At 71.2% G+C, this 56,849-nt stretch carries 52 protein-coding genes (2 of these 52 only partly in view); 27 read left to right on the top strand and 25 right to left on the bottom strand.

Features of this window, described 5'->3' with window-relative positions; genetic code table 11:
* Positions 1-745: the 3' portion of an SOS response-associated peptidase gene (locus ACFWQG_RS07415; protein WP_378506950.1), read on the top strand. 44 nt of this gene lie to the left of the window's left edge; only the last 745 of its 789 coding nucleotides appear in the window; its start codon lies beyond the left edge, outside the window; its stop codon occupies positions 743-745.
* A gap of 57 nt (positions 746-802) precedes the next feature.
* Here ACFWQG_RS07415 and ACFWQG_RS07420 read toward each other — a convergent pair whose 3' ends face one another.
* Both ACFWQG_RS07420 and ybaK read right to left on the bottom strand, forming a co-directional pair.
* Positions 803-1,813 (bottom strand): LLM class flavin-dependent oxidoreductase, encoded by a 1,011-nt coding sequence (locus ACFWQG_RS07420; RefSeq protein ID WP_378506951.1) that lies wholly within the window; start codon positions 1,811-1,813, stop codon positions 803-805.
* 77 nt (positions 1,814-1,890) lie between these two features.
* Positions 1,891-2,385: a Cys-tRNA(Pro) deacylase gene (ybaK, locus tag ACFWQG_RS07425; RefSeq protein ID WP_378506952.1), complete on the bottom strand. Its 495-nt coding sequence runs from the start codon at positions 2,383-2,385 to the stop codon at positions 1,891-1,893.
* Positions 2,386-2,620: 235 nt separating this feature from the next.
* Here ybaK and ACFWQG_RS07430 point away from each other — a divergent pair, with 235 nt between their 5' ends.
* A complete protein-coding gene (locus ACFWQG_RS07430; protein ID WP_378507047.1) occupies positions 2,621-3,274 on the top strand; it encodes a sigma-70 family RNA polymerase sigma factor in 654 nt (217 codons plus the stop codon).
* A complete protein-coding gene (gene rsrA / locus ACFWQG_RS07435; RefSeq protein ID WP_378506953.1) occupies positions 3,271-3,552 on the top strand; it encodes a mycothiol system anti-sigma-R factor in 282 nt (93 codons plus the stop codon). The genes ACFWQG_RS07430 and rsrA overlap by 4 nt, the downstream gene beginning before the upstream one ends.
* A gap of 90 nt (positions 3,553-3,642) precedes the next feature.
* On the opposite strand, the gene ACFWQG_RS07440 is transcribed toward rsrA, so the two are convergent.
* A complete protein-coding gene (locus ACFWQG_RS07440) occupies positions 3,643-3,717 on the bottom strand; it encodes a 50S ribosomal protein bL37 (RefSeq protein WP_095887907.1) in 75 nt (24 codons plus the stop codon).
* Between the two features lie 98 nt (positions 3,718-3,815).
* Here ACFWQG_RS07440 and ACFWQG_RS07445 point away from each other — a divergent pair, with 98 nt between their 5' ends.
* Both ACFWQG_RS07445 and ACFWQG_RS07450 read left to right on the top strand, forming a co-directional pair.
* Positions 3,816-4,031: a biotin/lipoyl-binding carrier protein gene (locus ACFWQG_RS07445; RefSeq protein WP_378506954.1), complete on the top strand. Its 216-nt coding sequence runs from the start codon at positions 3,816-3,818 to the stop codon at positions 4,029-4,031.
* Positions 4,032-4,043: 12 nt separating this feature from the next.
* A complete protein-coding gene (locus tag ACFWQG_RS07450; RefSeq protein ID WP_378506955.1) occupies positions 4,044-5,555 on the top strand; it encodes a sensor histidine kinase in 1,512 nt (503 codons plus the stop codon).
* A gap of 72 nt (positions 5,556-5,627) precedes the next feature.
* Here ACFWQG_RS07450 and ACFWQG_RS07455 read toward each other — a convergent pair whose 3' ends face one another.
* The gene (locus ACFWQG_RS07455; RefSeq protein WP_007537924.1) at positions 5,628-5,882 is read right to left on the bottom strand and encodes a WhiB family transcriptional regulator; all 255 of its coding nucleotides are present in this window, start codon (positions 5,880-5,882) and stop codon (positions 5,628-5,630) included.
* 338 nt (positions 5,883-6,220) lie between these two features.
* On the bottom strand, positions 6,221-7,177 hold the full coding sequence (locus ACFWQG_RS07460) for a diacylglycerol/lipid kinase family protein (RefSeq protein WP_378506956.1): 957 nt from the start codon (positions 7,175-7,177) through the stop codon (positions 6,221-6,223).
* A gap of 97 nt (positions 7,178-7,274) precedes the next feature.
* On the opposite strand from ACFWQG_RS07460, the gene ACFWQG_RS07465 reads away from it, so the two are divergent.
* Entirely contained in the window at positions 7,275-7,697 is a 423-nt protein-coding gene (locus ACFWQG_RS07465) for a hypothetical protein (protein ID WP_378506957.1), read from the top strand.
* Positions 7,698-7,704: 7 nt separating this feature from the next.
* Here ACFWQG_RS07465 and ACFWQG_RS07470 read toward each other — a convergent pair whose 3' ends face one another.
* Complete coding sequence (locus ACFWQG_RS07470) at positions 7,705-8,178, bottom strand: GNAT family N-acetyltransferase (RefSeq protein WP_378506958.1); 474 nt, start codon at positions 8,176-8,178, stop codon at positions 7,705-7,707.
* Between the two features lie 34 nt (positions 8,179-8,212).
* Positions 8,213-8,857, bottom strand: a complete 645-nt coding sequence (locus ACFWQG_RS07475) for an acid phosphatase (protein ID WP_378506959.1) — start codon at positions 8,855-8,857, stop codon at positions 8,213-8,215.
* Positions 8,858-8,907: 50 nt separating this feature from the next.
* Between ACFWQG_RS07475 and ACFWQG_RS07480 the strand changes: the two genes are divergently transcribed.
* Positions 8,908-9,693: a ParA family protein gene (locus ACFWQG_RS07480; RefSeq protein WP_378506960.1), complete on the top strand. Its 786-nt coding sequence runs from the start codon at positions 8,908-8,910 to the stop codon at positions 9,691-9,693.
* Between the two features lie 23 nt (positions 9,694-9,716).
* On the opposite strand, the gene ACFWQG_RS07485 is transcribed toward ACFWQG_RS07480, so the two are convergent.
* On the bottom strand, positions 9,717-10,925 hold the full coding sequence (locus ACFWQG_RS07485) for a hypothetical protein (protein ID WP_378506961.1): 1,209 nt from the start codon (positions 10,923-10,925) through the stop codon (positions 9,717-9,719).
* An 8-nt stretch (positions 10,926-10,933) separates the two neighbouring features.
* Positions 10,934-12,535 (bottom strand): DEAD/DEAH box helicase, encoded by a 1,602-nt coding sequence (locus ACFWQG_RS07490; RefSeq protein ID WP_378506962.1) that lies wholly within the window; start codon positions 12,533-12,535, stop codon positions 10,934-10,936.
* Positions 12,536-12,864: 329 nt separating this feature from the next.
* On the opposite strand from ACFWQG_RS07490, the gene ACFWQG_RS07495 reads away from it, so the two are divergent.
* Positions 12,865-13,545, top strand: coding sequence for a ferritin-like fold-containing protein (locus tag ACFWQG_RS07495; protein WP_378506963.1), 681 nt, complete (start codon positions 12,865-12,867; stop codon positions 13,543-13,545).
* 119 nt (positions 13,546-13,664) lie between these two features.
* Positions 13,665-13,892: a DUF3107 domain-containing protein gene (locus tag ACFWQG_RS07500; RefSeq protein ID WP_378506964.1), complete on the top strand. Its 228-nt coding sequence runs from the start codon at positions 13,665-13,667 to the stop codon at positions 13,890-13,892.
* 71 nt (positions 13,893-13,963) lie between these two features.
* Here the strand turns inward: ACFWQG_RS07500 and ACFWQG_RS07505 are convergent, their stop codons facing one another.
* A complete protein-coding gene (locus tag ACFWQG_RS07505) occupies positions 13,964-14,611 on the bottom strand; it encodes a TetR/AcrR family transcriptional regulator (protein WP_378506965.1) in 648 nt (215 codons plus the stop codon).
* 292 nt (positions 14,612-14,903) lie between these two features.
* On the opposite strand from ACFWQG_RS07505, the gene ACFWQG_RS07510 reads away from it, so the two are divergent.
* From ACFWQG_RS07510 to ACFWQG_RS07520, 3 genes are all read left to right on the top strand, one after another.
* A complete protein-coding gene (locus tag ACFWQG_RS07510) occupies positions 14,904-16,061 on the top strand; it encodes a DUF3152 domain-containing protein (protein WP_378506966.1) in 1,158 nt (385 codons plus the stop codon).
* Positions 16,062-16,140: 79 nt separating this feature from the next.
* The gene (gene moeZ / locus ACFWQG_RS07515; RefSeq protein WP_378506967.1) at positions 16,141-17,364 is read left to right on the top strand and encodes an adenylyltransferase/sulfurtransferase MoeZ; all 1,224 of its coding nucleotides are present in this window, start codon (positions 16,141-16,143) and stop codon (positions 17,362-17,364) included.
* A 115-nt stretch (positions 17,365-17,479) separates the two neighbouring features.
* Entirely contained in the window at positions 17,480-18,328 is an 849-nt protein-coding gene (locus ACFWQG_RS07520; RefSeq protein ID WP_378506968.1) for a TIGR02569 family protein, read from the top strand.
* A 15-nt stretch (positions 18,329-18,343) separates the two neighbouring features.
* Here the strand turns inward: ACFWQG_RS07520 and ACFWQG_RS07525 are convergent, their stop codons facing one another.
* Complete coding sequence (locus tag ACFWQG_RS07525; RefSeq protein ID WP_378506969.1) at positions 18,344-19,369, bottom strand: pirin family protein; 1,026 nt, start codon at positions 19,367-19,369, stop codon at positions 18,344-18,346.
* Positions 19,370-19,414: 45 nt separating this feature from the next.
* Positions 19,415-20,107, bottom strand: a complete 693-nt coding sequence (locus ACFWQG_RS07530) for a FadR/GntR family transcriptional regulator (RefSeq protein WP_378506970.1) — start codon at positions 20,105-20,107, stop codon at positions 19,415-19,417.
* A gap of 143 nt (positions 20,108-20,250) precedes the next feature.
* Here ACFWQG_RS07530 and ACFWQG_RS07535 point away from each other — a divergent pair, with 143 nt between their 5' ends.
* The 6 genes from ACFWQG_RS07535 (at position 20,251) to ACFWQG_RS07560 (ending at position 28,124) form a co-directional block, all read left to right on the top strand.
* Positions 20,251-21,507 carry a CynX/NimT family MFS transporter gene (locus ACFWQG_RS07535; protein ID WP_378507048.1) on the top strand — a complete coding sequence of 419 codons (1,257 nt, stop codon included), beginning with the start codon at positions 20,251-20,253 and terminating at the stop codon, positions 21,505-21,507.
* A 242-nt stretch (positions 21,508-21,749) separates the two neighbouring features.
* Complete coding sequence (locus ACFWQG_RS07540) at positions 21,750-23,138, top strand: MFS transporter (RefSeq protein WP_378507049.1); 1,389 nt, start codon at positions 21,750-21,752, stop codon at positions 23,136-23,138.
* Positions 23,139-23,172: 34 nt separating this feature from the next.
* Entirely contained in the window at positions 23,173-25,704 is a 2,532-nt protein-coding gene (gene nirB / locus ACFWQG_RS07545) for a nitrite reductase large subunit NirB (RefSeq protein ID WP_378506971.1), read from the top strand.
* Positions 25,705-25,792: 88 nt separating this feature from the next.
* The gene (gene nirD / locus ACFWQG_RS07550) at positions 25,793-26,215 is read left to right on the top strand and encodes a nitrite reductase small subunit NirD (protein WP_378506972.1); all 423 of its coding nucleotides are present in this window, start codon (positions 25,793-25,795) and stop codon (positions 26,213-26,215) included.
* Positions 26,212-27,399, top strand: coding sequence for a uroporphyrinogen-III synthase (locus ACFWQG_RS07555; protein ID WP_378506973.1), 1,188 nt, complete (start codon positions 26,212-26,214; stop codon positions 27,397-27,399). Before nirD ends, ACFWQG_RS07555 begins: the two co-directional genes overlap by 4 nt.
* Positions 27,396-28,124 (top strand): sirohydrochlorin chelatase, encoded by a 729-nt coding sequence (locus ACFWQG_RS07560; protein ID WP_378506974.1) that lies wholly within the window; start codon positions 27,396-27,398, stop codon positions 28,122-28,124. The genes ACFWQG_RS07555 and ACFWQG_RS07560 overlap by 4 nt, the downstream gene beginning before the upstream one ends.
* Here the strand turns inward: ACFWQG_RS07560 and ACFWQG_RS07565 are convergent.
* The 4 genes from ACFWQG_RS07565 to ACFWQG_RS07580 form a co-directional block, all read right to left on the bottom strand.
* A complete protein-coding gene (locus ACFWQG_RS07565) occupies positions 28,066-29,844 on the bottom strand; it encodes an NTP transferase domain-containing protein (protein ID WP_378506975.1) in 1,779 nt (592 codons plus the stop codon). The genes ACFWQG_RS07560 and ACFWQG_RS07565 overlap by 59 nt on opposite strands.
* 111 nt (positions 29,845-29,955) lie before the next feature.
* On the bottom strand, positions 29,956-30,669 hold the full coding sequence (locus ACFWQG_RS07570) for a hypothetical protein (protein WP_378506976.1): 714 nt from the start codon (positions 30,667-30,669) through the stop codon (positions 29,956-29,958).
* Positions 30,670-30,771: 102 nt separating this feature from the next.
* Positions 30,772-31,062 carry an MGMT family protein gene (locus ACFWQG_RS07575; protein ID WP_378506977.1) on the bottom strand — a complete coding sequence of 97 codons (291 nt, stop codon included), beginning with the start codon at positions 31,060-31,062 and terminating at the stop codon, positions 30,772-30,774.
* 3 nt (positions 31,063-31,065) lie between these two features.
* Positions 31,066-31,851, bottom strand: coding sequence for an alpha/beta hydrolase (locus tag ACFWQG_RS07580; protein WP_378506978.1), 786 nt, complete (start codon positions 31,849-31,851; stop codon positions 31,066-31,068).
* A 78-nt stretch (positions 31,852-31,929) separates the two neighbouring features.
* Here ACFWQG_RS07580 and ACFWQG_RS07585 point away from each other — a divergent pair, with 78 nt between their 5' ends.
* Positions 31,930-35,208 carry an ATP-dependent helicase gene (locus tag ACFWQG_RS07585; protein ID WP_378506979.1) on the top strand — a complete coding sequence of 1,093 codons (3,279 nt, stop codon included), beginning with the start codon at positions 31,930-31,932 and terminating at the stop codon, positions 35,206-35,208.
* Positions 35,209-35,231: 23 nt separating this feature from the next.
* Positions 35,232-38,615, top strand: coding sequence for an ATP-dependent helicase (locus ACFWQG_RS07590; protein WP_378507050.1), 3,384 nt, complete (start codon positions 35,232-35,234; stop codon positions 38,613-38,615).
* Between the two features lie 50 nt (positions 38,616-38,665).
* Here the strand turns inward: ACFWQG_RS07590 and ACFWQG_RS07595 are convergent, their stop codons facing one another.
* Entirely contained in the window at positions 38,666-39,052 is a 387-nt protein-coding gene (locus ACFWQG_RS07595; protein WP_378506980.1) for a hypothetical protein, read from the bottom strand.
* 160 nt (positions 39,053-39,212) lie between these two features.
* On the opposite strand from ACFWQG_RS07595, the gene ACFWQG_RS07600 reads away from it, so the two are divergent.
* Positions 39,213-40,280 carry a potassium channel family protein gene (locus ACFWQG_RS07600; protein ID WP_378506981.1) on the top strand — a complete coding sequence of 356 codons (1,068 nt, stop codon included), beginning with the start codon at positions 39,213-39,215 and terminating at the stop codon, positions 40,278-40,280.
* A gap of 71 nt (positions 40,281-40,351) precedes the next feature.
* Complete coding sequence (gene nudC, locus ACFWQG_RS07605) at positions 40,352-41,233, top strand: NAD(+) diphosphatase (RefSeq protein ID WP_378507051.1); 882 nt, start codon at positions 40,352-40,354, stop codon at positions 41,231-41,233.
* Positions 41,234-41,419: 186 nt separating this feature from the next.
* On the opposite strand, the gene ACFWQG_RS07610 is transcribed toward nudC, so the two are convergent.
* On the bottom strand, positions 41,420-41,677 hold the full coding sequence (locus tag ACFWQG_RS07610; protein ID WP_378506982.1) for a mycoredoxin: 258 nt from the start codon (positions 41,675-41,677) through the stop codon (positions 41,420-41,422).
* 132 nt (positions 41,678-41,809) lie between these two features.
* Between ACFWQG_RS07610 and ACFWQG_RS07615 the strand changes: the two genes are divergently transcribed.
* Positions 41,810-43,984 carry an ATP-dependent DNA helicase UvrD2 gene (locus tag ACFWQG_RS07615; RefSeq protein ID WP_378506983.1) on the top strand — a complete coding sequence of 725 codons (2,175 nt, stop codon included), beginning with the start codon at positions 41,810-41,812 and terminating at the stop codon, positions 43,982-43,984.
* A 527-nt stretch (positions 43,985-44,511) separates the two neighbouring features.
* Entirely contained in the window at positions 44,512-44,799 is a 288-nt protein-coding gene (locus tag ACFWQG_RS07620; RefSeq protein ID WP_378507052.1) for a WhiB family transcriptional regulator, read from the top strand.
* A 58-nt stretch (positions 44,800-44,857) separates the two neighbouring features.
* Here the strand turns inward: ACFWQG_RS07620 and ACFWQG_RS07625 are convergent, their stop codons facing one another.
* The 3 genes from ACFWQG_RS07625 to ACFWQG_RS07635 are packed head-to-tail and all read right to left on the bottom strand — an operon-like array spanning position 44,858 to position 47,541.
* Positions 44,858-45,793, bottom strand: coding sequence for an exodeoxyribonuclease III (locus ACFWQG_RS07625; RefSeq protein ID WP_378506984.1), 936 nt, complete (start codon positions 45,791-45,793; stop codon positions 44,858-44,860).
* Positions 45,794-45,824: 31 nt separating this feature from the next.
* Positions 45,825-46,331, bottom strand: a complete 507-nt coding sequence (locus ACFWQG_RS07630; protein WP_378506985.1) for a nitroreductase family deazaflavin-dependent oxidoreductase — start codon at positions 46,329-46,331, stop codon at positions 45,825-45,827.
* 37 nt (positions 46,332-46,368) lie between these two features.
* Complete coding sequence (locus ACFWQG_RS07635) at positions 46,369-47,541, bottom strand: aromatic ring-hydroxylating dioxygenase subunit alpha (RefSeq protein WP_378506986.1); 1,173 nt, start codon at positions 47,539-47,541, stop codon at positions 46,369-46,371.
* Between the two features lie 177 nt (positions 47,542-47,718).
* Here ACFWQG_RS07635 and ACFWQG_RS07640 point away from each other — a divergent pair, with 177 nt between their 5' ends.
* On the top strand, positions 47,719-48,336 hold the full coding sequence (locus ACFWQG_RS07640; protein ID WP_378506987.1) for a TetR/AcrR family transcriptional regulator: 618 nt from the start codon (positions 47,719-47,721) through the stop codon (positions 48,334-48,336).
* A gap of 15 nt (positions 48,337-48,351) precedes the next feature.
* Here the strand turns inward: ACFWQG_RS07640 and ACFWQG_RS07645 are convergent, their stop codons facing one another.
* The 3 genes from ACFWQG_RS07645 to ACFWQG_RS07655 all read right to left on the bottom strand — a co-directional run bounded on the left by ACFWQG_RS07645 (position 48,352) and on the right by ACFWQG_RS07655 (position 52,066).
* Positions 48,352-49,680: an ABC1 kinase family protein gene (locus ACFWQG_RS07645; protein ID WP_378506988.1), complete on the bottom strand. Its 1,329-nt coding sequence runs from the start codon at positions 49,678-49,680 to the stop codon at positions 48,352-48,354.
* A gap of 14 nt (positions 49,681-49,694) precedes the next feature.
* Positions 49,695-50,552, bottom strand: coding sequence for a hypothetical protein (locus ACFWQG_RS07650; RefSeq protein ID WP_378506989.1), 858 nt, complete (start codon positions 50,550-50,552; stop codon positions 49,695-49,697).
* Positions 50,553-50,650: 98 nt separating this feature from the next.
* Positions 50,651-52,066 carry a zinc-dependent metalloprotease gene (locus ACFWQG_RS07655; RefSeq protein WP_378506990.1) on the bottom strand — a complete coding sequence of 472 codons (1,416 nt, stop codon included), beginning with the start codon at positions 52,064-52,066 and terminating at the stop codon, positions 50,651-50,653.
* Between the two features lie 109 nt (positions 52,067-52,175).
* Here ACFWQG_RS07655 and ACFWQG_RS07660 point away from each other — a divergent pair, with 109 nt between their 5' ends.
* Positions 52,176-53,198: a PDZ domain-containing protein gene (locus tag ACFWQG_RS07660; protein ID WP_378506991.1), complete on the top strand. Its 1,023-nt coding sequence runs from the start codon at positions 52,176-52,178 to the stop codon at positions 53,196-53,198.
* A 174-nt stretch (positions 53,199-53,372) separates the two neighbouring features.
* Here the strand turns inward: ACFWQG_RS07660 and ACFWQG_RS07665 are convergent, their stop codons facing one another.
* Complete coding sequence (locus ACFWQG_RS07665; RefSeq protein WP_378506992.1) at positions 53,373-53,993, bottom strand: PPA1309 family protein; 621 nt, start codon at positions 53,991-53,993, stop codon at positions 53,373-53,375.
* 135 nt (positions 53,994-54,128) lie between these two features.
* On the opposite strand from ACFWQG_RS07665, the gene ACFWQG_RS07670 reads away from it, so the two are divergent.
* Positions 54,129-56,849: the 5' portion of a UPF0182 family protein gene (locus tag ACFWQG_RS07670; protein WP_378506993.1), read on the top strand. The gene runs 252 nt beyond the window's last position; only the first 2,721 of its 2,973 coding nucleotides appear in the window; it begins with the start codon at positions 54,129-54,131; its stop codon lies beyond the right edge, outside the window.

The raw sequence follows: 56,849 nt of genomic DNA on the forward strand, positions 1-56,849 counted from the left end.
GGTCGAACTTGATGCGGTCGACGAGACCGGGTCGGCGCCGCCGCGGCCGACCGAGCGGTACAACGTCGCGCCGACCGACCCGGTGCTCGCCGTCGTCGCCCGGCACGACCGGGAACACCCCGACGCCGACCCGACGCGGCGGATCCGGCGGATGCGGTGGGGGCTGGTGCCGCCGTGGACGAAGGCGGGCGAGGACGGTGCGCCGGTCCGGTCGGCGCCGCTGTTCAACGCCCGCGCCGACACCGCACCGACGAAGCCGGCGTTCCGGGCCGCGGTGCGGGGTAAGCGGGCGCTGATCCCGATGGACGGCTGGTACGAGTGGACGACCGAGCCGACCGCGGCGGGCAAGGCGGTGAAGGTCCCGCACTACCTGACCCCGGCCGACGGGTCGCGGCTGTTCATGGCCGGGCTCTGGTCGGTGTGGCACGACCCCGCGGCCCGGGCTGGCGCGAGCGTCCCGCTGCTCAGCTGCACGATCCTGACCACCGACGCGGTCGGGGAACTGCGGTCCGTGCACGATCGGATGCCGCTGATCCTCACCCCGGACCACTGGGACCGCTGGCTCGACCCCGACGGTGAGGACCCCGGCGACCTGCTCGCCGGGGTCTCCGAGGCGGTCGCGGCGGGCATCGAGATCCGGCGCGTCTCGGACCGCGTCAACAGCGTCCGCAACGACGGCGCCGACCTGATCGCGCCCGCCGCGCCGCCCGGCACCGCCGTCGGCGAGCAGATCAGCCTGCTCTGATCCCCGCGTGCGTTCCCTAATGTCACATTGGCTTACCTGGCGACCCCCAATGTGACATTACGGAACCTTGGGTGAGGGTGCGGGGGAGGCGAGGTCGCTGACCTCGGCAACCAGTTCCAGCGACCGCAGCCACGCGGACCGGTCCGTTGCCGAGGAGACGACCATCAGCTCGTCGGCGCCGGTGCGTGCGGTGAACGTGTCGAGGTAGTCGCGCACCTGCTGCGCGGTGCCGACCGCGGTGTACCGCAGCATCTGCAGCACCTGCTGGCCCGCCGGCGAGGTGAGGACGAGGTCCGTCTCCTCCGGCGTGAAGGTGCGGCCGCGGCCGACGAACAGTTGGACCCGCTTGCGTTGGGTCGCGGTGAACAGGGCCTGCGCCTCGTCCTCGGTGTCGGCGGCGATGACGTTGACGGCCGCGATCACGTACGGCTCCGCGAGCTGCGCCGACGGGCGGAACTCGCGGCGGTAGATCGCGATCGCGTCGTCGAGGGCGTTGGGGGCGAAATGTGAGGCGAACGCGTACGGCAGGCCGAGCATCGCCGCGAGTTTCGCGCCGAACAGCGACGAGCCGAGGATGTACAGCGGCACGTTCGTGCCCTTGCCCGGGGTGGCCTCGATGCCCGCCACCCGGGTCGGGCCGGTGAGGTAGCCCTGCAGTTCGAGGACGTCCTGCGGGAAGGAGTCGGCGGACGACGGGTCCCGGCGCAGCGCCCGCATCGTCTGCTGGTCGCTGCCCGGGGCGCGGCCGAGTCCGAGGTCGATGCGGCCCGGATGCAGTTCGGCGAGGGTGCCGAACTGTTCGGCGATGGTCAGCGGCGCGTGGTTCGGCAGCATGACGCCACCGGATCCGAGCCGGATGGACTCGGTGTTCGCGGCGATGTGCGCGATCAGGACGCTCGTCGCCGACGAGGCAATCGACGGCATGTTGTGGTGTTCTGCGTACCAGATACGTTGGTAGCCTTGTCGTTCCGCGGCCCGGGCCATCTCGACGCTGGCGCGGAAGCTGTCCCGGGCGTGCTCGCCGTCGCCGATCTGCGCGAGGTCGAGGATGGAGAGCGGAACGGTCACGAGGGCACCGGCTTTCTGACACGGACACATGGTTGCCACGTGCAACGGTTTCGCCGGGCGGGTTTGTTCCCGACGGGTCAGCCCGCGGTGATCGGCGCCAGCACCGCCCCGGTCAACCGAACCAGGTCCCGCGGGTCCAGGTCGATCTCCAGGCCGCGGCGGCCCGCGCTGCACAGCACCCGATCCCAGTCGGTGGCGGACGCGTCGATCACCGTCGGCAGCGTCCGGCGCTGCCCCAGCGGGGAGATGCCGCCGAGCACGTAGCCCGTCGACCGCTCCGCGTCCGCCTGCTCCGCCATCACCGCCTTCCCCGCTCCGAGTGCCGCGGCGGCCGCCTTGAGCGACAGCTTCGACGGGACCGGGAGCACCGCGACCGCGAGTTTGCCGTCCGAGGTCTTGATCACCAGCGTCTTGAGGATCTGCGCGGCGTCAAGGCCGAGCTCTCCCGCCAGCGCATCGACGGCCTCGGTGCCGTAGGAGGCGTTGGTCGGGTCGTGGTCGTATCCGTGGACGCGATGCGGAACCTTGGCCTTGACCAGGGTCTGGGTCGCCGGGGTTGCGGAGCCTGCCATGCCTGAAGACTGTAGGGCCGCGGGCGGTGGTCGTTGCGGTGGGGAACAGTCTTCGCCGTCGGCGCGTTGCACCGGGCACGTTGGTCCATGTCGGAAGGAGCCGCCGGTGTCGGTGCAATGCCTCGAACGTCCCGCAGCGAGGAAGGTCGTGAGGGGCGCTGATCGACAGCCCGTCGGGCCGGTGGCGGTAGCCTTGATCTCTGACGAGAGCGAAGGGATCACCGTGCCCAACGACCTGAGCGAACCCCGAGACACCGGCCCGGATGTTGGCGCCGCAGGTGAGACGGAGGCCGAGCTGACGCAGCGATTCGAGCGGGACGCGTTGCCGTTGCTCGACCAGCTGTACGGCGCCGCGCTGCGGATGACCCGCAACCCCGCCGACGCGGAGGACCTGGTGCAGGAGACGTACGTCAAGGCGTACTCCGCGTTCCGTTCCTTCAAGGAGGGCACCAACCTCAAGGCGTGGCTGTACCGCATCCTGACCAACACGTACATCAACTCGTACCGGAAGAAGCAGAGGCAGCCCGCGCAGTACCCGACCGACGAGATCACCGACTGGCAGCTCGCCGCCACCGCCGAGCACACCTCGCAGGGTCTGCGGTCGGCGGAGGTGGAGGCGCTCGATGCGCTGCCCGACGACGAGATCAAGAACGCGCTGCAGCAGCTGCCGGAGGAGTTCCGGATGGCCGTCTACTACGCGGACGTCGAAGGGTTCCCGTATAAGGAGATCGCCGAGATCATGGGTACCCCGATCGGAACGGTCATGTCGCGGCTGCACCGCGGCAGGAAGCAACTGCGCGGGCTGCTCGCCGATGTCGCCCGCGAACGCGGATTCAACCGCGGCGCCACCACAACAACCACAGGCCAGGAGCAGGAGGCGTCCCGGTGAGCGAGCAGAACGAATTCGAGCGGCTCGACTGCTCCGCCGTGATCGCCGACGTCTGGCTGATGCTCGACAACGAATGCGACGAGCGCACCCGCGCCCGGCTGCAGCAGCACATGGAGGACTGCGGCTCCTGCTTCGAGGCCTACGGCATCGAGGCGAAGGTGAAGTCGCTGCTCTCGCGCAAGTGCGGCGGCGAGCACGCGCCGGAGGGCCTCCGGCAGCGGCTGCGGATTCAGCTGAGCCAGACCACGATCGTCACCCGCATCGATCCCGCGCAGTAGCAAGGACGTCGAACGGGCGGTTACCGGAACATCACCCGAGAGGGGGACGCGGTAACCGCCCGTTCGGCGTTACTGGCTTCGTCTACGCGCTCAGGCGTTGGGACGCTTGCCGTGGTTTGCGGCACTGCCCTTGCGGCTGCGCTTCTTGCGACCACGCTTACCCATGGTTGTCTCCCTTCTTGTCCGATCTCGCTCGGGGACATTCTTCCACGTGTGGTTGGCTGTACTTCCACTGGTAGGTCCCAACACAAGCGAGGTGCTCGATGGCCGAAGACGTGCGCGCCGAAATGGTCTCCACCGTCTTCCAGGTGGTTGTCGCCGCCGGTGACGCGGTGAAGGAGGGGGACACCCTCGTGATCCTGGAGTCGATGAAGATGGAGATCCCGGTGATCGCGGAGGTCGACGGCACCGTCACCTCGGTCGACGTCGCGGTCGGCGACGTCATTCAGCAGGGCGACCTGATCGCCGTCATCTCCTGACCCGCGCCGCCGATGTCGACCCTCAGTGACCTGCTCGCCGAGCACACCGAACTCCCCGGTGAGGGCGTTGACCACCTCCAGCGGGTGGTCGGGGAGTGGCAACTGCTTGCGGACCTGTCGTTCGCCGACGTGCTGCTCTGGGTCTCCACCGACGCCGGGCTCGCCGAGCCGGACGAGGATGCCCGGCTGGTGTGCGTCGCCCAGTGTCGTCCCACGACCGCGCCGACGGCGTTCGCGGAGGACGCGGTGGGCTGGGTGGTCTCGGACAGCGAGCATCCGCACGTGCGGCAGGCGCTCACCGAGTGGCGGATCGTGCGGGTGCAGGACTCCGGGGGAGGCAACCCGGTGCGCCGCGAGGCCATCCCGGTGCGCTGCAACGGGGACGTGATCGCGGTGCTGAGCCGCGACACCAACCCGACGCAGCAGCGGCAGTCGAGCCCGCTGGAGGTGGCCTACCTCGACTGCGCGGCCGAGCTGTGCCAGATGATCAGCGAGGGCACCTTCCCGACGCCGGAGGAGCAGAGCGAGATCCTGTCCAGCCCCCGGGCCGGGGACGGCTTCATCCGGCTCGACCCGGACGGCATCGTCGTCTACGCGAGCCCGAACTCACTGTCGGCGTATCACCGGATGGGGCTGACCACGACCACGCTCAAGGGTCGGGACCTGGCCGCGGTGACCCGCACCCTGATCACCGACCCGTTCGACGCGCAGGATGTCGCCACCGACATTCGCGCCGCCCTCGCCGGGAAGGCGGGCAAGCGGATGGAGGTCGAGGCGCGCGGGGCGATCGTGCTGCTGCGCACGCTGGTGTTGCGGCCCGGCGGAAACCCGGCGGGCGCCGTGGTCCTGATTCGGGATGTCACCGAGGTCAAACGCCGCGACCGGGCTCTGCTCAGCAAGGACGCCACCATCCGGGAGATCCACCACCGGGTGAAGAACAACCTGCAGACGGTGGCCGCGCTGCTGCGATTGCAGGCCCGCCGCACCCAGAACGACGAGGCGCGGCTGGCGCTCGCCGAGTCGGTGCGCCGGGTCACCTCGATTGCGCTCGTCCACGACATCCTGTCGATGTCCGTCGACGAGGAGGTCAACCTCGACGAGGTCGTCGACCGGCTGGTGCCGATCATGGCGGACGTGGCCGCGGTCAACAGCACGGTGCAGATCCGCCGGGAGGGCAGTTTCGGGGTGTTTCCCGCGGAGCGGGCCACACCGCTGGTGATGGTGCTGACCGAGCTGGTGCAGAACGCCATCGAGCACGGGTACGAGCCGGGACAGGACGGGACGGTGACGCTGCGGGCGACGCGGTCGGCGCGCTGGCTGGACGTGGTGATCCACGACGACGGGACGGGCCTGCCCGACGGTTTCAGCCTGGAGCGCTCGGAGAGCCTGGGCCTGCAGATCGTGCGGACCCTGGTGTCCGCGGAACTCGGTGGCTCGCTCGGGTTGCGCCCGGCTCGGCGCGGTGGTGGAACGGAGGCGGCGTTGCGGGTTCCGTTGGGGCGCCGTGCCGCCACCCGCGTGTGACCGTCGCTCGGTGTGAACAGCGCTGAGGCCCGGCACCTTTCGGTGCCGGGCCTCAGTGACGACAGCTGTGTGTCAGACCGCGCTGCGAGCCCGGGTGCGTGCGTTCCGCCGCTTGAGCGCGCGCCGCTCGTCCTCGCTCATGCCGCCCCACACGCCTGCGTCCTGACCCGACTCGAGGGCCCACGACAGGCAATCGGCGGTCACGGGGCAGCGGTTGCACACCAGCTTGGCGTCCGCGATCTGCGCGATGGCCGGTCCACTGTTGCCCACAGGGAAGAACAACTCCGGGTCCTCGTCCCGACAGATTGCCTTGTGGCGCCAGTCCATCCTTCTGCTCCTTTACCGGGTGCATCGCACCGTGTCGTCTGTGTGTTCGTTGGCAGCGGACTGGCTCCGGAAGTCGGGCCGTCACGCACCGTTGCGTATCGCGTCGTTCATGCGCGGTTGAGTCGAATGTTTCCGCGCTGTTGCTTGTGAATGCTTTCACGAACGCGCAGGAAGTCAATAGAAAATGGCCCGTCCGTGGGGTAACTCACTATTGCGAATCACCCGGTGTGGTCTGCATTACTTTGTACCCCGCTCGCGGGACTTTTGCACTATGGGAGTAGGGTTCTTGCCCGGCTCCGCGCCCGCCGCGCGGCATCGGCGGCGGGGTCGGCACGGTGTCAGCCGCGGCTCGGGGCCACCATCGTCAGCGCGTCGCGCACCGCGACGAAGTTCACCTCGGTGCGCTTTCCGATGTAGTCCCCGTCCATCTGGAGCCCGATCGGGGTGGTCGAGGTGATCCGCACCCGAGGGGTGTCATCCACCCGAAAAAGGTTGCGCGACTTCGGGTTCGACCCCGGCTTCAGGAGCTGGCGCACCATCGGCAGGCTCCGTGCGATGCTCATCGTGCGCATCGCGAACACGCCGAGACCGGTGTCGAAGGCGGTGTCCGGGTTGACCGCGACGGGGCGCTGGTTCAGGTACGTCCACGGGCTCGAGTTCGACACGAACGCGTAGTGCACCCCGTCGACCGGCTCGTGCCCCGGCACCTCCACCGTCAGCGTCGGCTCGATCCGCCGGGTCCGGAGGAAGGTGCGCACCGCGGTCCGCACGTACCGGGACGGGGTCGCTGCGTGGCCCTTCGCGCGGGCAAGGTCGATCGCCTCGCACACCTGCGCGTCCAGCCCGAGCCCGGCATTGAAGGTGAACCATCGGCCGTCGCAGTGCGCCAGCCCGATTCGTCGCCGCTCCCGCAGCTCGAGCAGTTCGATCAGCTGGTTCGTCGCAACCACGGGATCCGGGTCGATGCCGAGGGAGCGGGCGAAGACGTTCGCGGACCCACCCGGCACCACCGCGACGAGCGGGGTCGGTCCGATCGTCAGCGCGCTCATCGACCCGGGCTCCGGGGCGCCGAGCAGTCCGTTGACGACCTCGTTGACGGTGCCGTCGCCGCCGTGCACGATGATCAGCCCGATCCCCTCGATGACCGCCCGCCGGGCCAGCTCGGCGGCGTGACCACGGTGGGTGGTGTGCACCACCCGGACCTGCACCCGGCTCGACAGGGCATGCGCGAGCAGGTCCCGGGCAGCCGGGGTGGTCGAGGTCGCATTCGGGTTCACGATCAGCAGCGCGCGCACGGATCACGAGCTTAGGGCGTCGGCGCCGGCCCGCGCCCAACGCGGTCGCCGGGACGCTGGCGGCGACCCGGGTGCCGCGTTCTATAGGGTGGCTGCCGTGTCCGAGTCACCCGCATCTCCGTCCCTTCCCGCCACGGTTCGCTGGGCCGGCGGCCTGGTCACCTTCGAGGGCGTCGTCGCCGTCGTCGTCGCGCTCGTGCTGGTGATCCGGGGTCTGCTCGGGCACGACCGGGAGGCCGCGAACCCGTACGGGACGGCCGCCTGGTTCGTCATCCTCGGTGGTGCGGTGCTCGCGGCCGGGATCGCATTGCTGCGCGGGCACCGGTGGGGCCGGGCGATCGCGGTGGTGGCCCAGCTGCTGCTGCTGCCGGTGGTGTGGTCGTTGCTGACCGATTCGCACCAGCCCGCACTCGGCGTGGTGTTCGGCATCGTCGTCCTGCCCGCGCTGGCGTGCCTGTTCGCGGCGCCGACGTCGCGGTGGATGGCGCAGGAGTACGGGGACGACGCCGCCGAGGAATGACCGGCGGTCAGGCCGTACCCGCCAGTCCGGCCAGCGCGGCACCGCTGAGCCGGTAGCCCGTCCACTCGTCCTGCGGTTCCGCGCCGAGGGAGTCGTAGAACTCGATCGACGGGGTGTTCCACTTCAGCACCGACCACGCCAGCCGGGTGTAGCCGTTCGCGACGCACTCGCGGGCCAGGGTCGCGAGCAGTGCCCGCCCGTGACCTCGGCCGCGGAAGGCGGGCTGCACGTACAGGTCCTCCAGGTAGATGCCGTGCACCCCGTCCCAGGTGGAGAAGTTCCGGAACCACAGCGCGGTCCCCACCACCGCGCCGCCGTCCTCGACGACGTGACCGAACACCGTCGGCTGCGGACCGAACAGCGCGGCCGTCAGCTGGGCCTCGGTGACGGTGCACTCGTCCCTCGCCTTTTCGTACTCGGCCAGGTCGTACACCAGGCCGGTGACGGCGGGCACGTCCGCGGCGGTGATGCGGCGAATCATCGGGAACCTCTTTCGTTTCGGATGTGGTCGGTGGTCAGCTGGCGTTGTGGGCGACGATCTGCCGGACGCCGCGCTCGTACCCGAGCACCGTGACGGCACCGGGGGACAGCGCGAAGCGACGGCCCTCGAGCACCGGGAACCCCACCCAGCGGGTGATCAGCGCCCGGGAGAAGTGGCCGTGCCCGACGAGGACGACGTCGCGGCCGGGGAGGTGGGATTCGGCGACGGACAGCACCAGGTCCGCGCGCGACTCGACCGCGTCGGCGTCCTCGCCGCCGGGGCACGGATGCGTCCACACCGTCCAGTGCGGCACCAGCTCCCGGATCTGCGGGGTGGTCAGACCCTCGTAGTCGCCGTAGTCCCATTCGGCGAGCGCGTCCCACGTGCGGGCGTCCAGGCCGGCCAGTTCGGCTGTGCGCGCCGAGCGCCTGCGGGGGCTGCACAGGACCGCCGGGTCGTGCAGGCCCAGCCCGGTCAGGCGCCCGGCGGCGGCCCGCGCCTGTGCCTCCCCCTCGGCGGTCAACGCGACGTCGGTGCGGCCGGTGTGCCGTCCACGGGCCGCCCACTCCGTTGACCCGTGCCGCAGCAGCACGATCCGTCCGCCAGCGCGGTCCGGTGTCGCCGCGCCCGCGCGTTCGGTGTCGCCGAGTGGTCGTTGAGAGGGCACATCCGCGATCATCTCAGGTGAGGGTCTCGCCAGCGCGCCCCGAGTGCGCAAAGATCACTGCCGTGACAACTGTGCTCGCGGTGGCGAATCAAAAGGGTGGGGTCGCGAAGACCACGACGGTGGCATCACTGGCGGCGGCGTTGGCCGGGCTGGGGCGGAAGGTGATGGTGGTCGACCTCGACCCGCAGGGCTGCCTGACCTTCTCGCTGGGACACAACCCGGACCGGGTCGAGGCGTCGGTGCACGAGGTGCTGACGGGGCAGCTGCCGCTCCGGGAGGTGATCGTCGATACCGACGAGGGTTTCGCCCTGGTTCCGGCAACGATCGACCTGGCGGGGGCGGAGGCGGTGCTGCTGATGCGGCCGGGCCGCGAATTCGCGCTCAAGCGGGCCCTTGCCACGCTCGGCGACGACTTCGACGTGGTCCTCGTCGACTGCCCGCCGTCGCTGGGCGTGCTCACCCTCAACGGGCTAACGGCGGCGAACGCGGTGCTGGTGCCGCTGCAGTGCGAGACGCTCGCGCACCGCGGGGTCGGGCAGCTGCTGCGGACGGTCGCCGAGGTTCGGGAGATCACCAATCCGGAGCTGGCGCTGCTCGGTGCCCTGCCGACCCTCTACGACGCCCGCACGACGCACAGCAGGGACGTGCTCGCCGATGTCGCGGACCGCTACGACCTGCCGGTGCTCGCGCCGCCGATCCCGCGCACCGTCCGATTCGCGGAGGCGAGCGCGTCGGGGGCCACGGTGCTCGCCGGGCGCACCAACAAGGGGGCCAAGGCGTACCGCGAGCTGGCCCGCGGCCTCGTCGCGTACTGGGACGACGGGACCCCGCTGCCGCACTGCGAGTGACCGGGGATCCTAGGGCATGTCTCCTAGCGCAGCGCGACGAGCTCGTCCCCGCGCTGTTCGACGACGACGGAACCGAGGACGGTGGTCGTGACCGGTCGGGGCGGCGTGCTGTCGGGTCGGTCGACCGGGATGCGGCGGAGGTCGGCGCCGGTGACCGGGTCGAGCACCGCGATGCCGCCCTCGACGGGGACGAGGACCTGACCGGCCATCACGGCGCCGGGGCCGAGCGCATCGGGGAACGACCACAACGGCGTGAAATCCGTTGTCCGCAGGGCGATCACGGTGGAGCCGGTCCACCAGCTGATGAACGATGCGGTGCGGGCGACGGTGGCGGTGGGGGAGACGTCGGCGGGGGCGGGATGCCGGGCGGTTTCGTTGCCGCTGCCGTCGAACACCGCGACCGATGCCGCCGCCGTCGGGGTCCCGGGAACGTAGACGGCGGTGCGTTCCCCCGAGACGCCGAGGACGGCGGCGCGCGCGACGTCACCGAGCAGGGTCGACCCGAACTCCTCGGGCTCGGAATTGTCCTTCGGTGCCGGGTTCAGGATGTCGAGCCGGACGCCGTCCTCCCCCGGACAGGATTCGAGCACCGCGAGCCGGCTGCTGCTGGACCCGGACGACAGCAGGGCGCAGCCGGAGCGGGGCTGCACACCGGGGTTGACCGGGGCGTCGACCCGACCGAATTCGAGGGTGCGCACCAGGTCCGAGCGCCACACCTCCAGCCGGGAGTCGCCGCGGGAGGTGAGGTAGGTGCCGTCCTCGGACAACGTCACGGAGGGGTCCGCGTCGCTGGATCGCTGCGCCTGCCGAACCCCGGTGGACCCGTCGAGTTGGGTGACCTGACCGCAGCCCCGATCATCGGGGTAGACCGCGACCGCGGTGTTCCAGGCCCCGATCACCCCGCACAGTGCCCGGTCCCGCCGATACGACCACAGCGCGCTTCCGGTCTCCGGGTCGTGTCCGGTGACGGTGTCGCCCGCGCCGCTGACCACGGCGCCACCCGCGGCAACGGGGGCGGCGGTGGCGCCGCTGGCGGCACGCCAGGACTCGGTCAGGGTGTCGGGCACCGTCAGCGCGGTCTCCGCCGGGACGGCGGGGGTGCTCGCGGTTACCGATTCGGTGCCGCGGGCATCCCCGGTGAACCAGACCGCGCCCGCGGCGACAACGACGAGCAGCGCGATCGCGCAGGCGGCGAAAACGTCGGCGCGGGTGCGCCGCTCGGGTGCGAGCACGTGGGTGGCTACTCCGTCGCTGCGGGCGCCGCTGAGGTGGCCGCGCCGGTGGACGGGCGACGGCGCCGGCGCCGGCGCCGGGCCGGGGTCCCCTCGCCGCTCGGCGACGTGGGTTCCGGGGCGACGGCCTCCGATGAGGTGTCGGCAGGCGCGGTGGTGGCGGCCTCGGCGGACCGTGCACCTCGGGTCCGCTTCCTGGTGCGGGTCCGCTGCGGCCGCTCGGCCTTGTCGGCGCTCTCCGCCGGAGCCTCGTTCGTGCGCGCGGGCTTCGGCTTCCGGACCGAACCCTTCGCGTCGGTCGGGATGCCGAGATCCGTGTAGAGGTGCTCGGAGCTGGAGTAGGTCTCGACCGGATCGGCGACGCCCAGGTTCAGCGCCTTGTCGATCAGCTGCCAGCGCGGCACGTCGTCCCAGTCGACGAGGGTGACCGCGGTGCCGGTGCGGCCTGCGCGACCGGTGCGGCCGATCCGGTGGACGTAGGTCTTCTCGTCGTCGGGGCACTGGTAGTTGATGACGTGTGTCACGTCGTCGATGTCGATGCCGCGGGCCGCGACATCGGTCGCGACCAGCACGTCCACCTTGCCGGTGCGGAACCCCTTGAGGGCCTTCTCCCGTGCGATCTGGCCGAGGTCGCCGTGCACGGCCCCGACCGAGAATCCGCGCTCGTTCAGCTCGTCGGCGACCTTCTGTGCGGTGCGCTTGGTGCGGGTGAAGATCATCGTCGCGCCGCGGCCGTCGGCCTGCAGGATTCGGGCCACCATCTCGGCCTTGTCGAGCGCGTGGGCGCGGAAGATGTGCTGGGTGGTGCGGTCGTGCACCGCCGAGGACTCCGGCTCCTCGGCGCGGATGTGCGTCGGCCGGGTCAGGAACGTGCGCGCGAGGGTGATGATCGGGCCGGGCATCGTCGCGGAGAACAGCATCGTCTGGCGGCCGGGAGCGGAGCCGGAGGGTCCGTCCGGGACCATCTGCAGGATGCGCTCGATGTCGGGCAGGAAGCCGAGGTCGAGCATCTCGTCGGCCTCGTCGAGGACCAGAACCCCGACCTTCCCGAGGATCAGGTGCCCCTGCTTGGCGAGGTCGAGCAGTCGGCCGGGGGTGCCGACGACGACGTCGACGCCCTTCCGCAGGGCCTCGATCTGCGTTTCGTAGGGGCGGCCGCCGTAGATCGACAGCACCTCAAGCTTCCGGGTGCCGGCCTTCAGGTACTTGCCCGCGTTCACCAGATCCTCGGTGACCTGGATGCACAGTTCCCGGGTCGGGACGATGACCAGCGCCCGCGGGGTGCCGTCGAGCGCGGCGGTGCCGGAGCCGGTGCTGACGCGGTGCAGCAGCGGGACGCCGAAGCCGAACGTCTTGCCCATGCCGGTGCGGGCCTGACCGATCAGGTCGTCGCCAGCGAGCGCCAGCGGAAGCGTCAACTCCTGGATGGCGAAGGTGCGTTCGATGCCGATCTCCGCCAGCGCCCGGACGATCTCGTCGCGGACGCCGAGTTCGGCGAAGCTGGGGGCGGTGTGGGTCTCGTCGAGCTGGGCGGACAGTGTGGTCTCGCTCGCGTCGTCTTCATGGTCGATCGTGATCTTGCTCAGTGGTCTGGCCTTCCTCGTCGGCACGCGCGCACGAGCTGGGCCAGGCCGGGTGTCGACCGCCCGGGCGGATCCGTGTCCGACGGGTGGGTGGTGCCCACCGTCCGATACGGCAACCCCGGGTCCGACTGTCGTCGGTGCCTCGTCCGACGGCCTCGGTTCCTGCTGCCCGGCGCGCAAGAGGGGTCTCTCGGCGCGGCGCGGGAACGGACCTACGGATCAGGTGCGCGCACATCATCTTCGGGCCGCCATGGTCGCCGCGATGCGTCCGATTGCCCGGACGATCGGGCTGCGGCCCGCAACCATGGTAACCGCCGCGGCCGAGTTCGCAGGTAGGCGCGGTCTACGCTGTCCACATGGGAGCCAATTCTGCCGATTCGCTGTCGCCCGTCATCGCCGCCGACCACCCGGGTGTCAGTGAGCTGTTCGCCCTCCTCGCCTACGGCGAGATCTCCGCCTTCTACCGGCTCGCCGAGGACGCCCGGATGGCCCCGGCCCTGGCCGGGAAGGTGGCGCTGGCGCGGATGGCAGGCGCGGAGATGCGGCACTTCGAGACGCTCGAGTCCGCGCTCACCGAACGCGGACTCGAGGTGTACGCGGCGATGTCCCCGTTCGTGCGGCCGCTCGACGACTACCACGCGTCCACCCACCCATCGACCTGGCTCGAGTCGCTCGTCAAGGCCCACGTCGGTGACGGCATCGCCGCCGACTTCTACCTCGAGATCGCCGGCGCGCTCGACCCGTCGGTCGGTGCGGTGGTGCGGGAGGTGCTCGCGGAGACCGGGCATTCCGAGTTCGTCGTTCAGGAGGTCAGCGCCGCGGTGCTGGCGTCGACGAAGGAGAAGGACCGCCTGATGTTGTGGGGCAGGCGGCTGCTCGGCGAGGCGATCACGCAGGCGCAATACGTGATGGCGCAGCGGGAGGCGCTCACGGACCTCGTCCTGTCGGCCAGCGGGGACCTCAACGGTGTCGCGGCACTGTTCGACCGGATGCAGGAGCGGCATGCCGAACGGATGGCGGTGCTCGGTCTCGTCTGACGCTCCTGTTCGCTCTCAGCACAGGCATCGAGGCGGCCCGGTCCTGGTCGGCTGCACTAGCCTGACACCAGTTGGTTCCCCCACCAGACAGTGATGGCACGAGAGTTCGGAGGTTGGCCGTGGAGGTCAAGATCGGCATTTCTGACAGCCCGCGCGAGCTGATCCTCAGCAGCGCGCAGACCCCGGATGAGGTGACCGAGCTCGTCTCCGCGGCAATCGGCGGCGACGTATCGGGAGTTCTCGTCCTCACCGACGACAAGGAGCGCAAGTTCCTGATTCAGGCGTCGAAGGTTGCCTACGTCGAGATCGGGCAGCCCGACAGCCGCAAGGTCGGCTTCGCGAGCTGACCGGGAGACGGGGAACGGGGCGTGCGAATCCGCACGCCCCGTTCTCGCGTCATCGGGTCGATCGTCGGCGGTCAGGCGTGCATCGGCACGTGGGACAGCCCGCCCCAGGCCAGCTGAACGGTGGTGTCGACCGCCTCCTCCTTCGGGATCGGCCGATTCGCCTGCAACCAGTACCTGGCCGTGAACTGGCTGGTCCCGACGAGTCCGACGGCGAGGATCCGCGCACGGTAGGGGTCCAGGCCCGAGTCGTGGGCGACGAGGTCGAAGACGGCGTCGACGCAGGCCTCGGTGGCGCGGTCGACGCGGGAGAGCACCTGCGGATCGCCCATCAGGTCGGACTCGAACACCAGCCGGTAGCCCTGACTGTCGTTGTCGACGAAATCGAAGAACGCCTGGACCGCGGCGCGGACACGCTGACGGTTGTCGGTGGTCGAGCGCAGCGCCTGCCGGACCCCCGAGATCAGGCTGTCCACGTAGCTCTGCAGCACCGCCAGATACAGGTCCAGCTTCCCCGGGAAATGCTGGTACAGGACGGGCTTGCTGACGCCAGCGCACTCGGCGATCTCGTCCATGCCCGCCGAGTGGTACCCGCGGCTGACGAACACCTCGCTCGCGGCCTGCAGCAACTGGAGTCGACGAGCGTCCCGGGGCAGTCGCGTGCTGCGCTTGGCGCCTTGTCGCCCGGCCGGAGTTGCGGAACGATCCGCGAGTTCAGTCATCGTGCTCCCCATCTTTGCGTTGTCACCATCCGTGCCTCGTGCTGCGTGGGTGAGGTTGCTCACGGCACCGGGTGCACAAAGTGATCGAACGATACCGGACCGACGCCCGGACATTCGCGAAACCGCGAACGCTGCCACCACCGAGTATTCCAGGTCACCGTTGCGGGCACGTTCTCGCCGTACACACGCCGGTCCCGGTGCAGGTCGTGCCGGGTTCCGGTGTCCGCCCGCCCGGTGCAGGTGCCCGGCGTGCCCGGGCGGACGCCGCCGCCGGTTGTGAGACGCTGGACCGGTGACGGATGGAGGCGGACCGCGACTGCGGGGTGCACACCCCTGGAGTGCCGACGACTCGACAGCGGGCTCGGAGCGGGCCGGATCGGCGCGGGATCCCGAGGCGGCACCGCAGGACGAACCCGGGTGGAGACGCGCGGGGTCGGACGAGCCGGAACCCGGCGGACCGCGCGCAGGCCGCTGGACCGGCGGGCCGGTCGCGTCGCGGCAGCCGCTGCGCGCGCTGTGGGACCCGATCACCGAGAGCACCGGACGAGCCCGCAGCCCCCGACCCGAACGGCAGGCCCGCAAGCAGAGCAGGCTCGGCAAGTTCGTCGCCACCTACGGCTGGCGCGCCTACGCCATCCCGGTCCTCGCCGTCGTCACCGTCCTCGTCGTCATCGACGCGGTCCGCGGCACCGGGCCCGCCGAACCCGGCGCGTACGGCGATCCCGGGTTCGGGGCCCGCAGCACCAGCGTCGACGGAACCGGTGTCATCGGCGTTCCGCCGCAGGGCGACGGCAACTTCGCCGCCTCGATCCCGTCCGGGACGCTCCCCGACGGCGGGCCGTTCACCGCGACCGGGGCCGGGACCTGGCGCGTCATCCCCGGAACGACACCGAAGGTCGGGCGCGGCACCGAGCAGGTGTTCACCTACACCGTCGAGGTCGAAGACGGCGTCGATACCGCCGGATTCGGCGGCGACGAATCCTTCGCCCGGATGGTCGACCAGACGCTCGCCAACCCGAAGAGCTGGACCAACGACGAGCGGTTCGCCTTCCAGCGGGTCGATTCCGGTGACCCCACCTTCCGGATCTCGCTGACCTCGCAGATGACGATCCGGCAGGCCTGCGGCTACGACATCCAGCTGGAGGTCTCCTGCTACAACCCGGGAATCGACCGGGTCGTCCTCAACGAGCCCCGCTGGGTGCGCGGCGCCGTCGCCTACCAGGGGGACATCGGCTCCTACCGGCAGTACCAGATCAACCACGAAGTCGGGCACGCGATCGGCTACCAGGCCCACCAGCCGTGCGAGGCGGAGAGCGGGCTGGCGCCGGTGATGATGCAGCAGACCTTCGGGACCTCGAACGACGACATCGCCACACTCGACCCCGAGGGGGTCGTGCCGATGGACGGCAAGACCTGCCGATTCAACCCCTGGCCCTATCCTCGGGGCTGAGCGGAACCGCCCGCGGTTCGGATGAGCGGCACCGCCCGCGGTTCGGATGAGCGGCACCGCCGCTGGGAGAATGGGTGGCATGTCGACGTCAGCACAATCCGCAACCACGCCGACCGGCGCCGGGCTGCTGCCCGCCCTGCCGCCACTCGTGGAGCCTGCGCCCGAACTGAACCGGGCCGAGGTGGCCCGCTACAGCAGGCACCTGATCATCCCGAACGTGGGAATGACCGGGCAGAAGCGGTTGAAGAACGCGAAGGTGTTGGTGATTGGTGCCGGTGGACTCGGCGCCCCGACGCTGCTGTATCTCGCGGCCGCCGGGGTCGGGACGATCGGCATCGTCGACTTCGACCACGTCGAGGAGTCGAACCTGCAGCGTCAGGTCATCCACGGCCGCAGCGATGTCGGCAGGCCGAAGGCCCACAGCGCCCGCGACGCCATCCTGGAGATCAACGACGGCGTCGACGTGCGGCTGCACGAGTTCCGGCTCGACACCTCCAACGCGGTCGGCCTGTTCGAGCAGTACGACCTGATCCTCGACGGCACCGACAACTTCGCCACCCGCTACCTCGTCAACGACGCCGCGATCCTCGCGGGCAAGCCGTACGTGTGGGGGTCGATCTACCGCTTCGAGGGTCAGGTGTCGGTGTTCTGGGAGGCAGCACCCGACGGTCGCGGGCTGAACTATCGGGACCTGTACCCGGAGGCCCCCGCGCCGGGCACCGTCCCGTCCTGCGCCGAGGGCGGTGTGCTCGGCGTGCTGTGCGCCTCGGTCGGGTCGATCATGGCGACCGAGGCGATCAAGCTGATCGTCGGGATCGGGGAGCCGCTGCTCGGCCGGTTGATGATCTACGACGCCCTCGCGATGAGCTACCGGACCATCCGGGTCCGCCGCGACCCGGGCCGGGTTCCGGTCACCGAACTGATCGACTACGACGCGTTCTGCGGGGTGGTGTCCGACGACGCGCAGGCAGCGGTGTCCGGGTCGGCGGTGACCGCGGCGGAACTCGCCGAGCGGCTCGGCGCTGGCGGGGACATCGCGCTGATCGACGTGCGGGAGCCGGTCGAGTGGGACATCGTGCACCTGCCCGGCGCAACACTGATCCCGAAGGACCGGATCCTGTCGGGGGAGGCCCTCGCCGAGTTGCCGCAGGACCGTCCGATCACCGTGTACTGCAAGACCGGGATCCGGTCCGCGGAGGTGCTCGCCGCACTCAAGGCGGCCGGGTTCGCCGACGCGACACATTTGCACGGGGGAATCGTCGCGTGGGCGACCCAGGTCGACCCGAGCCTGCCGACCTACTAGGAACTGTGCGTGATTTTTACCCCGATCGGGGTAAAAATCGCGCACGGGCGCGAAGCGCATACCCGCGGGCGCGTCAGCGTCGGGGGACGGAGTGCACGGCGGTAGGTTTAAACGCGTGAGCTCCGTCGAACCACCCACCCATGTGCGGTCCACTTTTGGTCTCCGCGAGACCACCCCCGTCGCACTCGGTCCCGACTGGGAGGGCGGCTGGCGTTGCGGTGACGTGGTGCTCTCACCCGTCGCGGATCATGCGCGGGCGGCGTGGTCGGCGAAGGTGCGCGAGACCCTCGAACCGGACAGCGTCCGGTTGGCCCGCCCGGTGCGGGCGACGGACGGGCGGTACGTGGTGTCGGGGTGGCGCGCCGACACCTACATCGAGGGCGCCCCGGAACCGCGGCACGACGAGGTGGTGTCGCTGTCGCTGCGGTTGCACGCGGCGACCGCGGCACTCGAGCGGCCCCGCTTCCTGGTGCAACCACCGGTCCCGCCGTGGGCGGATGTCGACGTGTTCGTCGCCGCGGACCGGGCCGCGTGGGAGCAGGTGCCGCTGCGCGGTGTGAAGGGCCAGTTCGAGCCCGCATCGACGGACGGCAGGACCAGCATCGAGCTGATCGGCCAGCTCGCGACGCTGCGTAAACCGGTGCACTCGCCCGACCAGCTGGTGCACGGCGACCTGTTCGGCACCGTCCTGTTCGCCGGCTCGGATGCGCCCGGGATCACCGACCTCACGCCGTACTGGCGCCCCGCGGCGTGGGCGGCCGGGGTGGTCGTCGTCGACGCCCTGTCCTGGGGCGGTGCCGACGAGGAGCTGGTCGGGCGGTGGGAGGATCTTCCGGAGTGGCCGCAGATGTTGCTGCGGGCGTTGATGTTCCGGCTCGCCGTGCACGCGCTGCACCCGCGGTCGACGGCGGAGGCGCTGCCGGGGTTGGTGCGCACCTCCGACCTGATCCGGTTGATGCTGTGACGTTCCCGGTGCGGCTCAGGCCGGGCTGTCGACCCGGCCGTCGGGGTGCCGGGCGAACCGGCCAGCGTCGGCGGGATGCACCGGGCCGTCCGCCTGCCACGGCCAGCCGCCGAATCCGGTGCGTCGGTAGTCGTCGAACGCGGCGACCAGACCGGCCTCGTCGTTCATCACGAACGGGCCGTGCTGGGCGACGGGTTCGCCGATCGGACGGCCCTGTAGCAGCAGGATCCGGATTCCCCCCGCTCCCGCGGTCAGCGTCACCGCTGCGGTCGGGTCGAGCACGACGCCGGTGCCGGTGCCGATGGTGTCGGCGCCGATCCGCACGTCGCTGCCCTCATACACGTACAGCACCCGGTTGGTGTCGGGTCCGCCCGCGGCGGGCAGCGGGAGGCGGGCGTCGGGGGTCAGATCGAGATGCCAGATCGCCAGGTCGGCGTCGGAGTCTGCGGCCCACGACTCGGGTGGCGGCGCGAGCGGGGCGACTCCGTCGATGGCGCCCGCGATCACCGTCACCACGCTCTCGCGGCCGCCCTCGTCGGTGCGGTTCAGCCGCGGGGTCTGCTCGTTCCAGAGCATCGCGAAGTGCGGATCCGCGGACTTGGACGCGGCGGGGAGGTTCAGCCAGATCTGGAACAGGTCGAGCGGGTTCGGGCGGTCCCGGTTCAGGAGCGGGAACATCTCCGAGTGCGACACGCCGCGTCCGGTGGTCAACCACTGGGTGTCGCCGTCGCCGTAGCGTGCGGTTGCCCCGAGGGAGTCGGCGTGGTCGACGGTGCCGCGTCGCACGTAGGTGACGGTTTCGAAGCCCCGGTGCGGGTGCTGCGGGAAGCCGGGCACGGTCTGTCCGTGGTACATGTTCCAGCCGGACGGGTGGCCGAAGTCCCGGCCGAGCGGGCGCCCGGCGAGGGCGGCGTCGGGCCCGAGGTCCGCGGTGCCCTGCGGGTAGGCGTCGTCGTGGTGGGCGACGAACAGGAACGGGTCGACGGCCTGCCACGGGGAGCCGAGGCGGAACTGGTGCAGCACAGGGTCGGCGGAAGTCATGCAAAGTTCAACCAACTGTGACGGGGCGGCATTCCCGGCAGCGCATCAGCCCGGCGGGCGACGGAGCTCAATCAACTCGGTCAGGAACCGCCTGGCCTCGGTCGCGGCCAGCTCGGGGTCGCCGTCGATGACCGATTGCACCAGCAGTTCGTGCTCGTGTTCGTACGAGTTCGCCGCGTCGACGGGGTGTCCGGTGACGATCTGCTCGATCGTCGGGAGCAGCGAGTCGTAAAACTCGAGATACACCTCGTTGTGACTGGCCGCGACGATCGCCCGGTGCAGGGCAACGTCTGCGGCGACGGCGGCGCGGCGCCGGTCGGGGTCGCGCGGTTCGGCGCTGCGCCACAGGAGATTGCGCTCGCGCAGCAGGGCGCGCAGGTTCTCGATGTCCGCCTCGTCCCTGCGGCGGGCGGCCAGCGCGGCCGCGGTGACGTCGAGCGCCTGGCGCAGTTCGAGCACGTCCCGCTCCAGCGCGCTCGCGAAGTACTTCGCCAGGGTGCCGCCGAGATCGCTGGTGGCGATCACGTAGGTGCCCGACCCCTGTCGCCGTTCGAGCATCCCCGCGTGCACGAGGGCCTGCACTGCCTCGCGGACGGTGTTGCGGCCCGTCCCGGTGAGCTCGGCGAGCGCGGGTTCGGTGGGGATCCGGCCGCCGACGGGCCAGCGTCCGGCCGTGATCTCGGCGCGAAGTTGCTCGGTGACCTGCGCGATCAGGCTGGTGCGTCGTACGGGTTGCACGGGGACCCTTCTGCCGGTGCTGGTGGCCTGGTGGCCGGACGCAGGGAGTGTAATCGTTTGCCCCAATTCATCCAGTCATCCTATGATTCTTCGGTCCACGGTGTCCCGGGACGCAATCGGGTGAGTGAGGTGTTGTGGTGACGGTGCAGCAGGCACACGTGCAGAAGGCGACCGGATCGGCGGGCGACCGCCGTCGCTCGCTGATCTCCGGGCGTCTCGTCGTGCTCGCGGCGATCGTCCTGTCCGCGCTCACCCTGCGGATCGCCGTCACCTCCCTCACCCCGCTGCTCGACGAGATCGGGCAGGAGATCGGCTTCGGCTCCACCGTCATCGGGGTCTTCGGGATGCTCCCCACCGCGATGTTCGCGGTGTTCGGGTTGCTGACCCCCCGACTCGCGGTCCGGTTCGGTCTCGAACACGTGGCGCTGGCGGCGATGGTGATGACCGCGATCGGGCTCGGATCGCGTGCGGTGATGTCGGGGACGGCCGGGCTGCTTGCCTTCTCCGCGCTCGCCCTCGGCGGCATGGGCATCGGCAACGTCGTGATCCCGCCACTGGTCAAACGCTATTTCGCCGACCGGGTCGGGGCGGTCAGCACCCTCTACATCCTCTGTGTGCAGATCGGAACGATGCTCCCCGCCGCCGTCGCGATTCCGGTCGCCGAGGCAGCCGACTGGCGCACCTCGCTCGGGATGTGGACGCTGCTGCCGGTCGCCGCGGCGCTGCCGTGGATCGCGGTGACCCTCGGCAGGCGCGGCCGCGACGTCCACGACCGGACCCCCGTCGAGGCCGCCGGTGAACCGCGCGGGCAGGTGTGGCGGTCGCCGGTGGCGTGGGGCATGGCAGGCATGTTCGGCATGACCTCGCTGATCACGTACTCGATGTTCACCTGGATTCCGAAGATCCTCGCCGAGTCCGGTGCCACCGCCGGGTTCGGCGGCTCGATGGTCGCGCTGTTCAGCGCCGTCGGATTCCTCGCCGCGGTCGGCGCGCCGTCGCTGTGCATCCGCATCGCCAACCCGTATCCGGTGGTCCTGCTGTGCGGGGTGAGCTACCTGATCGGGTTCGCCGGGCTGCTGTTCGCGCCGATGGCGGCACCGATCCTGTGGATCGTCGCGGTCGGCCTCGGACCGAGCACCTTCCCGATGTCGCTGACCCTGATCAACCTGCGCACCCGCACCGGCGCCGGATCGGCCGCCCTGTCCGGCTTCACCCAGGGCCTTGGCTACGCCGTCGCCTGCATCGGACCGCTGATGTTTGGGGTGCTGCACGACGTCACGGGCGGCTGGGCCTGGCCGTTCCTGCTGCTCGTCGGTGCCGTCGCGGTGATCATGGTCGCGGGCTGGGTGGCGTGCAAGCCGCGGTTCCTTGAGGATTCGTGGGGTGCCCGCGCCGCGTGACGCGGGCAGGTCACACCCGTTAACACGGCGTTCACCAGCGCAAACGGGCTCACACGCCGGGTCGGCGGCAGGTGAGTGCAAGTTCATTGCGGGGTCATTGACGGCAGCACCGAGGCAACATCGCCCTCGTAGTTTCGGGTCACCACACCCAACGAGGAGGCCTGGTGACCACACGCTCGGACGACGCAACGGCAGCCGCCGACGGCCTCGACACCCCCACCACGGCGGCGCAACGGCACCACATCGCGCACTGGGACGCGGAGGACGTCGAGGCCTGGGAGGCGGGCGGCAAGGACATCGCCAGGCGCAACCTGATCTGGTCCGTGATCGCCGAGCACGTCGGCTTCTCCGTCTGGTCCGTCTGGTCGGTGATGGTGCTGTTCATGCCGACCGAGATCTACGGCATCGACGCGGGCGGCAAGTTCTTCCTCGTCGCGGTCCCGACGCTGGTCGGCGCGATCCTGCGGATCCCATACACCGTCGCGACGGCCCGGTTCGGCGGCCGGAACTGGACGGTCTTCAGCGCGCTGGTGCTGATGATTCCGCTGGTCGCGACCCTGTACCTGATGCTCAACCCCGGCTTCAGCTACACCACCTTCCTGCTGGTCGCCGCGCTCGCCGGCGTCGGTGGCGGCAACTTCGCCTCCTCGATGACCAACATCAACGCCTTCTACCCGCAGCGGCTCAAGGGCTGGGCGCTCGGGCTGAACGCGGGCGGCGGCAACATCGGGGTCCCGGTGATCCAGCTGCTCGGCCTGCTGGTGATCGCGACCGTCGGCAACACCGAGGCCTGGATCGTCTGCGCGATCTACCTGGTCCTGTGCGGTGTCGCCGCGGTCGGCGCGGCGCTGTTCATGGACAACCTCGGCAACCAGAAGGCCGACCTGCGGGCGATGGGGAAGACGCTCCGGTACGGCCACTCGTGGGTCATCGCCTTCCTCTACATCGGTACCTTCGGCTCCTTCATCGGCTACAGCTTCGCGTTCGGCCAGGTCATGCAGATCAACTTCCTCGCGGGCGGCGACACCCCGGCGCAGGCCGCATTGCACACCGCGCAGATCGCGTTCATCGGCCCGCTGCTCGGGTCGATCGCCCGCCCATACGGCGGCAAACTCGCCGACCGGATCGGCGGCGGCAAGATCACCCTCTACACCTTCGCCGCGATGATCCTGGCGTCCGGTGTCCTGGTCACCGCGAGCACCCTCGACGACCGCACCCCCGGCGCCGCGAGCACCGGCATCCTGGTGACACTGGTCCTCGGCTTCATCGCCCTGTTCCTGCTGTCCGGCCTCGGCAACGGGTCCGTCTACAAGATCATCCCGTCGATCTTCGAGGCGAAGGCGCAGGGCCTCGACCACCTCGATGCGGAGCAGAAGGCCACCTGGTCCCGGAACATGTCCGGCGCGCTGATCGGCTTCGCTGGCGCGATCGGCGGCCTCGGCGGTGTCGGGATCAACCTGGTGCTCCGCGCCTCCTACAGCAGCGACGCGAAGTCGGCCACGATGGCGTTCTGGGTGTTCCTCGGCTTCTACGTCGCCTGCCTGGTCGTCACCTGGGCGGTGTTCCTGCGCCGCCCCACCGAGCGACGGAACGCCGACGGCCACCGGTCACCGGTTCTCGTCACCGACTGATGCAGTTCACGAACCAACGAAGAAGAGGGGCGGCATGAGCCACAAGTCAGTAGTGGTTGTTGGCCACGGAATGGTCGGGCACCGGTTCGTGGAGGCGTTGCGGGCGCGGGACGAGTCGGGCGGATGGAGGGTGACGGTGCTCTGCGAGGAGGCCCTGCCCGCGTACGACCGCGTCGGCCTGTCGTCGTACGTCGGATCCTGGGACGCAAAGGAACTCGCGCTCGCCGGGAACGACTACACCGGTGACGACCTGGTCGACCTGCGGACCGGGGTGCGGGCCACCGCGATCGACAGGGACGCGCGGACGGTCACCACCTCGGCGGGCGACACCGTCGGCTACGACGCGCTGGTCATGGCCACCGGCTCCTACGCGTTCGTGCCGCCGGTGCCCGGCCACGACCGCGACGAGTGCCACGTCTACCGCACCGTCGACGACCTCGATGGGATCCGGGCGCGGGCCGAGGCCGCAGGAGCGGGCCGCGGGGCGAGCGACGCGACGGGGGACCGCCCCGTCGGTGTCGTCGTCGGCGGCGGGCTGCTCGGGCTGGAGGCGGCGAATGCGTTGCGGCTGATGGGCATGACCCCGCACGTGGTGGAGTTCGCGCCGCGGCTGATGCCGCTGCAGGTCGACGAGGGCGGCGGCGCGCTGCTCGCCCGACTCGTCGAGAGCCTCGGCGTCCGCGTACATACCGGGGTTGGGACCGCGGCGATCACCGACGGCCCCGACGGGATCCGCGTCGAACTGTCCGACGGCTCGGCGATCGCCGCGGCGCTGCTCGTGTTCTCCGCGGGCATCCGCCCGCAGGACCAACTCGCCCGCGACGCGGGCCTCGAGGTCGGACCCCGCGGCGGCATCATCACCGACATCGGCTGCCGCACCGCCGACGAGGCGATCTACGCGGTCGGCGAATGCGCCGCCGTCGAGGGCGTCTGCTACGGCCTGGTCGCCCCCGGCTACTCCACCGCCGAGGTCGTCGCGGACCGGATCCTCGGTGGCGCAGCGGAATTCCCCGGCGCGGACCTGTCGACGAAGCTCAAGCTGATGGGGGTCGACGTCGCCAGCTTCGGCGATGCCCACGCGCAGGAACCCGGCGCACTCGAGGTGGTGCTCAGCGACGCCGCGAAGGGCACCTACGCCAAGCTGGTGGTCTCCGACGACGCGAAGACCCTGCTCGGCGGCATCCTGGTCGGCGACGCGTCCGCGTACGCCTCGCTGCGGCCGCTGGTCGGCCGGGACCTGCCCGGTGATCCGGCATCCCTGATCTCGCCTGCGGGGGAGAAGCCCGGTGCCGGGTCGCTGCCCGACGACGCCGAGGTGTGCTCCTGCAACGCGGTCACCAAGGGCACGATCTGTGGGGCCATCGCCGACGGTGCCTGCGACATCGCGCAGGTCAAGGCCTGCACGAACGCGGGCACCACGTGCGGTGGCTGCCTCCCGACGATCAAGCAGCTGCTCGCGTCCTCCGGGGTGGTGCTCTCGAAGGCGCTGTGCGAGCACTTCGACCAGTCCCGCGCCGAGCTGTTCGAGATCGTCCGGGCCACCGGCATCCGGACCTTCTCGGCGCTGATCGGCAAGTTCGGCACCGGCTCCGGCTGCGACATCTGCAAGCCCGTCGTCGCCTCGATCCTCGCGTCCACCGACTCCGACCACATCCTGCACCGGCAGCAGGCGGGCCTGCAGGACACCAACGACCACTTCCTAGCGAACATCCAGAAGAACGGCACCTACTCGGTGGTGCCGCGGATGCCCGGCGGCGAGTGCACCCCGGAGCAGCTGATCGTGATCGGCGAGGTCGCCCGCGACTTCGGCCTGTACGTGAAGATGACCGGCGGCCAACGGATCGACCTGTTCGGTGCTCGGGTCGACCAGCTGCCCGCGATCTGGCGCAGGCTCGTCGACGCGGGCATGGAATCCGGTCAGGCGTACGGCAAGTCGCTGCGCACCGTGAAGAGCTGCGTCGGCTCCACCTGGTGCCGGTACGGGGTGCAGGACTCGGTCGGCATGGCGGTGGACCTGGAGATGCGGTACCGCGGCCTTCGCTCACCGCACAAGCTGAAGTTCGGCGTCTCCGGGTGCGCCCGCGAATGCGCGGAGGCCCGCGGCAAGGACGTCGGCGTCATCGCCACCGAGAACGGCTGGAACCTCTACGTCTGCGGCAACGGCGGTCAGTCACCCAAGCATGCGCAGCTGCTCGCGGGCGGCCTCGACGACGCCACCCTGACCCGGTACATCGACCGGTTCCTGATGTTCTACATCCGCACCGCCGACCGGCTGCAGCGCACCGCGCCCTGGCTGGAGGCGATGGACGGCGGGCTCGACCACCTCAGGGCCGTGGTCTGCGACGACAGCCTCGGCATCGCCGCCGACCTGGAGTCGGCGATGGCCAGGCACGTCGACGGCTACCGGGACGAGTGGGCCGGGGTGCTCGACGACCCGGAGAAGCTGTCCCGGTTCGTCACCTTCGTCAACGCCCCGGAGGAGGCCGACCCGACCGTCGCTTTCGACGAGACCGGAACGCGCAAGGTGCCGGTGCTGATGGGCCTGCCCGCGATGCCCGCCGGGTAACGCTCCTTACCGCCAGGGAATCGGGCCTTAACGCCGGGGTAACACCCGGTCCGTAGAAATGAGGCCTGCAGTTACAGGGAGGACCGCGATGACAATCATCGAATCACCACCGCACGCGGGCGCGGGTGAGCTCGGGGCGGCGGGACGCGCGAGCGTGACCGACGGCAAGCTCGAATGGACGTCGGCCTGCCCGCTGAGCCGCCTGATCCCCGGACTGGGGGTTGCGGTGCTGCTGCGGGGCGGCGAGCAGGTGGCGCTGTTCCTGCTCGACGACGGCACCCTGCGCGCGGTCGGCAACATCGACCCCTTCGGCCGCGCCGCGGTGATGTCGCGCGGCCTGGTCGGGGACCGGGCAGGCGAGCCGACCGTCGCGTCGCCGCTGCTCAAGCAGGTGTTCTCGCTCGTCGATGGCCGCTGCCTCGACGACGAGTCGGTGCGACTACCGGTCTACGACGTTCGGGTGTGGGGCGGGGTCGTGCAGGTGCACAGTCCGCTGCGGGGAAGCGCATGACGGTGCTGGAACGGGCGGAGACGATGAGCCAGGTACGCGCGGGCGGCGAGCCCCTCAAGGGATTCACCGTCGGGATGACCGCCGCCCGCCGCTCGGAGGAGTTCGGCACGCTGCTCACCCGGCGCGGCGCGACACTGGTGCAGGCCGCCGCGATCCGCATCATCCCGCTCGTCGACGACGCCGAGCTGGAACGGGTGAGCCGCGAGCTGATCGAACGGCCCGCGGAGATCACGGTCGCGACCACCGGGATCGGGTTCCGCGGCTGGATGGAGGCCGCCGACGGCTGGGGGCTGGCCGAGGACCTGGGACGGTCGCTGGGCCGGTCCCGGATCCTCGCCCGCGGCCCGAAGGCGAAGGGTGCCATCCGGGCCGCCGACCTGCGGGAGGAATGGTCGCCGCCGTCGGAGTCCTCGGCCGAGGTGCTCGACCACCTGCTCGCCGAGGGTGTCGAGGGCAAGCGGATCGCCGTGCAGCTGCACGGCGCCACCACCGAGTGGGAGCCGCTGCCGGACTTCTGCGAGGTCCTCCGGATTGCCGGGGCGGACGTGGTCCCGGTCCCCGTCTACCGGTGGACACCACCGGACGACCAGACCGCGATGGACCGGCTGATCGAACTGACCGTCGGCGGCGGCCTGGACGCGGTCAGCTTCACCAGCGCGCCAGCGGTTGCCGCGATGCTGATGCGCGCCAAGGAGATCGGGCTCGTCGACCCGCTGCTGAAGGCGTTCGACGGCCGAGTCCTCGCGGTGTGCGTCGGGCCGGTGACGGCGGCGCCGCTGGAGGCGCTCGGCGTGCACACCACCATGCCGGGGCGGGCCCGTCTCGGGTCCCTCGCCCGGCACATCGCCGAGGAACTGCCGCGCCGCGCGATGCGGCTGAACGCGGCCGGGCACGAACTGAGCGTGCGGGGCGGCTGCGTCGTCGTCGACGGCGAGGTCCGGCAGCTGGCGCCCGCCGCGATGGCCCTGATGCGGACCCTCGCGCATCGGCCGGGCCGGGTCGTCTCCCGCGAGGATCTGCTCGCGGTGCTCCCCGGCGGCGGCGGCGACACGCACGCGGTGGAAACGGCGATCGCGCGGCTGCGGTCCTGCCTCGGCGCGCCGAAGATCGTGCAGACCGTCGTCAAGCGCGGCTACCGGCTGGCGATCGACCCCGTCGAGTGCGGTGACGGGAGCAGGTCGTGACGGCCGCGCCCGCGCTGGTGCTCGTCGCGCACGGCACCCGGTCCACCCGGGGAGTTGACCTGGTCGCCGCGCTCGCGGAGGAGGTGGCCGCGATCGTCGGCACCACCCGCGTCGCGTTCGTGGACGTGCTCGGACCGTCACCGGCGGAGGTGCTGCGCGACCTCGACGGGCCCGCCGTCGTGGTGCCCGCCTTCCTGGCATCCGGCTACCACGTGCACACCGACGTGCCCCGCGAGGTGGCGGAGTCCGGGCACCCCGCGGTGCAGGTCACCGCCGCGCTCGGGCCCGATCCGGTGCTGGCGCTGGTGCTCCTCGAACGACTCCGCGCTGCCGGATGGCGCGCCGGGGACGCGGTGGTGCTCGCTGCCGCGGGCTCGTCCGACCCGCGGGCACTGGCGGACGTGCAGCGTGCTGCGGGGATGCTGGCCGACCTGACCGGTGACCGGGTCGACATCGGCTACGTCGCGACCGCGCAGCCGAGGGTGGCGGATGTGGTCGCTCGGGTGCGGGCCGAGACCGGGCGCCCGGTGTTCGTCGCGTCGTACCTGTTGGCGCACGGCCTCTTTCACAGCCGGCTCGGTGCGTGCGGGGCGGACGGTGTCGCGGAGCCGCTCGGCGTGCATCCGGCGCTGGTGCGCCTGCTCGCCCGCCGGTTCCGGCAGGGCGTCAGTGCGGCAGCAGCAGCAGTTCGGCCGAGCCGCCGTCCGGTGTCCCCGGTTCGATGACGGCGAGGGCCTGCGCCCTCACCAACGCGCCGAGATGCGCGGTCCGCACCTGCGCCTCGACCCGCCACCTGCCGTCCGGGCCGAGGGTCGCGGGCACGAGTCGCGTGACGTCCGAGTCGATCTCGGCGGCGTTCGCGATCAATCCGACGACCGGATCGGGTTGCGGCGCACCGGTCAGCGCCGCGACCACGGTCGGAACCATCAGCAGCAACGTCGCGACCGCCGCGTACGGATTGCCCGGCAGGCCGAGCACGATCCGGCCGTCCGGCAGGGTCGCGGCGATCTGCGACCCGCCGGGCCTGCACCGCACCCGGCCGACGACGATGCGGGCGCCTGCCCGCTCCAACGCGGCGCGCAGGTGGTCGGCCGCGCCGCCCCCGGTCGCGCCGACCATCACCAGCAGGTCCGCGTCCACGGCGGACCGATCGCCGCCGAGCAGTTCGTCGAATCCGCCAGCGGTGTCCCGCAGGTGCGTGTCCCCGAGCGTCGGCACCCCACACCAGGCGAGGAACCGGGGCAGCACCGGGCCGAGCGAGTCCCTGGTCTGCCCGTCCCGCAACGGCCCGTCCCTGCGGATCTCGTCGCCGGTGACCACCACATGCCCGCGCACCGGCCCGCGGACCAGTAGCTCCGACACCTCCGCGCTGAGCGCGACCGACGCCAACGCGGGCGTCACTGCGGTGCCCGGTGTCGCCAGCAGGGATCCGGGCAGCCAGTCCTCGCCGGGGCGGCGCACGTCGTCCCGGATCGGTGCCCCCGGCGCGCGGGCGACGACCCGGCCGCCGGTCGCGGAGTCGGCGACGTCGACGTGCTCGTCACGAATCACGGTGTCGGCGCCGGTCGGCAGGTGCGCGCCGGTGGCGATCCGGACGGCGTGTCCCGGATCGAGGACCACGGTGTCGGTCGACCCCGCGTACCGGACGGCGGTGTCGAGCAGCCACGGCCCGTCCCCGGCGACCGCATACCCGTCCATCGCGGACACCGGCACCCGGGGGAGCGCCTCCTCGGCCCGCAGCGACTGGGCGAGCGCGCTGCCGATCGCGTCGAGCGGGGACTGCGGGAAGGCGGGTAGCGTCTCAAGCGCCGCGTGCACGGCGGTGCGGGCGGCGCCGATGCTCAGCGGGGTTGCGTCGGCCGACGCGCTCGGTGTCGCCCTGGCGCGGGCCGCCGCAACGTCGGCGGGCGTGTCGCAGTCCGAGATGCCCGCCATCTCGACCCGGGTGAACGTGTCGGGGACAAGAGTTTTCATCGGCTGATTGGTGACGCCGTCGAGCTCCCCGAGCCGCGCGGACAGCACGTCGGCGCGCCACACCCCGAGCAGGAACTGGACGCGGCCGGATTCGTCGACGGCCAGCGCGGCGCCGCGGTCGGGGGCCACGTCGAGTGCGCTGCGCAGCAGATCGATCGCACCCGGCGTCAGCTCCGGCAGGTCCGCGGCCAGCACCGCGACCACCGCGCTGCCGCCGACCGCGCGCAGCCCCGCCGCCAGCGCCGCGACCGGGCCCGCGCCGCGCGGGGACTCCTGGACCTGCCGGATCGCCGGATCCAGGTCCGCGCGCGGTGGGCCGACGACCACGGTGGTTGATGCTCCGGCGACCGCCGCCAGCGCGGTGCCGAGCATGCTGCGTCCCCCGACCTCGAGGGCAGGCTTGTCCACCCCGCCCATCCGCGACCCGGACCCGCCAGCGAGGACGATGGCGTCAAACGGTTCGGCGGTCATGCGTCCATGGTCGCACGGCCCGGCGGCGCCGCCCGTTTCGCTTCCCGCGCACCGGCGATCCCGCCTGCGGTCGACGCTACGACCTGCCGCGCCTCCGTGGGTGGCGCGCGATCAGCTTGCGTGCCTGCGCCGCAGCAGCGGGTCCAGTGCCACGCGGACCGGCCGCCGCAGCGTCTGCCCGTAGGCGGCGAACAACTCGTCCCGGGAGTCGAACATTCCGACCGAGTGCACGACCGCGCCCGACAGATCCAGGCAGCCGGGGTCACCGGACGGCGCCCAACTGATCGGTGCCCGCGCCGCCGCGTCGAACAGGGTCTCCTCGCCGCTGTTCGTGAACGGTTGCGGGGCAGCGCAACCGGTGCCGGAGAACACCACTGATGCGTCGAGCCATGCGTCGTCGATCAGGAAGCTCGGCCAGGCGAGCAGCACCCGGTCCGGGACAAACGGGCGCAGGTACCGGAACCTCGGGTACCAGAACTCGCCGCGCAGCACGAGGCCCTCGACGCGGGTGGCGATCCCGGCGCGCCGCGCGCACGCCTCGATCACCGCCAGACGCTGGCTGCACGAGCCGAGCCCGCGCCGGAGCGTGCTCGACGCGGGCTGGGTGTCGTCGAGCCCGTAGACCGCACCAATCCGGGCGCCGACCGTCCGGTGCGTCGCGCGCAGGTGATCGGACGAGGCCTCGCCAGCGGCGCGCGTCGGCAGCAGCTCGAACACGGGAGCGCCCCAGTCGAGGATGGCGGTCGCGTCGACCCCGCCGCGGGCGGGCTCGGACCGGGGGCTGAGCGGACGGCCGAGCCAGGGGGTGACCAGGGTGCACGTCATACCGTCGACGCTAGACCGGCCGGACGTGCACCTCGCCGCGAGTTGGTTGTTGTGGTGCTCGACCGGGCTCGGAGTGCAGGAAAACGCCCAACTCGCGGTGCCCTAGAACCGGTGCCGGGCGACCGCCAGGTCGATGCGGCCGCCGTGGATCGGGACGTTCTCGGCGGCAAGGCGCTCCAGCTGCCGCGCGGCGAGGTGCGGGGCGGGCCTGCCGGACGCGGGCACCACCCGATGCCACGGCAGGTCGGCGGAGTCGGTGCGCATGATCCACCCCACCGTCCGCGGGGTGGACAGGCCGGCGGCCGCGGCGATGTCGCCGTAGGTGCTCACTCGGCCCGGCGGGATCGAGGAGACGAGGTCGCGGACCCGCTCCACCTGCTCCTCGGTCGTCATCGCCTACAGCAGCGTCTCGATCAGCGCCGCGACCTCCGCGGGACGCGCGCCTGCGACCATGTGGTCGACGTCCATCTCCACCACCGTCAGCCGGTCACCGAGATGTGCGGCCAGGGCGGTCCGCAGCGCGGGGGTGACGTACGGCGGCTGCACCCGCATCGCCTGCACCAGGATCGTCGGCAGCTCGGCGGGCGGCAGCACCACCGGTCGGGCCAGCTCTCCCCAGGCCGCGACGACCGCGGGGACGGCGTACCGCCAGCCGACCCGCCCGCCGGTCAGGTCGATCAGGTGCGTGGCCATCTCCTCGTCGAGCACGTCCGCCGCGACACCGGCCCACGCCCCGTGCACCTTCTCCGACCGGGCCTCGGCGGCGTCGGTGTAGTCCGGGTACCGGATGGTCAGGTCGGCGACCTCCAACATCCGCGCCGGATCGAGGCCCAACGCCGGGTCGAGCAGCAGCAGGCCCCGGACCCGCTCCGGGACGCGGGCGGCCAGGTGCACGGCGATCAGCCCGCCGTACGAGTGCCCGACGAGGACGACCGGCTCCGTTGCCTCGGCGTCCACCACCTCGACGAGGGAGTCGACCTGGTCGGCGACACCCCACGGCGGGTTCCACGTCGAGTGCCCGTGGCCGCGCAGGTCGGGGGCGATCACCCTGGCGCCGGGCAGGTGATCGTCGGCGAGGTGCCGCCACCGCTTCCCGTGACCGGTCAGTCCGTGCAGCGCGAGAACAGGCGGCCCGTCGACGGGGCCGAAGCGGTGAACGTTCAGGTCGGGCACGGCCGCCATTGTGCCCGACGGGTGGTGTGCCGGTCGGTGCCCGGCACCACGCCGAACCTGTCGGGGGCCCGTGATGGAATGCCGGTCATGAGTACGCAGCGGGCGAGCAGGCCGACCACCACCCTGGTGCGTCGTGCCCCCCGCGCCGTGCCGACCCGGCGGTGGGGGCCGGAGGCGGCGCCGCTGCTCGCCGCCGCGACCACCGGCCCCGGCGCACCGGATCGCCGCCCGTGGCAGATCCTCGGCGGTCCAGGGACCGGGAAGACCTCCCTGATCGTCGACCTCGCGGCCTCCCGCATCAGCGGACCGGGCGGAGACCCGGAATCCGTTCTTGTGCTGACGCATTCACGAAAATCGGCGATGGCGGTGCGGGAGGAGATCAGCACCGCACTGCTGGGGGCGGGCGGGTCGCGCGCCACCCGCGAGCCGCTGGTGCGGACCGTGCACTCGTATGCGTTCGCGGTGCTGCGGCTGCAGGCGGCAGCGCATTCGAACCCGCCGCCGCGGCTGATCACCGGTGCCGAACAGGACGCGGTGCTGCGGGAACTGCTGCGCGGCGACATCGAGGACGGCGCACCGGACTGGCCGGAACGGTTGCGCCCCGCGCTGCCGATGGTCGGGTTCGCCGCGCAACTACGTGACCTGATGCTGCGGGCCGGCGAACGCGGCCTCGGCCCCGAGGACCTGATCCGTCTCGGCCACCGGCACGACCGGCCGGAATGGGTCGCCGCCGGCACCTTCGTCGAACGGTACGAGCAGGTGATGCTGCTGCGCGGCTCGGTCGGGATGGACGCCCCGGAGGCAACCGCCCCCGCGCTCGACGCCGCGGAACTGGTCGGCGCGGCCCTGTCCGCGTTCGCGACCGACCCGGACCTGCTGGACCGGGAACGCGCCCGCATCCGGTGCCTGCTCGTCGACGACGCGCAGCACCTGGATCCGCAGGCGGCCGAGTTGGTGCGGCTGCTCGGTGGCGGCGCCGATCTCGCGGTCGTCGCCGGCGACCCGGACCAGGCGGTGTTCGGGTTCCGCGGAGCGGACGCCCGGTACCTCACCGGTCTCGCGGACACCGGCGGCGACCGGCAGGTGGTGCTCCGCACGAATCACCGGGGCGCCCCCCGGATCGCGGCGGTGTCGGCGCGGATCGCCGGCCGGCTGCCCGGCCTGCCCCCGCACCGCGGTGCCCGGCCTGCCGCCGATGCCGAGGGCACGGCCGCGGTCGCGGTGCTCGCCACGGCAGGGAAGGAAGCGGCGCTGATCGCGGACACCCTGCGCCGCGCTCACCTGCACGACGGGGTGCCGTGGTCGCGGATGGCGGTGATCGTCCGGTCCGTTCCCCGGGTGCTGCCCCCGCTGCGCCGCGCGCTGCTCGCGGCGGGCGTGCCGGTCACGACCGCGGCGTCCGAACTGCCGCTGGCCCGACAGCACGCGGTCGGGGGTCTGCTGCTGGCGCTGCGGGCGGTGGCGGGCGGACCGTTCACCGGTGAGGACGCGCTCGCCCTGGTATCGGGCCCGGTCGCCGGCACCGACCCGGTGACGCTGCGCAGGCTGCGCCGCGGCCTGCGGCGCGTCGAGCTCGCCGCGGGCGGCGAACGGGACTCGGCGGAGCTGCTGCGGACGCTGATCGTGGACGGGGAGCAGCCCCACCGATCGCTTGTCGACGGGCTCACCGAGGGCGAGTTCGGTGCCCTGCGCCGCACGCTGTCGGTGCTCGCCCGCGCGGGGAAGGCACAGCGGGAGGGCCGCGGCGTCGAGAACGTGCTGTGGGCTGCCTGGCAGGCGACCGGCCTGGAGAAGCGGTGGTCGGCGGCGTCGGTGCGCGGCGGCCCGATCGGGTCGCAGGCCGACCGTGATCTGGACGCCGTCGTCGCGTTGTTCGACGCGGCGGCCAATTACGTCGACCGGCTGCCCCGTGCCAGCCTCGCCGGATTCGTGGACTACCTCACCGACCAGGAGATCCCGACCGATCCGAGGACGGCGGCGGCCGGAGCGGAGGCCGTGTCGGTGCTCAGTGCGCACGCCGCCGCTGGCCGGGAATGGGACGTGGTCGTGGTCGCCGCTGTCCAGGAAGGCCTATGGCCCGGGCTGCGGGCCCGCGGCACCCTCCTCGGCACCGAGGACCTCGTCGATCTGACCGCCGGTGTCGCCGAGCCCGGCGAGGCAACCCTGTCGCGGACGGCGCCGCTGCTCGCCGAGGAACGCCGGCTGTTCCTGCTGGCGTGCAGCCGCGCCCGGCGGAGCCTGCTGGTGACGGCCGTCCGGTCGACCACCGGCGACGCGGAACTGGAGCCGTCCCGGTTCGTCGACGAGCTGCTCGGTGCCGACGCGGACCTCGGCGAGGGTGCCGCGGACCTTGCTCCTGCGCTGCCGAGCCGGGTCCTTGCGTTGCCGTCCCTGATCGCCGAACTGCGCCGGGTGGTGTGCGATCCGGATCTTGCCGACACCGATCCCGACAAGCAGCGGCGGGCCGCCGCGCAGTTGGCGCGGCTGGCCCGCGCCGGTGTTCGCGGCGCGCACCCCGAACACTGGTACGCCGTCGGCGACCCGAGCACCACCGAACCGCTGTGGCGGCCGGAGGGCGGACCGGTCCCGCTGTCGCCGTCCACGATCGAGCAGCTCGACGCGTGCCCGCTGCGGTGGGCGCTGGAACGGCACGGCGGCAGCGACGGCGAGAACACGCACGCGGTCACCGGCACCCTGGTGCACACCCTGGTCCAGGCGGTCGCCGGGAAGATGCCCCCGGAACAGGTGCGCCGGGCACTGGCGGTCGCGTGGGACGCCGTCGATCTGGGGTCGCAGTGGTATTCGCGGCGCGAGATGGACCGAACCGCGCAGATGATCGACACCTTCGACGACTGGCTGCACCGCACCCGCGGCGAGCTCACCGAGGTGGGTGTCGAGGTCGCCGTCGACGGGGTGCTCGAGGCCCGCGTCGACGGGGAACCGGCCGTGCAGCTGCGGGGTCGCATTGACCGTCTCGAGCGGGACGCCGACGGCCGCCTCGTCGTCGTCGACGTCAAGACCGCGCGCACCCCGGTCAGCCGGGAGGCCGCGCAGCAGCACGCGCAGCTCGCCACCTACCAGCTCGCCGCGGCGCGGGGAGCCATCGACGGGGAACCCGACGCGCGGCCCGGCGGCGCGCGACTCGTCTTCGTGGCCAAGGCGAACCGGAAGGACGGCGCGACCCAACGGCTGCAGGAGCCGCTGACCGAGGAGACCGAGGAACAGTGGCTGGACGTGGTGCATGCCGCCGCGGCGGCAACCCAGGGGCCACGGTTCCTGGCGCGCCCGAACGACGGCTGCAGGCACTGCCCGGTGGTGTCGAGTTGCCCGGCGCAGGAGCGGGGACGCCAGGTGACCGAGTCGTGAACGCCGCAGCCGGGAGCAGCGGGATGGCGACAGCCCGGATCACGCCGGCCGAGGTGGCGGCGGCGCTTGGCCAGTTCCCGCCGACACCCGAACAGGCGGCGGTGATCGCCGCGCCGCTCGGCCCCACTCTCGTCGTCGCGGGCGCGGGCGCGGGCAAGACCGAGACGATGGCCGCGCGGGTGGTGTGGCTGGTCGCGAACGGCCTGGTCGACCCCGAGCAGGTGCTCGGTCTGACGTTCACCCGAAAAGCGGCGCAGCAGTTGACGTCCCGGATCCGACAGCGCCTCGCTCGGCTGGCGGACCCGCGGGTCACCCGCAGGCTCGGGCTCGGCGAGGACCTGCGGGGACGGATCCTCACCGGGGAACCGGAGGTCAGCACCTACCACTCGTACGCGGGCAGACTGCTCACCGAGCACGGGCTGCTGCTGCCGATGGAGCCGTCCGCCGAACTGCTGTCGGAGACCGCGCTGTGGCAGCTCGCGTACCGGGTCGTCAGCGCATACGACGGCGACCTCGACACCGACCGCAGCCCGACCTCGCTGACCGAGGCGGTGCTCGCGCTGTCCGGGCAGCTCGCCGAGCACCTCGTCGAGCCCGAGGACCTGCGCGAGGCGCACACCGAACTCGACAAGCTGATCCACACCCTGCCCGCCGGACCGCGGCAGCGCCGTGGGCCGAAAAAGGAGCTGCTCGACCTGCTCGACACCCAGCACGAACGGGTCGCGCTGCTGCCGCTCGTCCAGCGGGTGGCCGAGGCGCTGCGCCGCGACGGAGCCCTCGACTTCGGCAGCCAGATGTCCCTCGCCGCCCGCGTCGCCGCCGAACACCCCGAGGTCGGGCGGTCCGAGCGGGAACGCTTCCGGGTGGTGCTGCTCGACGAGTACCAGGACACCGGGCACGCGCAGCGGGTGCTGTTGGCGTCCCTGTTCGGTGGCGGCGAGGACGGATCCCTCGCGTTGACCGCGGTCGGGGATCCGATGCAATCGATCTACGGGTGGCGCGGCGCGTCCGCGGCGAACCTGCCCCGCTTCGCGACCGACTTTCCGCTGCCCGACGGGCGTCCCGCGCCGCGGCTCGAACTGCTCACCAGCTGGCGCAACCCGGCGGAGGCGCTCGAACTCGCGAACGCCGCATCGGCAAGCCTCCGGGAACGGGGCGTACCGGTCCCCGAACTGCGGCCGAAACCGGAGGTCGCGCCCGGTGACATCCGCCTCGCCCTGCTCGCCGACGTCGAGCGGGAGCGGGACTGGATCGCGGAACGGATCGCCGCGGAGTACGCGTCCGCACGTGAGCGTGACGAGGCCCCACCGACGGCGGCGGTCCTGATCCGCCGCAACGCCGACGCGGCGCCGATCGCCACCGCACTGCGCCGCCGGGGTTTGCCGGTCGAGGTGGTCGGGCTCGGCGGGCTGCTGCACGTGCCCGAGGTCGCGGACGTGATCGCGATGCTGCGCCTGGTCGCGGATCCGCTCGCGGGCAGTGCCACGGTCCGGGTGCTCACCGGGGCCCGGTGGCGCCTCGGGGTCGCCGACCTCGCCGCGCTGTGGCGGCGGGCACGCGAGCTCGCCGTCGGGGCGGCCCGCAACGCGGGCGGCGCCGTCACCGACCCCGACAGTCTGGACCTGGCCCTGGATGCGGCGCTGCCCGGTGAGTACGCGGAGCAGGCCGGTCTCGCCGACGCGATCGCCGATCCGGGTGCGCCGTCCCGGTATTCGGCGCTCGGGTACGCCCGCATCGACGCGCTCGCCGCGGAGCTGACGTCCCTGCGGGAACGGATCGGGCAGCCGCTCACGGAACTGGTCGCCGAGGTCGAGCGGGTCCTCGGCATCGGGATCGAGGCACAGGCCCGGCTGCCGTGGGTGCGGCCCGGCGGCGCGGGCCGCGAACACCTCGACGCGTTCGCCGATGCCGTCGCGGGGTACGCGCGCAACCCGGCCGCGACGTTGACCGGGCTGCTCGCGTTCCTGACCGCGGCCGAGACCGTCGAGAACGGGCTGGCGCCCGGCGAGGTGGAGGTCGCGCCCGACCGGGTCCAGGTGCTGACCGTGCACTCCGCGAAGGGCCTCGAATGGCAGGTCGTCGCGGTGCCGCACATCGTGGCCGGGGTGTTCCCCTCCGGGACCGGCACCGGCACCTGGCTCGGCTCCGTCGCGGAGTTGCCGCCAACGTTGCGCGGTGACCGCGCACAGGGCGGCGACGGGTCCGACGGGGTTCCGGTCCCCGACCTCGAGGACGTGCACGACCGCAAGGACCTCGAGGAGGTGCTGCTCGCCAACAAGGAGGCCCTCGCGCGGCGCAAGCTGGAGGAGGATCGCAGGCTCTTCTACGTGGCGTTGACCCGCACCGAGCGGGCGCTGTACCTCTCGGGGCACCACTGGGCCGAGTCCGGCGGCACCCCGAAGGGGCCGTCGGACTTCCTGACCGAGATGCGCGCCGTCGTCGACGCGGCGGCGGGGGAGGATCGCCCGATCGGGGTCGTCGAGCAGTGGGCGCCGGACCCCGGCCCGGAGGACGAGAACCCGCTGACGGCGGATCCGGTGACCGCGGAGTGGCCACGGGACCCGTTGGGGGACAGGAGGATCACGGTCGAGCGGGGAGCTGCTCTGGTGCTGGCGGCGTTGACCGATCCGGACCCGTCACCCGCGGCGGGAGGGGAGGGCGACGATCCGGATCCCGAGGGGTGGGCCGCGGATGTGGACGCCCTGCTCGCCGAGCGGGCCGCCCGTGCCGCGTCGCGCGCGCAGGTGTCGCTGCCAACGCAGATGTCGGTGAGCCAGCTGGTCGACCTGGCGGCGGCGCCCGACACACTGGCCGCGCGGCTGCGTCGCCCGCTGCCGTTCCCGCCGAATCCACTGGCGCGCAGGGGAACCGCTTTCCACGCCTGGATCGAGCGGCGATTCGGGGCAACCCGCCTGCTGGACATGGACGAGTTGCCCGGGTCGGCAGACACCGACGGCGCAACGGACGGGGAGCTGGCGGCGTTGCAGGACGCGTTCCTGCGGTCGGCGTGGGCGAACCGCAGCCCGGTCGAGGTGGAGGTGCCGTTCGAGACGTCCATCGCGGGAACCGTGGTGCGCGGCCGGATCGACGCGGTGTTCGCCGATCCCGACGGCGGCTGGACCGTGATCGACTGGAAGACCGGCGCCGAACCGAGCGCCACGAACGAGCACGCCCTCGCGATGCAGTTGGCCGCGTACCGACTCGCCTGGGCGGAGCTGATGTCGGCGCCGGCACGGGCCAACGGCGGGGATCCCGTCGACCCGGCGCGGGTGCGGGCCGCGTTCCACTACGTGCGGACCGGCCGGACAATCTCGCCCGACGACCTTCCCGACGCAGGCGAGTTGGCCCACCTGATCGAGACGGCAGGAGCGGACGGACCGGGCGAGTCGGCGAGGGCCGCGGAGTGACCGAGCGGGCGGCTGGGGGACCGGCGCCGACGGTGGCAGGGCGGGTCGGGCTACGTGACCGGTCGGCCCGACTGTCGGCGAACCTTCAACGCCGTGGCGACGAGCGGGAACTGCAGCGGAAGCCGCGCCAGGGCGAGCGCCTTCAGCGGCGCCGACACCGAGTCGCGGCGCATCCAGTCGACCGCCATGTTCACGTTGGCGGGGAAGACCGCGACGAAGAGTGCGGCGGCGAGGGTGCCGCCGAGGCGACGGGTGCGGGGGACCGCGAGTGCGGCACCGATCGCGAGTTCCGCCGCGCCCGACACCTGGGTGTACGTGCGTGCCCGCCCGGGAAGCGCGCGCGGAACGATCGAGTCGAACGCTGCCGGGGACACGAAGTGCAGGGTGCCCGAACCGATCAGCAGCGCCGAGAGGGTGGCGGCGGGGGAGGGGGTCATGCCATCAGGGTGCACGACCGCGGCGGGCCGCGCCAGGTGTGCCGCGGCGGGCCGCGCCAGGTGTGCCGCGGTTCTTCGGTGCGCGCCGTGTGGTCCCGCGCGCGCCGGGTGCGTCGTTGGCTAGGCTCCGTGCCGATGTCTGCGAACTGGAGTCCCGCACATGGCCGGTAAGTTGCGCCAACGGTTACGCGATCAGGAGAGCCTGATCGCGCAGCCGGACTACGCGCTCGTTGGCGTGTTGCGGATCCCGGAGGCGGTGCGCAGCCCGTTCCGGCTGATCTTCCGCCGGGTGATGATGGCGGTCACGGTCCTGTTTCTCGCGGTGATCGTCATCTATCTGGATCGGGACGGCTATCGGGACGCGCAGGAGAACGAGCTGTCGTTCCTGGATTGCCTGTACTACGCGACGGTGTCCCTGTCGACAACCGGGTACGGGGACATCACCCCGCTGAGCCCGAGTGCACGGTTGATCAACGTGCTGGTCATCACCCCGCTGCGGGTGCTCTTCCTGATCATCCTGATCAGCACCACCCTGGCGGCGTTGACCGAACGGTCCCGGCAGGCATACAAGATTCAGCGTTGGAGGAACACCATGCGCAATCACACCGTCGTCGTCGGCTACGGGACCAAGGGGCGGACCGCGGTCGACGCGATGCTCGGTGACGGGATCAAGCCGTCCGACATCGTGGTCGTCGACACCGATCAGACGGTGCTGGACTCGGCGGCCGGGCTCGGTTTGGTGACGGTGCTCGGGTCGGCAACCAAGTCGGATGTGCTGCGGTTGGCGGGCGTGCAGAACGCCGCGTCGGTGATCGTCGCGGCCAACCGGGACGATACCGCGGTGCTGGTGACGCTCACGGCCCGCGAGGTGGGTCCGAAGGCGAAGATCGTCGCCGCGATCCGGGAGACCGACAACGCGCACCTGCTGCGGCAGTCGGGTGCGGATTCGGTGGTGGTGTCGTCGGAAACGGCGGGACGCCTGCTCGGTATCGCGCGCACCACCCCGACCGTCGTGGAGATGATCGAGGACCTCCTCACCCCGGAGGCCGGCTTCGCGATCGCCGAACGCGAGGTCGAGCACGACGAGGTCGGTGGTTCGCCGCGGCACCTGTCCGACATTGTTCTTGCCGTGGTGCGCGACGGGCGACTGGTCCGGGTCGGTGCGCCGGAGGTCGACGCCGTCGAGGCGGACGACCGGCTGCTCTACATTCGCCGCGTCGGCAACTGACCGGCGGGCCCGGGTCTGGGCGGGGTGCCGCGGAGGCCGCGCCCTAGGGTGAGTACGTGGCTGATTTCGAGATGACCGAGGTCCCGTTGTTGTCGCGTTCGGCGCTCGATCGAGCGGAGGAACTGCGTTCCGATGTCGACGCGTTGCGGGCCGGGTGGGCGGACGCGTTGCTGCTGCGGATCACCCATCGCGGACAGGCTCGCGTCGACGGTGCGGACCTGGTGCTCGAACCGGCGGCGGCGCTCGGCGCGGAGCCGGTCCCCGGCGCGGTGTTCCTCGGACGTCGGGAGGGCAAGCACCTGTGGGCGGTGCGGGTCCCCGCGATGACCGGTCAGCTCGCCGACCTCCGGATGATCGGTCATCGGCTCGACGACGCGAGTGCCGGACTGCTGACCACCGCGGTCGCGATCCTGAACTGGCATGACGGCGCCGGATTCAGTGCGATCGATGGGTCCCCGACGGAACCGACGATGTCGGGGTGGTCCCGGCACAGCAGCAGCACCGGACACGAGGAGTTTCCCCGCACCGATCCAGCGGTGATCTGCCTGGTGCACGACGGCGCAGACCGAGTCCTGTTGGCGCGCAACGGAATGTGGCCGGATCGCCGGTTCTCGGTGCTCGCCGGGTTCGTTGAGGCCGGGGAGTCCCTTGAGGCGTGCGTCGCGCGGGAAATCGAGGAGGAGGTCGGCCTCGCGGTCCGGGACATCCACTACCTCGGAAGTCAACCGTGGCCGTTCCCCCGATCGGTGATGATCGGCTTCTCCGCCATCGCTGACCCGGAAGCCCCGCTGGCCTTCACCGACGGGGAGATCGCGGAGGCGCACTGGTTCTCGCGGGACGAGGTCCGTGACGCCCTCGCCCTCGGAGACTGGTCGTCGCCGGAGGAGGCGCGGTTGCTCGTTCCCGGCTCGGTGTCCATCGCCCGCGGGATGATCGAGGCGTGGGCAAAATAGCCGGCACCGCTGGCGTGGCCAAATAGCCGGCACCGCCGGCGTGGCCAAATAGCCAGCACCGCTGGCGTGGCCAAATAGCCGGCACCGCCGGCGTGGCCAACTCGCTGGCATCCGGTCTCTGTGAATGCCGATGGCCGCCTCCGATCGAGGCGGCCATCCGTTGTCGACGGTGGTGCGGGCGTCCGCTCAGACGCCGAGGATCTTCTTCACGTCGGCCAGGGTGGGGTTGGTGGCCGTCGTGCCGTCCGCGAACTTCACCGTCGGGACGACGTGGTTGCCGCCGTTGACGCTTCCCACGAACTCGGCGGAGGCGGGATCGTGCTCGATGTCGACCTCGACGTAGCTGATGCCGTTCTCGTCCAGCTGCTTCTTCAGGCGGCGGCAGTACCCGCACCAGGTGGTGGAGTACATGGTCAGGGCGGGGGCGGTCTCGGTTGCGGTCACGCGGCATATAACACCACGGTCGCGCCGGATTGTTCCGTGCGGCTCCGCCGCCGTGAGTGATCCTTACCCCAATGGGGGTGAAAATCGCGCACGGTTGCCGCAGGCGGATCGGGTCTGTCGGTTGGTCCTGCCATGATGGGTGGCATGTCTGCGAGCGTTCGGGAACCCGGTGGCACCGTCGAGGGTCTGGACCCGCAGCAGTCGGCGGCCGTGCTTGCACCGCGGGGACCGGTCTGCGTGCTCGCCGGTGCCGGGACGGGCAAGACCCGCACCATCACGCATCGGATCGCTCGACTCGTTGCGGACGGCCACGTCGCGGCCGGGCAGGTGCTGGCGGTGACGTTCACCGCCCGCGCGGCGGGCGAGATGCGGGAGCGGCTGCGGGGCCTCGGCATCGGGGACGGCGCGAGTCAGGTGCAGGCCCGCACCTTCCATGCGGCGGCGCTGCGGCAGCTGCGGTATTTCTGGCCGCAGGTGGTCGGCGACGCCCAGTGGGAACTGCTGGACCGGAAGTTTGCGGTTGTCGCGCAGGCCGCGAACCGTGCGGGACTGCCCACCACCACCGAGAGCGTGCGGGACCTGGCGGGGGAGATCGAATGGTCGAAGGCGTCGTTGGTGGCCCCGGAGGACTACCCGGCGGCCGCGGCCCGGACGCGCCGCGAACCGCCCGCCGACGCGGCGAAGGTCGCGCAGGTGTACGCGTCCTACGAGTCGCTCAAGCTGCGCGGCGAGACGATGTTGCTCGACTTCGACGACCTGCTGCTGCACACCGCCGCCGCGCTTGAGGATCATGCCGCCGTCGCGGAGGAGTTCCGGGACCGGTACCGCTGCTTCGTCGTCGACGAGTACCAGGACGTGACACCGCTGCAGCAGCGGGTCCTCGACGCGTGGCTCGGCGAGCGGGATGACCTCACCGTCGTCGGTGACGCGAATCAGACGATCTATTCGTTCACGGGTGCGTCGCCGCGGCACCTGCTCGACTTCTCCCGCCGCTTCCCGGAGGCGACCGTCGTCCGGCTCGAGCGCGACTACCGGTCCACCCCCGAGGTGGTGTCCCTCGCGAACCGGGTGATCGGCGCGGCCCGCGGCCGGATCGCGGGCACCCGCCTGCAACTGATCGGTCAGCGCCCGAGCGGACCGGACCCGACGTTCGTCGAGTTCGACGACGAACCGGCCGAGGCGGCGGCGGTCGCCGCGTCGATCAAGAAGCTGATCGAGTCGGGCGTGCCTGCGGCGGAGATCGCGGTGCTGTACCGGATCAACGCGCAGTCGGAGGTGCACGAGCAGGCGCTGACGGAACTGGGGATCCCGTTCCAGGTGCGCGGCGGGGAGGGCTTCTTCACCCGCCCGGAGGTGCGGCAGGCGGTGAACGCGCTGCGGCAGGCCGCGGCGCGGGAGGATCTGCCCGAGGGCGCGGACCGCGGCGACGTGCTGGTGACCCTCGTGCGTGCGGTGCTGGTGCCGATGGGCCTGACGGACACCGAGCCCGCGGGCGCGCAGGCCCGTGAGAAGTGGGCGTCGCTGACCGCCCTCGTCGCGCTGACCGAGGAACTGCTGGCCCACCAGCCGGACCTGGATCTGGCCGGGCTGCTCCGCGACCTGGCGGCGCGTGCCGAGGCCCGGCACCCTCCGACCGTGCAGGGGGTGACCTTGGCGTCACTGCACGCCGCGAAGGGGCTCGAGTGGGACGCGGTGTTCCTGGTCGGCCTCGCCGACGGAACCCTCCCGATCCAACACGCGCTGGGGGACAAGACCACGCCGCCGGACGAGGCGGCGGTGGAGGAGGAACGCCGGCTGCTGTACGTCGGCGTCACCCGGGCTCGCGAACACCTCCAGCTCTCGTGGGCGCTGGCGCGCGCCGAGGGCGGTCGCCGATCCCGACGGCGGTCCCGCTTCCTGCTCGGACTGATCCCCGACGACTCACCGGCGTCGCGGATCGCGGCGCCGGCAGCGCAGAAGAAGCGCCCCCGCTGCCGGGTGTGCGGCAAGCAGCTCCTCGGCACCGCGGCGACGATGCTCGGACGGTGCGAGACCTGCCCGTCGAACCTCGACGCGGCCCTGTTCGACTCGCTTAAGACGTGGCGGCTGGAGAAGGCGAAGGAGTTGAAGGTGCCCGCCTACGTGGTGTTCAGCGACACCACGTTGACCGCGATCGCCGAGCAGCAGCCCGTCGACGACCGCGCGCTCGTCACGATTCCGGGGATCGGCGCGAAGAAGCTCGAACGGTTTGGTGCGGACGTCCTTGCGGTGGTGCGGGGGGAGAACCCGCGGTCCGTCGCGCAGCAGTCCCTCATCGAAGGCATGTAACCGCAGGTCAAAAATGGGTTGTGTGGTTCCGTCGGGACCGCTTACCCTGGATTCCGACGTCGCGGGCTTCGGCCTGCCGTCACGGCCAGCCCCCGATGCCCGGCATCGGCGGGACCGCACGGACGACGTTGTCGTCTCGAAGAGCAAGGGAGGTGATCGGAACCATGATCGATCGGATCAGCAGCGTGCAGCACTGCGCGGTGGTCGCCCAGCGTCCCCTGCCGTCGGCATCAATCGGCGGCGCCGCTCACCTGCCCGCCGCCATGTGGGCGGAGGCGCCGAAGCGTGTCCTTCGCCGTCGCGCACATGCAGCAGCCCTGTCGTCCGTGCCCCGGATCGCTCTCCGAGCTCGCCCTCGGTAGCACTCTCCTCACCGGCCACGGACGCCCAGCGGACCGTGGCCTTTCGTGTTTTCGAGTATCTCCCTCCGGGGCGGACGCTCCAGGACAGGTCGCAGGCTCGCATCCCGAACCCATCGACCAGTCCGTAAGGAGCACGACGTGTCCACCGCGACAGTCCGCACCAACATCGAACCCACCACCGCCGGGCCGGTGCTGCGCGAATTGCCCAGCCGTGCAACCGAATTACCGTGCCGTGCCGCGAACCCCGACCTGTGGTTCGGGGAGACCCCCGCCGAATTGGAACAGGCCAAGTCCCTGTGCGCCGAATGCCCGATCCGGGCCCGATGCCTGAGCGCCGCCCTCGACCGCGCGGAACCCTGGGGGGTGTGGGGCGGGGAGATCCTCGACCACGGTGTGGTGATCGCCCGCAAACGGCCGCGCGGGCGGCCCCGGAAGATCGCCGTTTGCGCCTGACTCCGAGTGAACGGACCGTTCAGTCGATCAGATCGACTGAACGCTTCCGTTCACTCGGTCAGGGGGCGAGGGGCAGGCGGCTCCGGTCGTAGTCGACGACGACGGGGGCGTGATCGCTCATCCGCAGCTCCGCTGCCGCCTCGCGGTCGGTGCCTGCGGCCACCGCCGCCGCGGCGAGTCGCGGGGTCGCCAGGTGGTAGTCGATCCGCCATCCGGTGTCCCGGTCGAACGACTGCCCCAGCCACGACCACCACGAGTACGGTCCGTCGACGTCGGGGTGCAGGCCGCGCACGACGTCCACCAGGGTGCGCGGCGACAGGATCGACGAGAACCAGTCGCGTTCCTCGGGGAGGAACCCCTCGGACCGGCTGCTGGTCCGCCAGTTCCGCACGTCGCGCCGGGTGTGCGCGATGTTCAGATCGCCCAGCAGCAGCAGTTCCCGGCCGCGGGCCCCCGCGTCCCGGCGGGAGCGCGTCAGCTGCCGGGCGAACGCGTCGAGGAACCGCATCTTCCGGTCGTATCGGGCGCCCCCGTCGGGTTGCTCGCGCATGCGCCCCGGCTTCTGCAGGTGCGCGGGCAGGCCGCCCTTCGGGAGGTACAGGGACGCGACGGTGATCGGGGCGTCGGCGAGGTCCACCTCGATGTAGCGGCCCTGGTCGGCGAACTCGCGCAGACCCCTGGCGAGGGGGACCGGGTCGAGATCGACGGGGTCGGTGTGCACCTCACCCGGCGCCCGCACCAGCGCGGTGCCGCTCCATGTCCGGACCGCGGCGGGGGCACGCCTGGTCAGGATCGCGACGCCGTTCCGCCCGGCCAGCGTGCCCTCGTCGTAGGACAGGTGATATCCGCCGAACACGCCGGGCGGGATCGTCGCCGCCCGCGATCGCATCTCCTGCAACGCGAGCACGTCGGGCTCCCGCTCGTGCAGCCACTGCTCGAATCCGCGGCGCTGGGCGGCCCGAATACCGTTGATGTTGAACGTCGCAATCCGCACGATCGCCCAGTCTAGGCAGCAGCCCACGCGGTCATCCGGGGGAGCGGGGCCGAAGAACGACGACCGGGATCTCCCGTTCGGTCCACGACTGGTAGGTGTCGAAGTCGGCATAGGCGTCGACGAGCTGTGGCCACAGCCGGGCACGCTGCCCGGTGTCGGCCGTGGCCGCAATGACGTCGCGATGCTGCCTGCCGATCTGGACGCGTGCGTCCGGGTTCGCGCACAGGTTGCGGTACCACTGCGGATGCTTCGGCAGCCCGCCCTGCGACGCGACAACGACGACGTCCGGTCCGTCCTCGATGTACAGCAACGGTGTCGTGTACCGGGCGCCGGACGTGCGGCCCCGGTGCTCGAGCAGGAGGGTCGGAACCGGCTTGCGGAATCCGGCGCCGATACGCCATCGTCCCCCGATGCGCCCTCCTGTCCGGCGGTAGAGCCACACCTGGCACCGGCCGACGTGCTTGAAGATCCGGGGCAGGACGGGGGAGTCGAGTTGCCGGGGTCGTGGTGGGGTGGCGCGTGCGGACGATACGTTCACTGGTGCCTCCTCCTTCGTGGGTCGCGGGGCGTCGACCTCAACCAAGTGCCACGCCGAGTTCGGCGGCGAACGTCTTGATCATGTGTTGGACGCCGATCTCGTTGCGGCCGATGATCATGTGGTCGTGCTGGCCGCGCCGCACACCCTCCCCGCACTGCGGCAACATCGCGAAGTCCTCGTCGCGGACCGCGCCGTGCACCTGTGCGAAGACGGTGTCGTACAGGTCGCGTTGGTCGTCCGTGGTCGCGGGAATGCGGGCCATCCAGCTGTGGCGAAGAGTGCACCGCGTCGGGGCGCCTGCGGGGAGCATGTCGAGGATCTCGACGCCGACCGGGCTGTTCGCCAGGATGAGGTTGGGGTAGATCCAGTAGATCACGCCCATGTTCGCCGACGGGTCCCACGATCCCTGCGGGTTGGTGTCCAGGTCGGCGATCCAGTTGAACGGGAAGCCCATTCGGTGATGCCTGCCGAACGCGTCGTGAATCGAGGTGTTGGCCACGGTGTTCTGGCCGATCACGCTCTCGGAGTGGACGAAGGGAAAATGGTAGCTCTCCGCGAACGCCTCGAGGGCGCCCTTCCAGCTCACGTCCGACTCGAACTCGCGCTCGTCGTGGTAGCCGTAGGAGTGGTAGTCGAACCGCGCCAGTTCCGGGCCCATCGGGCCGAGATGTGTGTCCACGTCGATGGATTCGCCTGCGGTCAGCACCGCCCAGACGAATCCGTACTTCTCCTGGCTGGGGAGTTCCACCAGTCCGTACTCCGACCGCTCCATGCCGGTGAAGCCCTCCTTGCCGGGCACGCCGACCAGTTTCCCGGTGTTCTTGTAGGTCCAGGCGTGATAGGGGCAGGTGAACCGGGTCGCATTGCCGGAACCGCAGGCGGGCATGGCGCCGCGGTGTCGGCAGTAGTTGAGGAAGACGTGTGCGGTGCCGGATCCGTCCCGGGTGACGAGCAGGGAGTCGCCGAGAACGCTGCGGACGACGTAGTCGTCCGGTCCTCCGATCTGGGCGGTGGGGACGATCGCGAGGGGAGTGCGGCGCAGGATCTGCGCCTCCTCGACCTCGGTGAGCTTCGGGTCCCGGTAGTAGTGCAAGGGCACGCGCAGCGGTGTCTCCGCCATGTCGGTCGTGCCTGCCATGACATGCCGCAGCGCGCGCCGGGTGAGGTCGTCCGTCGGGTCGGACCGACGGGTATCGGGTGGTGTGGTCATCGTCTGGTGTCCCTTCCCGCGCCCGGGTGGGCCGCTGTGACCGAGACCATACAACGAAGCCAGTCTGTACGGTCTGTGTTTTCCGGGAATCCGAGTCGCGTTGCCGGGTCCGTGTCGGTGGGTCGCGCGCGGGTAGGGTTCGACCGACACTGGCTGGGCGGGACGGGAGACGGGCCGATGCGCACTCACGGTTGGTCGGGGGCAACACCGGCCGACGACGACGAGGCCGTTGCCCGAATCCTCGCGGCGGCCCGTCGCGCCCTGGACCGATCGGGTGGCGACGTCAGCATCACGGAGGTTGCGCGGGATCTCGGTGTCACGAGGCAGACCGTCTACCGGTACTTCCCGACCACGGAGGCGCTGCTCGGCGCGACCGTGATCGCTCAGGCCGGACCGTTTCTCGACCTGCTCGCCGCGCACCTTGGCGGTATCGGCGACCCCGCCGAAGCCGTCGTCGAGGGCATCGCCTACACCCTCGAGCAGATACCCGAGGAAACGTACCTGAACATGGTGCTCGCGCCCGGCCGGGCCAGCGCCTTCTCGGCCGGCGTCACCTCAGACGCCGCGCTCGCGTTCGGCCGGTCGATCCTCGAACGGTTCGCCGTCGACTGGACGCAGGCAGGACTGGCCGGCGCGCAGCTCGACGAGTTGGTCGAGCACATGCTCCGCATCGTGCAGTCGTTCGTCATCGACCCCGGCCGACCGCCTCGCAGCGGCGCCGATCTCCGGACATATCTGCGGAAATGGGTCGCGCCAGCGGTAGATCGAATGCGGTCCGAGGCCCGGGTGCCCTGATCGGAAATCGGGTCCCTACTCAGCTCGCCGCACGTCCTCGGTGAAGCCGGGCAGCCACCGCGTGAGGATCCCCATGTATGGGGCCTCCGCGTCGAGTTGCGCGCAGATCCCCACCGAGCCGAGCAGCACCCGGAAGATCATCGCGTACTCGGGCGGCAGGTTCAGTGCCCGTGCGGTCCGGAAATGTTCCGACGAAAAGTCGGTCGCGGTGCCCGCGGCGCGCTGCAGCCAGGCCCGGGTGAAGTGGAACGACTCGGTGTGGATCGGATCGGTGAACGGTCGCAGGTAGTTCGCGATCTCGGCCTCGGTGACGGTCCGGCCGGGGAGCACGAACCCGTTGGCGCGCAACAACTCCGTCAGCTCGTCGAATCGTTCCTCGAGCGCCAGCCGCACCATCCGCCCCAGCACCGGCGGCAGCCCGCCGGGCATCGCCGCGCAGGCGCCGTAGTCGAGGATGCCGAGTCGGCCGTCATCGCACAGCATGAAATTGCCCGGATGCGGATCGCCGTGCAGCAGCCCAACCCGGGCAGGCGACGCGAAGTGGAACTCGGCGAGCCGCGCGCCAGCCGTGTTGCGCTGCTCGAGGGTGCCGCTGCCGATGATCGCCGACAGCGGTGTCGCGTCCATCCACTCGGTGATCACGACCTTCGGCGAGCTGGCCACCACCTTCGGGATCGCGAACTGCGGGTCCGCGTCGAACTCGGCGGCGAACGCCCGCTGGTTGTTCGCCTCGATCCGGTAGTCCAGCTCGTCCTCGGTCCGGGCGCTCAGCTCGTCGAGCACCGGCTTGATGTCCGCCCCCGGCATCACCGCCGCGAACATTCCCGCCATCCGGGACAGCGTCTTCAGGTCGGCGCGCAGCGCCTCGTCGGCGCCCGGGTACTGGACCTTCACCGCGACGTCCCGGCCGTCTGACCACACCGCGCGATGCACCTGACCGATGCTTGCCGACGCGGTCGGGGCGTCGTCGAAGCTGGTGAACCGTTCCCGCCACCGGGTGCCCAGCTGGGTGTCGAGGACCCGGTGCACCTTCTTCGCGGGCAGTGGCGGCGCCTCGGCCTGCAGCTTCGTCAACGCGTCCCGATACGGTTCGGCGAATTCCTCGGGGACGGCCGCCTCCATCACGCTCAGCGCCTGACCGAGCTTCATTGCGCCGCCCTTGAGTTCGCCGAGCACGCTGAACAGCTGCTCCGCGGCCTGCTGGGTCAGTTTCGCGTCGATCTCCTCCCGGTCCCCACCGGCGAGTTTGCGGCCGAATCCGACGGCGGCGCGGCCCGCGATTCCCAACGGGATGCTCGCCAGTTTGGCGGTGCGGGCTGAGCTGCGGCGGGGAATGTCGGGCACCCACCAATCATGCCCTAGTCCGCCGCTCGGCAACCGCAGTCCGGGTGTGCTCGCCACCGTCGCCGGACCAACGTCGGCGACCGGAGGTCGAACTCGAGGGTGGTGTCCAGGCTGGCGGGCGGTCGGGCCGGATCGCCATCAACCAGGGTCGTCACCTCGCTGACGGCGAGGGCCACCGTCGCGAGCACCGTCGCCGGAGCTGCTGCCCCGACCCGCCCCAGCAGCTGCGCCGCCAGGTGCGGCCACTCGGGGTCGACGCCGGTGCGGTGCAGGTCGGCGCAGCGCAGGCAGCTGGTCCGTCCCGGCAGTACCAGCGGCCCGACGACGCCGCGCCCGTCCCGGAGACGGACCGGCAGGTGCGCCGTCCCCGCGGACATCAGCGCCGCGACGGTGCTCGGTTCCGTCACCAGTTCGTCGGTGAGCACCACGCAGTCGGCCCGCCCCGCAGGCAACTCGGGGCCCGCGCGGTCCGGGACCGACCGGCCCACCCTGATCCGGCCATCGGACAGGGCCGCGGCGATGCCGTCGGCCAGCGGTCCGCGGCCGTGCAGGTGCACCTCGCGCACCGTCGGTTCCCGGCGCTGCGGGAGCAGCGCGCCCACGCCGGTCAATTCGGTGAGGATCCGGCCGATGTCGGCGCTGTCGATACCGGCCCGGTTCGCCTGCCAGGCGATCTCGGTGTGGCTGCGGCTGCCGTCGAGCAGGCGCAGCAGGGACGCGACCGTCTCGGCCGTGACCCCGGTGGGGGGCCGCACCAGCAGCGCCGTCTCCGGGTTCCACCCGACCTGCAGCGTTCCGCTGGGGCGGATCAGGACCGGGGTCCACGGGTCGAGTCGGGGGCCGGTCAGCGGGCGGGTGGCAACGGGCGACATGCGGTCAGCGTGCCAGCACCCACCCCTTGCCTGCCGCCCAGTGGACGGGGTTATCCACAGGCCGGCGCGGCGCTGACCTGGGAATCCGGCTCCGCGCGCTAGGTGTTCGGGGAGTCGGGGGAATCGGTGTCGCCCCGCTCCTCACGCTCACGGGCCTGCAGCGCCTCAAGCTGCGCGATCGGATCGTCGAATGTGCTGGTGCCGCCGCCGACGACCCGGTCGACGAACCCGGCCGGGTTGTCCAGGTCACTCGAATCGGGAAGCAGGTCGGGGTGGGCCCACACCCCGTCCCGGCCGTCCGCGCCAGCGGCGTCACCGATCAGACGCCACAGCTGCGCGGCCTCACGGACCTTACGGGGACGCAATTCGAGCCCGACCAGGGTGGCGAAGGTCTGCTCCGCAGGGCCGCCGGTCGCGCGGCGGCGGCGCAGCGTCTCACTCAGCGCCGCGACGCCGGGCAGCCGGTCACCGAGCGCCTGCGCCACGACGACCTCCACCCAACCCTCGATCAGGGCGAGGAGCGTCTCCAATCGCTCAAGGGCCTGCTTCTGCTCCGGGGTCGTCTGCGGCTCGAAGCTGCCCTGCGCGAGCAGTTCCTCCAGCTTCGACGGGTCGGTCAGCGCGCTCGGGTCCAGGCCCTGCGCGGCCTCCTCGATCGCCGAGAAGTCCATCTTGATGCCCCGCGCATACTCCTCGACCGTCGCGAGCAGTCGCTGCCGCAGCCACGGCACGTGCACGAACAGTCGCTGATGCGCTGCCTCCCGCGCCGCGAGGAACACCAGAACCTCGCGGTCGGGCTGCTCAAGACCCTCACTGAACTTCTCCACCGCGGCAGGCATCAGGGCCGCGACACCGGTCGGGCCGAGCGGAAGCCCCACATCGGTCGACGTCAACACCTCGGAGGCCAACTGCCCGAGCGCCTGCCCGAGCTGCGAACCGAACGCCAGCCCGCCCATCTGACCGATCATGCCGAGCATCGGCCCGGCCATCTGCCGCGCCTCCTCCGGCAGCCCGGACACCCACATGCCCGACACCTGCTCCGCGACCGGATCGCACAGCCGCTTCCAGGTGTCGAGGGTGTTCTCGAGCCACTCGACCGGGGTCCACGCCACCGTCCGGGTCGCGCCAGCGGGCAGCGTCGTCGCACCGTCGAGCCAGACCTCGGCGAGGTGCGCGGCGTCGGTGACCGCGGACGCCGCGCCCGCCGTGACCGGGGTGACCGAACCGATCTGCTGCATCGCCAGCTTCTTCGCGACCTCGTAGTTCACCGGTCCGGACTGGCCGCCGGTGCCCATCGCGCTGCCCATCCCACTGAGCATTTGCCCGAACTGGGTCAGCATCTGCCCGAGCGCGGCCGGATCGAACCCGCCCGCCGCGTTGGCACCGTCCGGGTTGAATCCCCCGGTGTTGAAGCCGAACGGCATCCCGCCGGGCCCGGTCGGACCGCCACCGGAATTCTTGTCGCGGTCGGGGTCGTCGTCGGAGTTGGAGAAGCCAAACGGCGGATTGCTCATACGTCAACGGTACAAGGCATCGATGGCGGGGGGTGCCGCGGAAATCACGCCGAGCGCGAACACGCCCTGATGGCGGTCACACCGGTCGTCGACCTCTACGCTGGGCCGGGTGAATCGACGGATGCTGACCCTGGTCGCGGCGCTGGTGCCGGTCGCGGCGCTACTCGGGCTCGGGACGGTCGTTCAGGTGCCGTTCGTCGCGCTGGGGCCGGGTCCGACCTTCAACACCCTCGGCGAGGTCGAGGGCAAGCCGGTGATCGACATCGAGGGCACCGAGCTGGACCCGACCTCCGGCAACCTGAACATGACCACCGTGTCGGTCCGCGACGGACTGACCATTTTCGACGCGTTCGGGTTCTGGCTCAGCGGCAGGCACGGCCTCGTGCCCCGCGAGGAGGTGTACCCGGCCGACCGCAGTCGCGACGAGGTGCAGCAGGAGAACGCCGCCGACTTCGCGCAGTCCGAGGAGTCCGCGGAACTCGCCGCGCTGCACTTCCTTGACCTGCCGGTGGCATTGGAAATCTCGGATGTCGCGGACGACGGACCGTCCCACGATCTGCTCCGGGTCGGCGACCGCATCGTGAGTGTCGACGGGGTGCCGGTGCAGACGGTCGGGGACGTCCAGCGTGCCGTCGCCGACCTCGCCCCGGGCACCGTCGCGCCGATCGTCGTCGACCGCGACGGTGGGCCGGTGACGGTGCCGGTCACGCTCGGTGCCCGGCCCGGGCATACCGAGGTGGGCTACCTGGGCGTCACCCCCACCGAGATCCCCGAGGTGCCGTTCACCGTCGACTTCAACCTCGCCGAGGTCGGTGGTCCGTCGGCAGGCCTGATGTTCACCCTCGCGGTGATCGACAAGCTGTCCCCTGGCGAACTCAACGGCGGTGGTTTCGTCGCCGGAACCGGGACCATCGACTCGGACGGCGACGTCGGGCCGATCGGCGGTATCCAGTACAAGCTGATCGCGGCGCGGGAGGCCGGGGCGACGACGTTCCTGGTGCCGTCGAAGAACTGTGACGAGGCCGCCCAGCGGACACCGGACGGGCTGCGGCTGGTGCGGGTCGACGACCTCACCGGCGCGGTCGACGCGCTGGACTCGCTGAACGCGGGCGGCGACGCGCCCTCCTGCTGACCCGCCCACCCCAGCTCGCCTCGCCTCGCACACCCGCCCTCTGACCGAATGTGGGATTTGGTCACTTGATGTGACCGAATCCCACATTCGGTCAGGCGGGGCAGGCGGGTCAGGCGGGGCAGGCGGGGCAGGCGGGTCAGGCGGGGCGGTGCGGTGCGGGGGCGGGTGTGCGGGTCACCAGTCGTCGTCGGTGGCCTCGAACGTTGCGTGCAGGGCGTGCACCAGGCCGGGGGCCAGGTTTTCCCCGGTCCGCAGCTCCGGCTCGGCGAACGGGTCGTCGTCCTCGTCCGGCGCCAGCGCGAGGGCGCACTCGGACCGTCCGTCACGGAGGACGGCGGCGAACAGTCGGGCCGCACGGCGCTCGGGATGGGCACCGGCCGACGCCCGGATGACGTCGTCGGCCGGGTTGTCGCCGGCGAGCGCGGCGGACACGGCGGAGTTCAGCTCCTCGGATGCGGCCGGGGGGAGCACCAGAATCTCCTGGACGAGCAGGCACCCGGCCACCCCCTCGGACCAACTGGTGGTGCCGAGGTACTCCTCGATGGCGGTGCCGGTGCCGTGCAGGTCGTCGGGGAGGGGGTGCTGCTCGATCGGGGTGAGTTCGGAGCCAGCCTCGAGTTGGTCGATCAGGTGGGGTTCGGCGACCGCGATCGCGGCGGTCGGGACGAGCGCGAACATTCGGGGCGGTTGCCCCCACCCGTCGGGATCCACGTGACCGGCGACCTCCTGCACGCACCGGGGCAGCGCGTCGGCGGAGATCCGGGCAGGATGGGGGGTGCCGTCGAAGTCGTTCACCCCGCCATCCTCGCACCAGCAGGAGGGACCCGGACAACCCGGACGACGCCGGTCGGCCTCGGCGCTCCCACGTAGAGTGGGACAAAACACCCTGCGGCTCGCCCGGCGCGCCGCCCGACCCCCGGAGTGTGACACGTGGGCATGCGGCCCCCCACCGGATTACCTTCGCTGTCAAGACGAAGCCGAGTCCTGTTGGTACTGGCGCTCGTTGCGGCGGTGCTGCTGCTGATCGGGCCGCGGCTGATCGAGACCTACACGAGCTGGCTCTGGTTCGGTGAGGTCGGGTTCCGCGGCGTCTTCACGACGGTGCTGGTCACCCGGATCCTGCTGTTCCTCGCCGTCGCGTTGCTCGTCGGCGGCGCGGTGTTCGGGGCGCTGCTGCTCGCGTACCGATCGCGCCCGGTGTTCGTGCCTGCGGCGGGCCCCAACGATCCGATTGCCCGCTACCGGACGACGGTGATGAGCAGGCTCCGCCTGTTCGGGGTGGTGGTGCCGATCGTGATCGGCGTGCTGGCCGGGTTGGTCGCGCAGTCCAGTTGGGTTGCCGTGCAGATGTTCCTGCACGGTGGCGACTTCGGACAGCACGATCCGCAGTTCAACCTCGACGTCGGCTTCTACGCGTTCGACCTGCCGTTCTACCGGCTGGTGCTGAACTGGCTGTTCGTCGCCGTGCTGATCGCGTTCTTCGCGAACCTGGTGACCCACTACGTCTTCGGCGGCCTGCGGTTGTCCGGTCACGAGGGCGCGCTGACGAAGGCCGCGCGCATCCAGTTGGCCGTGTTGGCAGGGACGTTCGTCCTCCTCAAGGCGGTCGCGTACTGGCTGGACCGGTACTCGTTGCTGTCGAGCAGCCGCAAGGAACCCACGTTCACCGGCGCCGGATTCACGGACACCAACGCGGTGCTGCCCGCGAAGCTGATCCTGCTCGCGATCGCGGTGATCTGCGCGCTCGCGTTCTTCGCGGTGATCTTCATGCGGGACATGCGTATTCCTGCGCTGGCGACCGCGCTGCTGGTGTTGTCCTCGATCCTGGTTGGTGCGGTGTACCCGCTGCTGATTGAGCAATTCTCGGTGAAGCCGAACGCCGCGCAGAAGGAAAGCCCGTACATCGAGCGCAACATCCAGGCCACCCGGCAGGCGTACGGCATCTCCGACGACAAGGTCACCTATCAGCCGTACAGCGGTGACGCGACGCAGGCGCCGCGGGATGTGCCGGCCGACGTCACCACGATTGCGAACGCCAGACTGCTCGACCCCAACGTGCTGTCCCCGACGTTCACCCAGCAGCAGCAGCGGCAGAACTTCTACGGCTTCCCGCCGACGCTCGACATCGACCGGTACGAGCTCGCCGGGGAGAAGCGGGACTACATCGTCGCGGCGCGAGAGCTGTCCCCGAACAACCTGCAGGGCAACCAGACGGACTGGATCAACAAGCACACCGTCTACACCCACGGCGACGGGCTGGTCGCTGCGCCCGCGAACCGGGTGACCGCGCCGGTGCTCGACCCCACCCAGGACACCTCGAATAACGCCGGCTACCCGATCTACACGGTCAGCGACATCGCCTCGCAGCAGGACGGCACCCAGGTCATCAAGGTCGACCAGCCGCGCATCTACTTCGGCGAGGTGATCGCGGAGGGCGACGCCGATTACGCGATCGTCGGCAACGGCGACCCGAACCAGCCGCGCGAGTACGACACCACCAACTCGAAGTACACCTACACCGGTGCGGGTGGCGTTCCGATCGGCAACTGGTTCAACCGGTTGGCGTTCGCGGCGAAGTACGCCGAACGGAACATCCTGTTCTCCGGCGTGATCGACTCCAACTCGAAGATCATCTTCAACCGGGATCCGAAGTCCCGCGTCGAGAACGTCGCGCCGTGGCTGACCACCGACGGTGACGCGTATCCGGCGGCGGTCGACGGCCGGATCGTGTGGATCGTCGACGGTTACACCACGCTGGACAACTACCCGTACGCGCAGCGCAGCTCGCTCGACGGGCTGGTGGAGGACAGCATCGACCAGACCACCGGTCGACCGCTCCCGCGCAAGGAGGTCTCCTACATCCGGAACTCCGTCAAGGCGACCGTCGACGCGTACGACGGCACCGTGACGCTGTACCAGGTCGACGAGCAGGATCCGGTGCTTAAGGCGTGGATGGGGGTGTTCCCCGGGACGGTTCAGCCGCCGTCCGCGGTCAGTGACGAACTGCGCTCGCACTTCCGGTACCCCGAGGACCTGTTCAAGGTGCAGCGGGAGATGCTCGCGAAGTACCACGTCGACGACCCGAACGAGTTCTTCACCAACAACGCCTTCTGGTCGGTGCCGAACGAGCCGACCGTCGAGGGCTCGACCCTGAACGAGCCGCCGTACTACGTCCTCGTCGGTGACGAGGAGACCGGCGAGCCGGTGTTCCGGTTGACCAGTCCGATGGTGGGATTCCGTCGCGAGTTCCTGTCGGCGTACATCACCGCGGACTCCGATCCGAAGAACTACGGCAAGCTCACCGTGCTCCAGCTGCCGGTGAACAAGCAGACGCAGGGTCCGGCGCAGGCGCAGAACTCGATGATCTCGGACTCCCGAGTCGCATCGGAGAAGGCGCTGCTCGAGCGTGCCAACAAGATTCAGTTCGGTAACCAGCTGACCCTGCCGATCGCCGACGGCGGCATCCTCTACGTGGAGCCGATGTTCACCGAGCGGAGCGGGTCGAACGCCGCGAGCTTCCCGCAGTTGACCAGGGTCCTGGTCAGTTTCCAGGAACCGGGGCCGACGGGTCGCGTGCGGGTCGGGTACGCCGCGACGCTCGCCGAGGCGCTGAATCAGGTGTTCGAGGGCGGAACCGGTGGTGCCGCAACG

The organism is Rhodococcus sp. NPDC058532 (assembly GCF_042719255.1).
Lineage (GTDB): Bacteria > Actinomycetota > Actinomycetes > Mycobacteriales > Mycobacteriaceae > Rhodococcus_G.

Excerpts from the sequence above, each read along its gene's own strand:
- ybaK (WP_378506952.1), bottom strand. The coding sequence starts at position 2,385 with ATGGCAGGCTCCGCAACCCCGGCGACCCAGACCCTGGTCAAGGCCAAG.
- ACFWQG_RS07445 (WP_378506954.1), top strand. The coding sequence starts at position 3,816 with ATGGCCGAAGACGTGCGCGCCGAAATGGTCTCCACCGTCTTCCAGGTG.
- ACFWQG_RS07450 (WP_378506955.1), top strand. The coding sequence starts at position 4,044 with ATGTCGACCCTCAGTGACCTGCTCGCCGAGCACACCGAACTCCCCGGT.
- ACFWQG_RS07455 (WP_007537924.1), bottom strand. The coding sequence starts at position 5,882 with ATGGACTGGCGCCACAAGGCAATCTGTCGGGACGAGGACCCGGAGTTG.
- ACFWQG_RS07470 (WP_378506958.1), bottom strand. The coding sequence starts at position 8,178 with ATGATTCGCCGCATCACCGCCGCGGACGTGCCCGCCGTCACCGGCCTG.
- ACFWQG_RS07475 (WP_378506959.1), bottom strand. The coding sequence starts at position 8,857 with ATGATCGCGGATGTGCCCTCTCAACGACCACTCGGCGACACCGAACGC.
- ACFWQG_RS07495 (WP_378506963.1), top strand. The coding sequence starts at position 12,865 with ATGGGAGCCAATTCTGCCGATTCGCTGTCGCCCGTCATCGCCGCCGAC.
- ACFWQG_RS07505 (WP_378506965.1), bottom strand. The coding sequence starts at position 14,611 with ATGACTGAACTCGCGGATCGTTCCGCAACTCCGGCCGGGCGACAAGGC.
- moeZ (WP_378506967.1), top strand. The coding sequence starts at position 16,141 with ATGTCGACGTCAGCACAATCCGCAACCACGCCGACCGGCGCCGGGCTG.
- ACFWQG_RS07525 (WP_378506969.1), bottom strand. The coding sequence starts at position 19,369 with ATGACTTCCGCCGACCCTGTGCTGCACCAGTTCCGCCTCGGCTCCCCG.
- nirB (WP_378506971.1), top strand. The coding sequence starts at position 23,173 with ATGAGCCACAAGTCAGTAGTGGTTGTTGGCCACGGAATGGTCGGGCAC.
- nirD (WP_378506972.1), top strand. The coding sequence starts at position 25,793 with ATGACAATCATCGAATCACCACCGCACGCGGGCGCGGGTGAGCTCGGG.
- ACFWQG_RS07555 (WP_378506973.1), top strand. The coding sequence starts at position 26,212 with ATGACGGTGCTGGAACGGGCGGAGACGATGAGCCAGGTACGCGCGGGC.
- ACFWQG_RS07565 (WP_378506975.1), bottom strand. The coding sequence starts at position 29,844 with ATGACCGCCGAACCGTTTGACGCCATCGTCCTCGCTGGCGGGTCCGGG.
- ACFWQG_RS07570 (WP_378506976.1), bottom strand. The coding sequence starts at position 30,669 with ATGACGTGCACCCTGGTCACCCCCTGGCTCGGCCGTCCGCTCAGCCCC.
- ACFWQG_RS07575 (WP_378506977.1), bottom strand. The coding sequence starts at position 31,062 with ATGACGACCGAGGAGCAGGTGGAGCGGGTCCGCGACCTCGTCTCCTCG.
- ACFWQG_RS07580 (WP_378506978.1), bottom strand. The coding sequence starts at position 31,851 with ATGGCGGCCGTGCCCGACCTGAACGTTCACCGCTTCGGCCCCGTCGAC.
- ACFWQG_RS07585 (WP_378506979.1), top strand. The coding sequence starts at position 31,930 with ATGAGTACGCAGCGGGCGAGCAGGCCGACCACCACCCTGGTGCGTCGT.
- ACFWQG_RS07590 (WP_378507050.1), top strand. The coding sequence starts at position 35,232 with ATGGCGACAGCCCGGATCACGCCGGCCGAGGTGGCGGCGGCGCTTGGC.
- ACFWQG_RS07595 (WP_378506980.1), bottom strand. The coding sequence starts at position 39,052 with ATGACCCCCTCCCCCGCCGCCACCCTCTCGGCGCTGCTGATCGGTTCG.
- ACFWQG_RS07600 (WP_378506981.1), top strand. The coding sequence starts at position 39,213 with ATGGCCGGTAAGTTGCGCCAACGGTTACGCGATCAGGAGAGCCTGATC.
- nudC (WP_378507051.1), top strand. The coding sequence starts at position 40,352 with ATGACCGAGGTCCCGTTGTTGTCGCGTTCGGCGCTCGATCGAGCGGAG.
- ACFWQG_RS07615 (WP_378506983.1), top strand. The coding sequence starts at position 41,810 with ATGATGGGTGGCATGTCTGCGAGCGTTCGGGAACCCGGTGGCACCGTC.
- ACFWQG_RS07635 (WP_378506986.1), bottom strand. The coding sequence starts at position 47,541 with ATGACCACACCACCCGATACCCGTCGGTCCGACCCGACGGACGACCTC.
- ACFWQG_RS07640 (WP_378506987.1), top strand. The coding sequence starts at position 47,719 with ATGCGCACTCACGGTTGGTCGGGGGCAACACCGGCCGACGACGACGAG.
- ACFWQG_RS07650 (WP_378506989.1), bottom strand. The coding sequence starts at position 50,552 with ATGTCGCCCGTTGCCACCCGCCCGCTGACCGGCCCCCGACTCGACCCG.
- ACFWQG_RS07655 (WP_378506990.1), bottom strand. The coding sequence starts at position 52,066 with ATGAGCAATCCGCCGTTTGGCTTCTCCAACTCCGACGACGACCCCGAC.